General features: G+C 68.0%; 49 protein-coding genes, 2 tRNA genes, 1 other RNA gene and 13 pseudogenes (1 of these 65 only partly in view). 29 read left to right on the top strand and 36 right to left on the bottom strand.

Annotated features, from left to right (window positions below; genetic code table 11):
* Window positions 1-751: the 3' portion of an acetyl-CoA C-acyltransferase gene (locus ASD25_RS12890; protein ID WP_056617412.1), read on the top strand. 455 nt of this gene lie to the left of the window's left edge; only the last 751 of its 1,206 coding nucleotides appear in the window; its start codon lies off the left edge, out of view; it ends in the stop codon at window positions 749-751.
* Here the strand turns inward: ASD25_RS12890 and ASD25_RS12885 are convergent.
* On the bottom strand, window positions 748-1,488 hold the full coding sequence (locus tag ASD25_RS12885; protein ID WP_056617409.1) for a YafY family protein: 741 nt from the start codon (window positions 1,486-1,488) through the stop codon (window positions 748-750). The genes ASD25_RS12890 and ASD25_RS12885 overlap by 4 nt on opposite strands.
* 141 nt (window positions 1,489-1,629) lie before the next feature.
* Between ASD25_RS12885 and ASD25_RS12880 the strand changes: the two genes are divergently transcribed.
* Complete coding sequence (locus ASD25_RS12880; protein ID WP_056617406.1) at window positions 1,630-2,244, top strand: glutathione S-transferase family protein; 615 nt, start codon at window positions 1,630-1,632, stop codon at window positions 2,242-2,244.
* On the opposite strand, the gene ASD25_RS12875 is transcribed toward ASD25_RS12880, so the two are convergent.
* Genes ASD25_RS12875 through otsB form a run of 3 tightly spaced genes read right to left on the bottom strand, consistent with a single transcriptional unit; the run spans window position 2,232 to window position 6,245 of the window.
* Window positions 2,232-3,671, bottom strand: a complete 1,440-nt coding sequence (locus tag ASD25_RS12875; protein ID WP_056617403.1) for a trehalose-6-phosphate synthase — start codon at window positions 3,669-3,671, stop codon at window positions 2,232-2,234. The two genes, ASD25_RS12880 and ASD25_RS12875, sit on opposite strands and share 13 nt — an antisense overlap.
* A 55-nt stretch (window positions 3,672-3,726) precedes the next feature.
* On the bottom strand, window positions 3,727-5,511 hold the full coding sequence (locus ASD25_RS12870; RefSeq protein ID WP_056617400.1) for a glycoside hydrolase family 15 protein: 1,785 nt from the start codon (window positions 5,509-5,511) through the stop codon (window positions 3,727-3,729).
* Complete coding sequence (gene otsB / locus ASD25_RS12865; protein WP_056617441.1) at window positions 5,508-6,245, bottom strand: trehalose-phosphatase; 738 nt, start codon at window positions 6,243-6,245, stop codon at window positions 5,508-5,510. Before otsB ends, ASD25_RS12870 begins: the two co-directional genes overlap by 4 nt.
* A 170-nt stretch (window positions 6,246-6,415) precedes the next feature.
* Between otsB and ASD25_RS12860 the strand changes: the two genes are divergently transcribed.
* A complete protein-coding gene (locus ASD25_RS12860; protein WP_056617438.1) occupies window positions 6,416-7,408 on the top strand; it encodes an SIS domain-containing protein in 993 nt (330 codons plus the stop codon).
* On the opposite strand, the gene ASD25_RS12855 is transcribed toward ASD25_RS12860, so the two are convergent.
* Together ASD25_RS12855 and ASD25_RS12850 are read right to left on the bottom strand one after the other, a co-directional pair.
* Window positions 7,405-8,001: a CAP domain-containing protein gene (locus ASD25_RS12855; RefSeq protein ID WP_056617397.1), complete on the bottom strand. Its 597-nt coding sequence runs from the start codon at window positions 7,999-8,001 to the stop codon at window positions 7,405-7,407. The genes ASD25_RS12860 and ASD25_RS12855 overlap by 4 nt on opposite strands.
* Window positions 8,002-8,061: 60 nt before the next feature.
* The gene (locus ASD25_RS12850; RefSeq protein ID WP_056617395.1) at window positions 8,062-8,613 is read right to left on the bottom strand and encodes a hemerythrin domain-containing protein; all 552 of its coding nucleotides are present in this window, start codon (window positions 8,611-8,613) and stop codon (window positions 8,062-8,064) included.
* 188 nt (window positions 8,614-8,801) lie between these two features.
* Here ASD25_RS12850 and ASD25_RS12845 point away from each other — a divergent pair, with 188 nt between their 5' ends.
* The 3 genes and pseudogenes from ASD25_RS12845 (at window position 8,802) to ASD25_RS12835 (ending at window position 12,609) form a co-directional block, all read left to right on the top strand.
* Window positions 8,802-9,176, top strand: a complete 375-nt coding sequence (locus tag ASD25_RS12845; RefSeq protein ID WP_056617393.1) for a VOC family protein — start codon at window positions 8,802-8,804, stop codon at window positions 9,174-9,176.
* A gap of 88 nt (window positions 9,177-9,264) precedes the next feature.
* Window positions 9,265-10,430 (top strand): annotated as a pseudogene (locus tag ASD25_RS12840) (acetyl-CoA C-acetyltransferase).
* Between the two features lie 11 nt (window positions 10,431-10,441).
* Window positions 10,442-12,609, top strand: a pseudogene (locus tag ASD25_RS12835) (3-hydroxyacyl-CoA dehydrogenase NAD-binding domain-containing protein).
* 121 nt (window positions 12,610-12,730) lie between these two features.
* On the opposite strand, the gene ASD25_RS12830 reads toward ASD25_RS12835, so the two are convergent.
* Window positions 12,731-13,162, bottom strand: a complete 432-nt coding sequence (locus ASD25_RS12830) for a DUF488 family protein (RefSeq protein ID WP_056617390.1) — start codon at window positions 13,160-13,162, stop codon at window positions 12,731-12,733.
* A gap of 81 nt (window positions 13,163-13,243) precedes the next feature.
* Between ASD25_RS12830 and ASD25_RS12825 the strand changes: the two genes are divergently transcribed.
* Complete coding sequence (locus ASD25_RS12825; protein WP_056617387.1) at window positions 13,244-14,902, top strand: amidohydrolase; 1,659 nt, start codon at window positions 13,244-13,246, stop codon at window positions 14,900-14,902.
* Window positions 14,903-14,905: 3 nt separating this feature from the next.
* Here the strand turns inward: ASD25_RS12825 and ASD25_RS12820 are convergent, their stop codons facing one another.
* The gene (locus tag ASD25_RS12820) at window positions 14,906-15,568 is read right to left on the bottom strand and encodes a hypothetical protein (RefSeq protein WP_056617384.1); all 663 of its coding nucleotides are present in this window, start codon (window positions 15,566-15,568) and stop codon (window positions 14,906-14,908) included.
* Window positions 15,569-15,697: 129 nt separating this feature from the next.
* Here ASD25_RS12820 and ASD25_RS12815 point away from each other — a divergent pair.
* Window positions 15,698-15,771: transfer RNA gene (locus tag ASD25_RS12815), tRNA-Gly, on the top strand.
* Window positions 15,772-15,780: 9 nt separating this feature from the next.
* Here the strand turns inward: ASD25_RS12815 and ASD25_RS12810 are convergent.
* The 6 genes from ASD25_RS12810 to ASD25_RS12785 form a co-directional block, all read right to left on the bottom strand.
* A complete protein-coding gene (locus tag ASD25_RS12810) occupies window positions 15,781-16,764 on the bottom strand; it encodes a TraB/GumN family protein (RefSeq protein WP_056617382.1) in 984 nt (327 codons plus the stop codon).
* Between the two features lie 3 nt (window positions 16,765-16,767).
* Window positions 16,768-16,959: a helix-turn-helix transcriptional regulator gene (locus ASD25_RS12805; protein WP_056617379.1), complete on the bottom strand. Its 192-nt coding sequence runs from the start codon at window positions 16,957-16,959 to the stop codon at window positions 16,768-16,770.
* 2 nt (window positions 16,960-16,961) lie between these two features.
* Window positions 16,962-17,423, bottom strand: a complete 462-nt coding sequence (locus ASD25_RS33175) for a hypothetical protein (RefSeq protein ID WP_056617377.1) — start codon at window positions 17,421-17,423, stop codon at window positions 16,962-16,964.
* A 65-nt stretch (window positions 17,424-17,488) separates the two neighbouring features.
* Window positions 17,489-18,757: a DNA recombination protein RmuC gene (gene rmuC / locus ASD25_RS12795; RefSeq protein WP_056617374.1), complete on the bottom strand. Its 1,269-nt coding sequence runs from the start codon at window positions 18,755-18,757 to the stop codon at window positions 17,489-17,491.
* Between the two features lie 163 nt (window positions 18,758-18,920).
* Window positions 18,921-19,523, bottom strand: a complete 603-nt coding sequence (recR, locus tag ASD25_RS12790) for a recombination mediator RecR (protein WP_056617371.1) — start codon at window positions 19,521-19,523, stop codon at window positions 18,921-18,923.
* Between the two features lies 1 nt (window position 19,524).
* Window positions 19,525-19,854 carry a YbaB/EbfC family nucleoid-associated protein gene (locus tag ASD25_RS12785; protein ID WP_056617435.1) on the bottom strand — a complete coding sequence of 110 codons (330 nt, stop codon included), beginning with the start codon at window positions 19,852-19,854 and terminating at the stop codon, window positions 19,525-19,527.
* 133 nt (window positions 19,855-19,987) lie between these two features.
* Here ASD25_RS12785 and ASD25_RS12780 point away from each other — a divergent pair, with 133 nt between their 5' ends.
* Window positions 19,988-20,602: a malonic semialdehyde reductase gene (locus ASD25_RS12780; protein WP_056617368.1), complete on the top strand. Its 615-nt coding sequence runs from the start codon at window positions 19,988-19,990 to the stop codon at window positions 20,600-20,602.
* Window positions 20,603-20,733: 131 nt separating this feature from the next.
* Window positions 20,734-21,243 (top strand): hypothetical protein, encoded by a 510-nt coding sequence (locus ASD25_RS30450; protein ID WP_156389301.1) that lies wholly within the window; start codon window positions 20,734-20,736, stop codon window positions 21,241-21,243.
* Between the two features lie 64 nt (window positions 21,244-21,307).
* Here the strand turns inward: ASD25_RS30450 and ASD25_RS12775 are convergent, their stop codons facing one another.
* Window positions 21,308-21,679, bottom strand: coding sequence for a hypothetical protein (locus ASD25_RS12775; protein WP_056617365.1), 372 nt, complete (start codon window positions 21,677-21,679; stop codon window positions 21,308-21,310).
* A 14-nt stretch (window positions 21,680-21,693) separates the two neighbouring features.
* Window positions 21,694-22,092, bottom strand: a complete 399-nt coding sequence (locus tag ASD25_RS12770) for a hypothetical protein (protein ID WP_056617362.1) — start codon at window positions 22,090-22,092, stop codon at window positions 21,694-21,696.
* Window positions 22,093-22,792: 700 nt separating this feature from the next.
* Here ASD25_RS12770 and ASD25_RS12765 point away from each other — a divergent pair.
* Entirely contained in the window at window positions 22,793-23,269 is a 477-nt protein-coding gene (locus ASD25_RS12765) for a hypothetical protein (protein ID WP_056617359.1), read from the top strand.
* Between the two features lie 55 nt (window positions 23,270-23,324).
* Here ASD25_RS12765 and ASD25_RS12760 read toward each other — a convergent pair whose 3' ends face one another.
* The 6 genes and pseudogenes from ASD25_RS12760 to ffs form a co-directional block, all read right to left on the bottom strand.
* The gene (locus ASD25_RS12760; RefSeq protein ID WP_200943622.1) at window positions 23,325-23,666 is read right to left on the bottom strand and encodes a cupin domain-containing protein; all 342 of its coding nucleotides are present in this window, start codon (window positions 23,664-23,666) and stop codon (window positions 23,325-23,327) included.
* A gap of 77 nt (window positions 23,667-23,743) precedes the next feature.
* Window positions 23,744-24,682 (bottom strand): annotated as a pseudogene (locus ASD25_RS12755) (DNA polymerase III subunit gamma/tau); the annotation flags it as partial.
* Between the two features lies 1 nt (window position 24,683).
* Window positions 24,684-25,157 (bottom strand): annotated as a pseudogene (locus ASD25_RS30445) (DNA polymerase III subunit gamma/tau); the annotation flags it as partial.
* 293 nt (window positions 25,158-25,450) lie between these two features.
* Window positions 25,451-26,242 (bottom strand): annotated as a pseudogene (gene dnaX / locus ASD25_RS12750) (DNA polymerase III subunit gamma/tau); the annotation flags it as partial.
* Window positions 26,243-26,324: 82 nt separating this feature from the next.
* Entirely contained in the window at window positions 26,325-26,708 is a 384-nt protein-coding gene (locus tag ASD25_RS12745; RefSeq protein WP_056617350.1) for a DUF3597 domain-containing protein, read from the bottom strand.
* A gap of 107 nt (window positions 26,709-26,815) precedes the next feature.
* Window positions 26,816-26,911, bottom strand: an RNA gene (gene ffs / locus ASD25_RS29410) — signal recognition particle sRNA small type.
* Window positions 26,912-27,029: 118 nt separating this feature from the next.
* Here ffs and nudC point away from each other — a divergent pair.
* The gene (gene nudC / locus ASD25_RS12740; RefSeq protein ID WP_235562717.1) at window positions 27,030-27,842 is read left to right on the top strand and encodes an NAD(+) diphosphatase; all 813 of its coding nucleotides are present in this window, start codon (window positions 27,030-27,032) and stop codon (window positions 27,840-27,842) included.
* Here the strand turns inward: nudC and ASD25_RS12735 are convergent.
* A complete protein-coding gene (locus ASD25_RS12735; protein ID WP_082572389.1) occupies window positions 27,839-28,567 on the bottom strand; it encodes a 3-deoxy-manno-octulosonate cytidylyltransferase in 729 nt (242 codons plus the stop codon). The genes nudC and ASD25_RS12735 overlap by 4 nt on opposite strands.
* 161 nt (window positions 28,568-28,728) lie before the next feature.
* Here ASD25_RS12735 and ASD25_RS12730 point away from each other — a divergent pair, with 161 nt between their 5' ends.
* Together ASD25_RS12730 and ASD25_RS12725 are read left to right on the top strand one after the other, a co-directional pair.
* Window positions 28,729-29,475 (top strand): cytochrome c family protein, encoded by a 747-nt coding sequence (locus ASD25_RS12730; protein ID WP_056617347.1) that lies wholly within the window; start codon window positions 28,729-28,731, stop codon window positions 29,473-29,475.
* Window positions 29,476-29,714: 239 nt separating this feature from the next.
* Complete coding sequence (locus tag ASD25_RS12725; protein WP_056617344.1) at window positions 29,715-30,401, top strand: polysaccharide biosynthesis/export family protein; 687 nt, start codon at window positions 29,715-29,717, stop codon at window positions 30,399-30,401.
* Window positions 30,402-30,482: 81 nt separating this feature from the next.
* Here the strand turns inward: ASD25_RS12725 and ASD25_RS12720 are convergent, their stop codons facing one another.
* The gene (locus tag ASD25_RS12720; RefSeq protein WP_056617341.1) at window positions 30,483-31,262 is read right to left on the bottom strand and encodes an NlpC/P60 family protein; all 780 of its coding nucleotides are present in this window, start codon (window positions 31,260-31,262) and stop codon (window positions 30,483-30,485) included.
* A 54-nt stretch (window positions 31,263-31,316) separates the two neighbouring features.
* Window positions 31,317-32,717 (bottom strand): M17 family metallopeptidase, encoded by a 1,401-nt coding sequence (locus ASD25_RS12715; protein WP_056617338.1) that lies wholly within the window; start codon window positions 32,715-32,717, stop codon window positions 31,317-31,319.
* 92 nt (window positions 32,718-32,809) lie between these two features.
* On the opposite strand from ASD25_RS12715, the gene ASD25_RS12710 reads away from it, so the two are divergent.
* From ASD25_RS12710 to ASD25_RS30435, 8 genes and pseudogenes are all read left to right on the top strand, one after another.
* Entirely contained in the window at window positions 32,810-33,628 is an 819-nt protein-coding gene (locus ASD25_RS12710; protein ID WP_056617335.1) for a tetratricopeptide repeat protein, read from the top strand.
* Between the two features lie 18 nt (window positions 33,629-33,646).
* Window positions 33,647-34,117, top strand: a complete 471-nt coding sequence (locus ASD25_RS12705; protein WP_056617332.1) for an iron-sulfur cluster assembly scaffold protein — start codon at window positions 33,647-33,649, stop codon at window positions 34,115-34,117.
* Between the two features lie 44 nt (window positions 34,118-34,161).
* Entirely contained in the window at window positions 34,162-34,413 is a 252-nt protein-coding gene (yidD, locus tag ASD25_RS12700; RefSeq protein WP_056617330.1) for a membrane protein insertion efficiency factor YidD, read from the top strand.
* Window positions 34,410-35,534, top strand: a pseudogene (locus tag ASD25_RS31975) (threonine--tRNA ligase); the annotation flags it as partial. The gene yidD and the pseudogene ASD25_RS31975, both read left to right, overlap by 4 nt.
* A gap of 1 nt (window position 35,535) precedes the next feature.
* Window positions 35,536-35,879: pseudogene (locus ASD25_RS31970) on the top strand (aminoacyl--tRNA ligase-related protein); the annotation flags it as partial.
* Window positions 35,880-35,883: 4 nt separating this feature from the next.
* A pseudogene (locus tag ASD25_RS31965) lies at window positions 35,884-36,083 on the top strand (aminoacyl--tRNA ligase-related protein); the annotation flags it as partial.
* Window position 36,084: 1 nt separating this feature from the next.
* Window positions 36,085-36,515 (top strand): annotated as a pseudogene (locus ASD25_RS30440) (His/Gly/Thr/Pro-type tRNA ligase C-terminal domain-containing protein); the annotation flags it as partial.
* A gap of 122 nt (window positions 36,516-36,637) precedes the next feature.
* Window positions 36,638-36,862, top strand: coding sequence for a His/Gly/Thr/Pro-type tRNA ligase C-terminal domain-containing protein (locus tag ASD25_RS30435; protein WP_369816587.1), 225 nt, complete (start codon window positions 36,638-36,640; stop codon window positions 36,860-36,862).
* Between the two features lie 72 nt (window positions 36,863-36,934).
* Here ASD25_RS30435 and phnE read toward each other — a convergent pair whose 3' ends face one another.
* The 3 genes from phnE to phnC are packed head-to-tail and all read right to left on the bottom strand — an operon-like array spanning window position 36,935 to window position 39,551.
* Complete coding sequence (gene phnE, locus ASD25_RS12680; RefSeq protein ID WP_056617427.1) at window positions 36,935-37,693, bottom strand: phosphonate ABC transporter, permease protein PhnE; 759 nt, start codon at window positions 37,691-37,693, stop codon at window positions 36,935-36,937.
* A gap of 56 nt (window positions 37,694-37,749) precedes the next feature.
* Window positions 37,750-38,751: a phosphate/phosphite/phosphonate ABC transporter substrate-binding protein gene (gene phnD, locus ASD25_RS12675; RefSeq protein WP_056617319.1), complete on the bottom strand. Its 1,002-nt coding sequence runs from the start codon at window positions 38,749-38,751 to the stop codon at window positions 37,750-37,752.
* The gene (gene phnC, locus ASD25_RS12670) at window positions 38,748-39,551 is read right to left on the bottom strand and encodes a phosphonate ABC transporter ATP-binding protein (RefSeq protein WP_156389300.1); all 804 of its coding nucleotides are present in this window, start codon (window positions 39,549-39,551) and stop codon (window positions 38,748-38,750) included. The genes phnD and phnC overlap by 4 nt, the downstream gene beginning before the upstream one ends.
* Window positions 39,552-39,868: 317 nt before the next feature.
* On the opposite strand from phnC, the pseudogene ASD25_RS12665 reads away from it, so the two are divergent.
* From ASD25_RS12665 to ASD25_RS12645, 5 genes and pseudogenes are all read left to right on the top strand, one after another.
* Window positions 39,869-41,046 (top strand): annotated as a pseudogene (locus ASD25_RS12665) (type III PLP-dependent enzyme).
* A gap of 99 nt (window positions 41,047-41,145) precedes the next feature.
* Window positions 41,146-42,125, top strand: a pseudogene (locus ASD25_RS12660) (deoxyhypusine synthase).
* Between the two features lie 132 nt (window positions 42,126-42,257).
* Window positions 42,258-42,608, top strand: a complete 351-nt coding sequence (locus tag ASD25_RS29395) for a hypothetical protein (protein ID WP_082572383.1) — start codon at window positions 42,258-42,260, stop codon at window positions 42,606-42,608.
* Window positions 42,609-42,716: 108 nt separating this feature from the next.
* Window positions 42,717-43,214, top strand: a complete 498-nt coding sequence (locus ASD25_RS12650; RefSeq protein WP_056617317.1) for a hypothetical protein — start codon at window positions 42,717-42,719, stop codon at window positions 43,212-43,214.
* Window positions 43,211-43,996 (top strand): hypothetical protein, encoded by a 786-nt coding sequence (locus tag ASD25_RS12645; protein ID WP_056617314.1) that lies wholly within the window; start codon window positions 43,211-43,213, stop codon window positions 43,994-43,996. Before ASD25_RS12650 ends, ASD25_RS12645 begins: the two co-directional genes overlap by 4 nt.
* On the opposite strand, the gene aguB is transcribed toward ASD25_RS12645, so the two are convergent.
* The 4 genes from aguB to ASD25_RS12625 all read right to left on the bottom strand — a co-directional run bounded on the left by aguB (window position 43,963) and on the right by ASD25_RS12625 (window position 48,963).
* A complete protein-coding gene (aguB, locus tag ASD25_RS12640) occupies window positions 43,963-44,832 on the bottom strand; it encodes an N-carbamoylputrescine amidase (RefSeq protein WP_056617311.1) in 870 nt (289 codons plus the stop codon). The two genes, ASD25_RS12645 and aguB, sit on opposite strands and share 34 nt — an antisense overlap.
* Window positions 44,832-45,836, bottom strand: a complete 1,005-nt coding sequence (locus ASD25_RS12635) for an agmatine deiminase family protein (protein WP_082572379.1) — start codon at window positions 45,834-45,836, stop codon at window positions 44,832-44,834. Before ASD25_RS12635 ends, aguB begins: the two co-directional genes overlap by 1 nt.
* Before the next feature lie 144 nt (window positions 45,837-45,980).
* Window positions 45,981-48,659 carry a TonB-dependent receptor gene (locus ASD25_RS12630; protein ID WP_082572377.1) on the bottom strand — a complete coding sequence of 893 codons (2,679 nt, stop codon included), beginning with the start codon at window positions 48,657-48,659 and terminating at the stop codon, window positions 45,981-45,983.
* 227 nt (window positions 48,660-48,886) lie between these two features.
* Window positions 48,887-48,963: transfer RNA gene (locus ASD25_RS12625), tRNA-Met, on the bottom strand.
* 153 nt (window positions 48,964-49,116) lie between these two features.
* Here ASD25_RS12625 and ASD25_RS12620 point away from each other — a divergent pair.
* Window positions 49,117-50,338, top strand: a pseudogene (locus ASD25_RS12620) (PQQ-dependent sugar dehydrogenase).
* On the opposite strand, the gene ASD25_RS12615 reads toward ASD25_RS12620, so the two are convergent.
* The 4 genes and pseudogenes from ASD25_RS12615 to argB all read right to left on the bottom strand — a co-directional run bounded on the left by ASD25_RS12615 (window position 50,335) and on the right by argB (window position 53,957).
* Complete coding sequence (locus ASD25_RS12615; protein ID WP_369816586.1) at window positions 50,335-51,351, bottom strand: ATP-binding protein; 1,017 nt, start codon at window positions 51,349-51,351, stop codon at window positions 50,335-50,337. The pseudogene ASD25_RS12620 and the gene ASD25_RS12615 overlap by 4 nt on opposite strands.
* Window positions 51,352-51,578: 227 nt before the next feature.
* Window positions 51,579-52,342 (bottom strand): annotated as a pseudogene (locus tag ASD25_RS12610) (2,3,4,5-tetrahydropyridine-2,6-dicarboxylate N-succinyltransferase).
* The gene (locus ASD25_RS12605; RefSeq protein WP_156389299.1) at window positions 52,342-53,034 is read right to left on the bottom strand and encodes a pyrimidine 5'-nucleotidase; all 693 of its coding nucleotides are present in this window, start codon (window positions 53,032-53,034) and stop codon (window positions 52,342-52,344) included. Before ASD25_RS12605 ends, ASD25_RS12610 begins: the two are co-directional and overlap by 1 nt.
* Window positions 53,031-53,957, bottom strand: coding sequence for an acetylglutamate kinase (argB, locus tag ASD25_RS12600; protein WP_056617308.1), 927 nt, complete (start codon window positions 53,955-53,957; stop codon window positions 53,031-53,033). The genes ASD25_RS12605 and argB overlap by 4 nt, the downstream gene beginning before the upstream one ends.
* Window positions 53,958-54,032: 75 nt before the next feature.
* Between argB and ASD25_RS30430 the strand changes: the two genes are divergently transcribed.
* Window positions 54,033-54,218, top strand: coding sequence for a hypothetical protein (locus tag ASD25_RS30430; protein WP_156389298.1), 186 nt, complete (start codon window positions 54,033-54,035; stop codon window positions 54,216-54,218).
* Window positions 54,219-54,555: the final 337 nt, after the last annotated feature.

Genomic DNA, 54,555 nt, shown 5'->3' with positions numbered 1-54,555 from the left:
GACGGCCGAGGTCGTGTCGCGCCGCTACAACATCAGCCGCGACGCCCAGGACGAATACGCCCTGCAGTCCCAGCAGCGCACCGCCCAGGCGCAGGCCGAGGGCCGGTTGGACGCCGAGATCGTGCCGATGACCTCGACCATGCTGGTCGTGGACAAGGCGACTGGCGAGACCTCGAGGAAGGAGGTCACGCTTTCGAAGGACGAGGGCAACCGCGCCGACACGACGCTGGAGGGGCTCAAGTCGCTGAAGCCGGTCTTCGGCTCGGGCGAGGAAATCCAGCAGGGCGAGTTCATCACCGCTGGCAACGCCAGTCAGCTGTCGGACGGCGCCTCGGCCTGCGTCATCATGGAGGCGGGCGAGGCGGTGCGGCACGGCCTGCAGCCGCTGGGCGCCTATCGCGGCATGGCGGTGGTCGGCTGCGAGCCGGATGAAATGGGCATCGGCCCCGTCTTCGCCGTGCCCAAGCTGCTGAAGCGCCATGGCCTGACGGTGGACGACATCGGCATCTGGGAGCTGAACGAGGCCTTCGCCGTGCAAGTCCTGTACTGCCGCGACCGGCTGGGCATCCCGAACGACCGGCTCAACGTCTCGGGCGGCGCCATTTCGATCGGCCACCCCTACGGCATGTCGGGCGCGCGGATGACGGGCCACGTTCTGATCGAGGGCAAGCGGCGCGGCGCGAAATACGGCGTCGTCACCATGTGCGTCGGCGGCGGCATGGGCGCGGCCGGCCTGTTCGAGATCTACTAGGAAGCGCCGCCGGGCAGCGCCGGCCGGCCCGCCGCCTCCCAGGCGGCGTGCTCGGCCGCGATCTTCGCATACCATTTGCCGCGCAGAACGGCGGGACGGCCGGGATAGCGGTCGTCAAGGAAGTCCGCCTCGACCACCCGGTCGGTGCGGAATGTGCGGAAGTCGTCCCGGGTTTCGCACCAGCCGACCAGCAGGCGTTTGGTTTCGCGGTAGCCGACCAGACACGGCCAGATCACACGCAGGGTCTCGTTCCCCTGCTCGTCCGCATAGTGGAGCCGCAACTTGCGGCCCGCGTGGATCCAGGCCCGGACCCGGGACATGTCGAGGGTTTCGACCTCTGCTTCGTGCTTCCAGACCGGTGCGCTGGCGACCGCCGGTTCCAGCAGAACGGGCCGCAGTTTTTCCGGCACGGTCGCGGCGATCTTGGCGATCAGATCGCGGGCGGCGCGGGCGAGAGCGGGATCGCCGCGGCCGGCCACCCACTGTGCGCCCAGCACCGCGGCCTCGACCTCGTCAGAGGTCAGCATCAGCGGCGGCATGTCGAAACCGCCGTCCAGCACATAGCCGATCCCCGCCTCGCCCCGTATCGGCACGCGCTGCGCCATCAGGGTGGCGATGTCCCGATAGATGGAGCGTTTCGACGTCTCGAGTTCGAGCGCGATGGCGTCCGCCGTCACCGGTTTCGACGATCGACGCAGCACCTGGATGATCTGGAACAGTCGGTCGGCGCGTCTCATTCGTCCACCATGCCGCAAGGCTGCTGACAGCATGCTGGCAGCAGGGTGGCAGTAGTCAATCTCCATCGGCGGCGAGGGGCCGTCTGCGCTCAAGCAGCGAGCGACCGCGTCGCGAGCGATAGCGCCAAAAAGGAGGTTGCCATGCTCACCCTGTTCCACGCTCCCCAGTCGCGTTCGGGCCGCATCGTCTGGCTGCTGGAGGAGATCGGCGCCGACTATGACATCCGTTACGTCGACATCTTTCGGGCCATGACCCTGACGGGCGGTCGCGATCCCGCCAACCTGCATCCGGACGGGAAGGTCCCGGCCCTGTTGCATGACGGTGCGCTGGTCACGGAATCAGCCGCCATCGCCCTCTATCTGACCGATCTGCATCCCGAGGCCGATCTCGGTGCGCCCGTGGGTTCGCCCGACCGCGCGGCCTATGTCACGTGGCTGGCGTGGACGGCGGGCGAGATGGAGCCGGCCTTCTGGAGCAAGATCAGCGGCGCGGCCGAGACCGATCCGAACGCGAAGGCGCGATACGACGCCGCCATCGCGCGGCTGATGACGGCCCTGGCGACCGGGCCTTACCTGATGGGCGACCGGTTTACAGCGGTGGATGTGATGATCGCGTCCGCCCTTGCCTGGGGTCGTGAATATGTGCCCGAGAGTGAGTTGGTCGATGCGTATCTGGAGCGGGTCCTGAACCGGCCGGCCAATGCGCGGGCCATGGCAAAGGACGGCGAGCTGCCAAAAACTGTTCAGGCCGCCTGATCGGGGGAAGCGGCGGCGGCCGATCGGCCGTCGCCGTCCGCGGGACACTCGATGGCCCGCAGGGTCGAGACGTAGTCGTCGCGCCAGATTCCGACATCGGTGTCGCGCACGACCTGCATCAGACAGTCCCATTTCCGTTTGCGCTCGGCCAGCGGCATGGTCAGGGCGCGCTGGATGGCGTCAGACATCTCCTCGCGGCTGAACGGATTGACCAGCAGGGCCTCGCCCATCTGTTCGGCGGCGCCGGCGAAGCGCGACAGGACCAGCACCCCGGGATCGTCCGGATTCTGGGCCGCCACGTATTCCTTGGCCACCAGATTCATGCCGTCGCGCAGCGGCGTCACCAGACAGACGCGGGCGGCGCGATAGATACCGGCCAGCTGGTCCCGTCGATAGGTCCGGTTGATGTACCGGATCGGCTGCCAGTCCATCTCGGCGTATTCGCCGTTGATCCGGCCGGCCAGGGCGTCCAGCCGCCCGCGGATGTCCTGATACGTATCCACCTCGTCGCGCGAGATCGGCGTGACCTGCAGCAGCAGGACCTCGGACCGCATCTGCGGATAGGTCTCCAGAAACTGCTCGTAGCCGAGCAGCCGCTGCTCCAGCCCCTTGGAATAGTCGAGCCGGTCGACGCCGACGATCAGGGACCGGAAGGCCGCGGACGCCGCCATCCGGTCATAGGTCCGGTTGCCCTGGACCGAGTTGCGCGCGGCAATGAAGCCCTCGACGTCGATGCCGATCGGGAAGACGCCGGTCTGGACGGTCTTGCCAAAGGCCTCCAGCGCATCATTGGGCAGCAGCTTGCCGTGAACGCTGGGTTCGGAGGCCACGTAGTCGCGGAACAGGTCCAGCCATTCGCGCGTCTGGAAGCCGATCAGATCATAGTCGAACATCGTCTCGACCAGCCGCCGGTGATGCGGCAGCGTCACCAGCAACTGCCGCGCGGGCCAGGGCGTGTGCAGGAAGAAGCCGATGCGGTTTTTCACACCCCTGCGCCGCAGGTCCCGGGCCAACGGGATCATGTGGTAGTCGTGGATCCAGATGATGTCGTCCGGCTGAATCAGGGGCGCCAGCACCTCGGCGAACCGGGCGTTGGTCCGCTCATAGCCCTCGCCATAGGACCGCTCATAGGCGGTCAGGTCGACGCGGTGGTGGAACAGCGGCCACAGGGTCTTGTTGGCGTAGCCATTGTAATATTCGTCGACGTCCTGCGCCTCGAGATCGACGAGGGCCACGGTGACCCCGGCCCGGTCCTCCATCTTCAGTTCGCCGGTGAACCGATCGACTGTCTCACCCGACCAGCCGAACCAGAGACCGTCGTATTTCCGCAGCGCGGCCGACAGCGCCATGGCGAGGCCGCCCGCCGAACCGGCGGCGGGGTCCTTGGGCGCGGACACGCGGTTGGAGACGACGATCAGGCGACTCATGGCCGCTCAACGATTCTGCACGCCTCTGGTTCGCAACGGAATTTCCCGAAATGCTTCATCGCGCGTCGGTCCACGAACGGCTGAGCAGCACGGCGCAGTTGATGATGCCGACCAGCGAATAGGTCTGCGGGTAGTTGCCCCAGAGTTCCTTGTCCCCCAGCGACAGATCCTCGGACAGCAGGCCGGCGTGGGTGCGGCGGCTCAGCATCTCCTCGAAGATGGCGCGGGCTTCCTCATCGCGGCCGTTCTGATGAAGGGCCTCGATGAACCAGAAGGTGCAGAAGTTGAACGCCGTCTCCGGTTCGCCGAAGTCGTCGGGTTCGACATAGCGGAACAGATACGGTCCCTTCTTGAGGTCGCGTTCGATGGCGTCGAAGGTGGCAATCTGACGGGGGTCGCGCGGGTCGAGGAAGCCGAGATCCGTCATCTGCAGCAGGGAGGCGTCGAGCTCGCGGTTGCCGAAGCTGGCGGCGAAACGGCCCTCGTCCTCGACGAAGGCTTCCTTCTCGATCCTTTCGCGGATGATCGTCGCCCGCTCGTTCCAGAAGTCGGCGCGTTCACCCAGCCCCATATGCGCCGCCGCCTTGGCCAGACGGTCGCAGGCCGCCCAGCACATGACCGATGAATAGGTGTGGACCCGGGCGATGGTGCGGAACTCCCACAGTCCGGCGTCGACCTGATCGTGCATGGCGAAGGCGCGGTCGCCGACCTTCTCCAGGGCGTGGAAGTCGTCGATCGTGCCGGGGCGCAGCAGCCGCTGATCGTAAAAGGCCTGAACCAGCGGCAGGACGATCTGTCCGTACACGTCATGCTGAAGGTGCTCGCGCGCCTGATTGCCGATGCGGACCGGCTTCATGCCGCGATAGCCCTCGACGGTTTCGGTGATGCTCTCGTCGATGTCCTCTTCCAGACCGACGCCATAGACGGGCTGGACATGCCCCCCGCCTGACGCATCAACCAGATTGCGCAGATAGCCGAGGTAGTTTTCCAGCAGGTCCACCGCGCCCAGACGGTTCAGCGCCCGCACCACATAATAGGCGTCGCGGATCCAGCAGTAGCGATAGTCCCAGTTGCGCCCGCTCTCGGGAAACTCGGGCACCGAAGTGGTCATGGCGGCGACGATCGCGCCGGTTTCCTCATAAGCGCAGAGCTTGAGGGTGATCGCCGCGCGGATCACCGCCTCCTGATAGTCGAGCGGCAGATAGAGGGTGCGCACCCAGTCCTGCCAGTAGGCGATGGTGCGATCGAGGGCCGCGGAAACACCCGGCCCGACATCTTGGTCGTAGCCTTCGTCGGGACCGAAGAAGAAGGCGTGCGGTCCCTCCAGCCGGAACGTGCGCTCATTGAGGATGTGCGACACCGGACAGTCGGTGGTCAGCCGGAAGGTCACGTCCGTGCACAGATAGCGGATGTGGTTGGAGCCGTTGGTCGTCTCCGCCCTGCGCGCGCCCCAGTCGGCGGAGGGGCGCAGGCGCACGCGGATGCGGGGCGATCCGTTCAGCGGACGAACGATGCGCCCGAACGCGAGCGGCCGATAGGTCCGGCTGTGCTTGGGATGGCGAGGTGCGAAATCGATGATCTCGACCGCAGCGCCGTCCTCCGCCGTCAGCACCGTGCGCAGAACCGGGGTGTTGCGGATATAGGCCTGCTCGACCGTCGCTTGCCCCTCCAGCTCGATTTCCCAGAAGCCGTGCTCGGGGTCGAACCCGTCCATCAGGGCCGAGAACACGGGATCGCCATCCACCCGCGGCGCACAGGCCCAGACGTAGCGGCCGTTGCGGTCGATCAGGGCGCTGATGGAGCAGTTGCCGACAGGCGCGAGGTCCAGGTTCGGGGTCATGCGGTCTCCTCGACGCTGTCCAGCCAGGCCAGAACGGCGTCCACGTCCGGCAGGGTGTAGCGGGCGGCGGTCGCGCGCGGCGGACCGACCAGAACGCCAAACCCGCCGAGCGCCTCGGCGGCGCGGAAGCCGTCCTCGTCCGTCAGGTCGTCGCCCAGCATCACCGGCGCGGCGCCGCTGAACGGCGCCTCGGCCATGAAGGCCGTCAGCGCAGTTCCCTTGTCCGTGCCCGGCGTTTTCAGCTCCACCACCAGATTGCCCGGCTGCAGCGTCAGGCCGGTCTCATCGGCCAGACGTTCCGCCAGCGCCGTGACGGCGCCCGCCTGTTCCCTCGCCTGACGAAAGTGCAGTCCGGCGGACACGGTCTTGTCCTCCACGATCACCCCGGGACGGGTGCTGGCGAAACTGTGAAAAGCGGCGACAGCCTCACGCACCGCGGGGTCGGCGGCAGCGTGGTCGACCGAGCCGTCCGCGCGGCGGCGCTCCAGTCCGTGAACGCCAGAGGCGGAGGCGGATGCGCTTTCGGCGATGCGGTCGATCTCTGCGATGGTCCTGCCGCTGATGATGGCGACCCGTCCGTGCAGCCGCTCGGCCAGCCGCCGAAGGACGGCGGTGCGTCGGGCATCCGGGACGACGGCGTCAGGCGTGGGCGCCAGCGGCGCCAGCACCCCATCCAGATCAAGGAAAAGCGCAGGGCGTTTCAGGCGCGGGGGCGGTTCGGGAAGGCGCGGCATGGCTTCGGCGGCCGTTTGCGCGGCTTTGGTCTGGTGCGACGTCCCCATGGCCGTCAAACGCGCCGGGACCGGGTTGGTTGTCTCAGGGCGAAGCTTTTCTTCGCATCGCAGCATAATGCGACCGCGCGCGGGACGTTGTGAATCCGCACCGGATGGGCCAATTCCCGCCCATGACCGACGCCGCCAAGCCGCTCGCCGCCACCGCAGAAGCCATGACCGCCCGCGCCCGCGAGGTCATCCAGCTGAACATCGCCGCGCTTCAGGCGCTGGAGAACGGCCTCGACGACAGCATCGCCCGCGCCTGCGACATCATCCTGTCGCGTCCCGGCTATCTGGTGGTCACCGGCATGGGCAAGTCAGGCCATATCGGCGGCAAGATCGCCGCGACGCTGGCCTCCACCGGCACCAACGCCTTCTTCGTCCACCCGGCCGAAATGAGCCACGGCGACCTGGGCATGCTGCGCAAGGACGTCACCCTGCTGGCCATCTCCAACTCGGGCGAAAGCCGCGAGCTGCGCGATCCGCTGATCTACTGCCAGCGCGAAGGCATTCCCGTCATCGGCCTGACCCAGCGGCCCAACAGCTTCCTGGGCCGGTCCTCCGCTGTCTGCCTGACCATGCCGCAGGTGGCCGAGGCTTGCCCGAATGGCCTGGCCCCCACGACCTCGACCCTGATGACCCTGGCGCTGGGCGACGCCCTCGCCATGGTGCTGATGGACCGGCGCGGCTTCACGGCCGAGGCCTTCGGCCTGCACCACCCGGGCGGCAAGCTGGGCATGAGCCTGCAGAGCGTCCGTGACTGGATGGGCGACCGTCCGCCGGCGCCCGCCACCGTGCCGCTCACCGCCACATTCGCCGAGGTCGTCTCCGCCATCACCGAGGGCCGCAAGGGCGCCGCGGCGGTGCTGGCCGACGACGGAACCTTGGCCGGGATCGTCACGGACGGCGATATCCGCAGGGCCTTCTCCCGCGACCTGAACGGCCTGACCGCCGCCGACGTCATGAGCACACGCCCCAAGGTCATCGGCCCGGACGCCCGGATGAGCGACGCCGTCGACCTGATGACGCAGAACAAGATCGCCACCCTGCTGGTGGTCGAGGACGACCGGCCGATGGCCATCGTTCACATCGCCGAACTGATGCAGGCCGGCTACGTCGGCTAGAAGGCGCGCTGGCCGTCGATGTTGCCGGGCGGGGCGTAGCGGCAGGCCAGCACGGACCGGTCGTCGCGGGTCGCGACCGCGCATCCGACATGGGTCGTGCCGCTCCAGACCACCTGCGTGTAGTGGCCGACATCGACCCAGTTGCCGGTCCGGCTGACATTGGGGAACAGGCCGGGACGGTACTGGGCCTTCTTGGCGATCCAGTCGCCGACCATGTCTTCCGGCGTGAAGTCGCGATTGCCCCAGCCCATCCACAGGTTCTCGCCGTGGCCGTGCATGGACGGGTCGTGGGCGAAGCGGCCGCTTGCGATCAGCTCCTGCACCCAGTCGCGCGCCTCGGCCTCCAGTTCGTCGCTCCAGGCCAGCGCGGGCGAGCCGACGCGGCGGCGTTCGCCGTTGTGGGCCTGCAGCAGGCGGGTCTCGATCTGGTCAGAGGGCCGGGACGTCCGGGGCGGGGCGATCGGCACGACCTGCCGTGCAGACTGGGACGCCGGCTCGACAACGGGCGCCCCCGCGGTCTGGGGCATGTAGCTGTCAGCGCAGGCCGCCGCCGGCAGCAGGCAGACCAGGGTCAGAAATACGGAACGGCGCATGGAGCTTCCTCAATCAGGTGGGGACATAGCGTCCAGCCCCCGGCGCCGTTCCGCTTTACGTCAGCGTGCGTCGTCGCCGATGGGCGTGTCCATCAACGCCTTTTCGGTGTCGTCGCCTTCCAGCGTCAGGGTCACGGCGGGCTTGCCGGCCTGGAACTCTTCCATCGCGGTCATCTTGCGGGCCCGCATGGCGTCGGCCAGGGCGTCCATGTCGAGACCGGCGGCGCGCGCCTGCGAGAACATGCCCTCGGAACGCATCTCCTCTTCCTCGACGTGGTGCTCGATCATTTCCGACAGCACCTTGACCTTGGCGTCATAGAAATCCTCTTCCGGACCGCCGGCCTCGATGTCGTTGATCAGCAGCTTGGCCCCGTCATGCTCGACATAGGCCTCGTTCAGCAGGTCCTCGTCGATCTTGCCGCGACAGGCCGGATAGAAGACCTCTTCCTCGATCACGGTGTGGACCTTGAGCTCGAGGCAGGCCTGTTCGGCCAGCGCCTGCTTCCTCGACTTCGAGGTCGCCTTTTCGAACGCCGCGAAGATTTCCTCCACCTTGCGGTGGTCGGCCTTCAGCATCGCGATCGCGTCCATCTCTTCGTAGGTCTGGGCCATGGTCGTGTCCTCCTGACAGCGGGTTGTGTCTGGCGGCCTAAGGCCCGGATCAGGCTCGGTGTTCCCACGGCCAAGCTAGCTGCGAGTCGTTTGCGGCAAATTGCCCCTCCGGGCGTCTGACAGCCGACATAACGGGCTCATTCCGGCGCGTTGCACGTTCAACAGACGACCCGCAAAGGAGACGCGCCGTGATCGATCACCTCGCCCTCGACGTCACCGACATCGCGCGGTCCCGCGCCTTCTACGCCGCCGCCCTCGCCCCGCTCGGTTTCCGCATCGTGGCCGAGGAGAAGGACGGGGACGCCACCGTGGTCATGTTCGGCGTCGAGGGCCCCGAATTCGTGATCGCAGACAAGGACCGGCCGGGCGAGGCGAACCACGTCGCCTTCCGCGCCGACAACCGCGCCCAGGTCGACGCCTTCCACGCCGCCGCCATGGAGGCAGGCGGTCGCGATCATGGCCCGCCGGGGCTCCGCGCGAACTACGGCCCGACCTACTACGCCGCCTTCGTCTTCGATCCGGACGGGTTCAATATCGAGGCGGTCTGCCACGCGCCTGCCTGACGCTCGTCGTCAAAATACTTGACGTTGACGTAAACGTAGCGTTTCTGACTTCAACACTCGCATCCTTCCTTTATGGAGACGCACCCCCATGGCCGACGCCTATATCTACGACGCGGTTCGAACCCCGCGCGGCAAGGGCAAGAAGGACGGGTCCCTGCACGAGATTACGGGCCTGAGCCTGGCCACCCAGGTGCTCGAGGCCCTGCGCGACCGCAACGACCTGGACACCTCCAAGGTCGACGACGTCATCCTCGGCTGCGTTACCCCCGTCGGCGAACTCGGCGCCGACATCGCCCGCACGGCCGTGCTCTCGGCCGGCTGGGCCCAGACAACCGCCGGCGTCCAGATCAACCGCTTCTGCGCCTCGGGTCTGGAAGCCGTGAACATGGCCACCGCCAAGGTGAAATCCGGCGAGGCCGACTTCGCCGTCGGCGGCGGCGTCGAGGCGATGAGCCGCGTGCCCATGGGCTCGGACGGCGGCGCCTGGCCCGTCGATCCGTCGCCGACATGATCGCCTCGAAATACGGCTTCAGCCGCGACGACGTCGACGCCTATTCGATGGAAAGCCACAAGCGCGCCGCGGCCGCCTGGGCCGACGGCCGGTTCTCGAAATCGGTGGTGCCGGTCAAGGACCAGCTGGGCCTGACCATCCTCGACCGCGACGAGACCATCCGCCCCAACACCGACATGCAGACCCTGGGCGCCCTGAACCCGTCCTTCGCCATGATGGGCGAGATGGCCTTCGACGCCGTGATCGGCCAGCGCTACCCCGAGGTCGAGCGCATCACCCACGTCCACACCCCGGGCAAYTCGTCGGGCATCGTCGAYGGTTCGGCSGGSGTSCTGATCGGCTCGCTGGAAGCCGGCAAGGCCCTGGGCCTCAAGCCGCGCGCCAAGATCCTCGGCGGCGCCTCGATCGGCTCCGAGCCCTCGATCATGCTGACCGGCCCCGAGYTCGTGACCCGCAAGCTGCTGGGCAAGCTGGGCATGACGACCGCCGACATCGACCTGTGGGAGCTGAACGAGGCCTTCGCCGCCGTGGTGCTGCGCTACATGCAGGCGCTGGACATCGACCATTCGAAGATGAACGTGAATGGCGGCGGCATCTCCATGGGCCACCCGCTGGGCGCCACGGGCGCCATGATTACCGGCATCGCCCTGGACGAGCTGGAGCGGTCCAACCGCTCGACCGCCCTCATCACCCTGTGCATCGGCGGCGGCATGGGCACCGCCACCGTCATCGAACGCGTCTGAGGATCATGAGCATGGAAAACTTCAAGATCGACGTCGACGCCGACGGCATCGCCACACCCTGACCTCGGGCGTGATGAAGGAAATCCCCGAATGGGTCGAACGGGTGAAGACCGACGACGCCATCAAGGGCGCGGTCCTGACCTCGGGCAAGCCCTCGGGCTTCTGCGCCGGCGCCGACCTCGGCGACATGGCCGGCGGCATGCTGGCGGGCGGGAGCTTGCAGGAGGCCTATGACGCCGGCTGGAAGCTGAACGGCGCCCTGCGCGCGCTGGAAACCTGCGGCAAGCCCATCGCGGCCGCGATCAACGGTCTGGCGCTCGGCGGCGGTCTCGAGCTGACGCTGGCCTGCCACTATCGGGTCGTCGGTGACGACAACAAGATCCAGCTCGGCCTGCCCGAGATCAAGGTCGGCCTCTTCCCCGGCGGCGGCGGCACCCAGCGCCTGACCCGGCTGATCGGCGTGCAGGCGGCGATGATGGCCATGACCGAGGGCAAGTCCTTCCGCCCCAACGACGCCAAGGGCGCCGGCTTCGTCCATGAGGTCGTGGCCAAGGGCTCGGAAGTCGAGGCCGCCAAGGCGTGGATCAAGGGCGGCGGCAAGGCCGTCCAGCCGTGGGACGACAAGTCCTTCAAGCTGCCCGGCGGCGGCCCGTACCACCCCGCCGGCATCCAGAATTTCCTTGTCGGCAATGCGATGATCCGCAAGCAGACCTACGGCAACTATCCGGCCGCCACCAACCTGATGAAGGCCGTCTATGAAGGCACGCAGGTGCCGATGGACGCCGCCCTGCGCATCGAGACCCGCTACTTCATCAAGACCCTGATGACGCCGCAGGCCCAGGCCATGATCCGCAGCCTGTTCCTTTCGAAGCAGGAGCTGGACAAGGGCGCCGTCCGCCCGGCGGGCGTGCCGAAGTCCGATCCCAAGAAGGTCACGGTTCTGGGCGCCGGCATGATGGGCGCGGGCATCGCCTATGTGCAGGTCATGGCCGGCATCGAGACCGTCCTGATCGACCAGACCCAGGAAGCCGCTGACAAGGGCAAGGCCCACGTTGCCGACCTGCTGAAGAAGCGTCTGTCGCGCGGCCAGATGACCCAGGAGAAGTTCGACGCCACCCTGGCCATGGTCACCGCCACCACCGACTACGCTCATGTGAAGGGCAGCGATCTGGTCGTCGAGGCCGTGTTCGAAAGCCGCGAGATCAAGGCCGACGTCACCAGGCGGGCCGAGGCCCAGCTGGCGCCCGGGGCCATCTTCGGCTCCAACACCTCGACCCTGCCGATCACCGGACTGGCCGAGGCCTCGGTGCGCCCCGAGGACTTCATCGGCATCCACTTCTTCTCGCCCGTCGACAAGATGGCGCTGGTCGAGATCATCATGGGCGAGAAGACCTCTCAGGAGGCTCTGGCGAAGTCGCTCGACTACGTGCTCAAGATCAAGAAGACCCCGATCGTCGTCAACGACAGCCGCGGCTTCTACACCTCGCGCTGCTTCTCCACCTTCCTGACCGAAGGCATGGCGATGCTGAAGGAAGGCTACGCCCCGGCCCTGATCGACAACGTCGGCCGCATGACCGGCATGCCCCGCGGCCCGCTGGAGATGCACGACGACGTCGCCCTCGACCTCTCCTACAAGATCGGCAAACAGACCCGCGCTGACCTGGGCGACAAATATGTGCCCAACCCGGGCGAGGACATCGTCGCGACCATGGTCGAGGGCGGGCGGTTCGGCCGCAAGAACGGCATGGGCTTCTACGACTACCCGGCCGAAAAGGGATCGCCCAAGACGCTGTGGAAGGGCCTGTCCGAGCTGGCGCCGACCACAAAGACTGAGGGCTTCGACGAGACGCCCGAGGCTCTGGGCCGCGTCGCCGAACTGAAGACCCGCCTGCTGTACCGTCAGGCCGTCGAGGTCGCGCGCTGCTGGGAAGAGGGGGTGATCGACGACCCGCGCGAGGCCGACCTGGGCGCCATTCTCGGCTGGGGCTTCGCGCCCTGGACCGGCGGGCCGATCACCCTGATCGACCAGACCGGGCTGAAGGCCTTCGTGGCCAAGGCCGATGAGCTGGCCGCCGAGCACGGCGACCGCTTCAAGGTCCCGCAACTGCTCCGCGACATGGCCGCCAAGGGCGAGACCTTCTACGGAAACTTCGAAGGCAAACAGAAGGCCGCGGCCTAGGCATCTCCCTCCCCTTTATGGGGAGGGATGCCGGCTCGAAGCGACGACAGGGTGGGGCAAGCCTGAAATTCCCCACCCGCTCGCTTCGCGACCACCCTCCCCATGAAGGGGAGGGAGAGCTTTAAAGGTTCACCACCTCGAACCCGTCCTCTTTCGCCAGCCGTTCGGCCAGCACCGCGCGGTGACAACCCGCATGGTCGGCCTCGAAACACAGCAGGGCCGTCGGCCGGTCTTTCGCGATCTCCCGCAGCTGCTCGAACGCCAGCTGCGACGGCGGCTCCTCCATATGGCTGGCGAAGATGTCCCTCATCTCGCCGACCCGGCCCTTGCGCGCCGCATCCCGCCCGGCCTTGGGCGTGCCGAGATCGCGGAGGTGGACATATTCAATCCCCGCCTCGGCCAGGCTTGATCCCAGCACGGTCTTCGAGAAACCGGCCCGGCGGGACGCCGCCACCGCGCGCACATCGGCCAGCACCGTCACGCCTGCGGCCTTGAGCCGGTCGATCACGGCGGCCTGCGGCTCGCCCTCATATCCGATGGTGTAGAGTTTCATCCCTCCCACATGGGTCCGGCGTCGGCTTGACGCCAGCGGCTTTCGGCTCCACGCCTCCGTCGTCCCAACCGGAGCTGTTTCATGATCCGCACCCTCGCCCTCACCCTTCTGCTCGCCGGCGCCGCCGCCTCGGCCGAGGCGCAGGACATGCTGATCAAGGGCGGGCCGATCTATACGGGCGTCGACGCTGCGCCGACGGCCGAGGCCGTGCTGGTCCGTGACGGGCGGATCGCCTGGGTCGGCAAGCTGGCCGACCAGCCCGCTGTCCCGACGGAGATCCCGACCATCGATCTGAAGGGCGCCGCCCTCTTCCCCGGCTTCACCGACGGCCACGCCCACCTCGACGGCATCGGCTGGCGCGAACTGACCCTGAATCTCGAAGGCTCGGTCTCGCTCGCCGACGCCATGGCGCGGCTGACGGCCTGGGCTGCGGCGCATCCCGAGGGGCCCATTGCCGGACGCGGCTGGATCGAGACCCGTTGGCCAGAGGCCCGCTTCCTGACCGCCGCCGACCTGGACGCCGCTGCGCCCGGCCGCGTGGTCCTGCTGGGCCGCGCCGACGGCCATGCCGTTGTCGCCTCGACCCCGGCGCTTGCCGCCGCCGGCATTGACGCCTCGACGGTCGCGCCTGCGGGCGGCGAAATCCTCAAGGGGCCGGACGGCAAGCCCACCGGTCTGCTGGTTGACGCCGCCGATCAGCTGGTCACGTCCCTGACGCCCCAGGCCGATCCCGCCGCCCTGCGCGAGGCCTATCGCGCCGGCTTCCGCGTCGAGGCCTCGTACGGCTGGACCGGCGTCCACTTCATGAGCGCGCCCTGGGAGGACATCCCCCTGCTGGAAGACATGGCGGCGGACGGCGAGGCTCCGCTGCGCATCTACAACAGCATCACGCCGGAAGGCGCGGCCGAGCTGATCGCCGGCGGCCCCCGCAGCGTCGCCGACGGCCGGATCATCACCCGGGCGATCAAATATTACGCCGACGGAGCGCTCGGCTCACGCGGCGCGGCGCTGTTCGAGCCCTATGCGGACCGGCCCGACACAACGGGCCTTATGCAGATCACGGAGCAGGAGATCGTGCCGCTGTACCAAGCGGCGCTGAAGGGCGGCATCCAGATCGCCACCCACGCCATCGGCGACCGCGGCAACGCCTCCGTGGCCGAGTGGTACCAGCAGGCCCTGGCCGGCGTGGCGCCGAGCGAGCGGCCCAACGGCGCCGATGTGCGCTGGCGGATCGAGCACGCCCAGATCCTGCGGCCGACCGACTATCACTGGTTCAGGGATCTGCCGATCATCGCCTCGATGCAGCCCAGCCACGCCATCGGCGACCTGTATTTCGCCCCGGCCCGCCTTGGCGACGCGCGTCTGGACGGGGCCTACGCCTGGCGCAGCCTGGTCGATCTGGGCGTGATCGTGGTCGGCGGCTCGGACGCGCCGGTCGAGCGGGGCGCGCCCCTGATCGAATTCTACGCCGCCGTCGCCCGCGCCGATCTGGAAGGCCATCAAGGGCCCGACTGGCGTCCGAACGAGGCGGTGGATCGCGCCACCGCCCTGAAGATGTTCACCCTGTGGCCCGCCTGGGCCAGCTTCCGCGAAGCCGAGCTGGGCACGATCGAGGTGGGCAAGCGCGCTGACCTGACGGCCTTCAACGTGGACCTGATGACCGCGCCGGTCGCCGACATCCCCAAGGGACACGCGACCCTGACGGTCGTCGACGGGGTGGTGGTCTACCGCAAGGACTGACGGTCAGAGGATTTCGAACCAACCCGTCGCCGATCCGCTCATTTCGCAGAACAGGCCAAGCCGGCTTTCGCTTTGCTGGCTGCGGGTGATGGTCCAGCGGATCTGCTTGCAGGCCCACGGGCCGATCGGCTGGTCGTTGATGACCTCCATCCGGCCTGAGCCGCCCATCTGCGGCACCTGCCAGTCGATCTTGTCGCCGACCCTCATCGTCTGCACCCGGCGCGGCAGGCCGTCGCCGAACAACGAGCTCACGTAGTGGCCGATCCAGGAACCGTAGGCCCGGCCGCCCTCGCAGGCGTCGCAGCTGAAGCGGCTGAACTCCATCAGACGCTGCTTGCCGCCGGCGTCCTCGGCCGAGAACTCCAGCTGGCGTGGCGACTGCAGGGCGGCGCTGTAGTTGATCGGCGCCGGCGCCGCAAAGCTCGTGCGACCCGCCGCGCCGGGCGCTTGGGCGGCGGACGCGCGGGCCGATGGCGGAGGGGTCCCGGCCGGCGCGGGGTGCTGCGCGGTGGCCGCCGAGACGGCGGCGCCGGCGGCGCGTTGGGCGGCTGCGGTCGCAGCGCGCTCCACGGCGGCGCGCGCCATCCGCTCCAACAGGTCCTGGGCCATCACGGGGCTGGCGACCACGGTCAGGCCGGCAGCGAGCAGAAGGGGCGTGCGGATCATCGGAGGGCTCCTTGTCGAGCCTCGCTCGATGCAGCCCGGCCCATGCCCTGTCCACGGCCTTGAGACCGGTCCCCGCGCCCTTGCGACAAGACAGAACGGCGGGACGCTTGAAGCGCCTGCGGCGGCTCCGCGGGCGTGATGTAGTGGTAGCCTGAAAGCTTCCCAAGCTTTTCGTGCGGGTTCGATTCCCGCCGCCCGCTCCAGCCGTCGCCCTACTCTTCGCGGGTGACGGCGACGCCGCGATCCGCAAGGATTTCCTGCACGCTGTCGTCGCCCGCGAGATGGGCCGCGCCTACGGCGATGAAGGCTGTGCCCGAGCCCGCCAGAAGCGTCTGGATCTGGCCCGCCCAGTCCGTGTTCCGCTGTACCAGCAGGGCCTGATAGACAGCTGGCGCTTCGTCCCGCATCTCGTCGACCGATATCTTTTCAAAGGCGTCCAGATCCCCGGCGGCCCAGGTGTTGACCATGGCGTCCAGCTCGGTCGTGGCCTCGTCGTAGGCCTCCAGTGTCGCGCGCAGGAAGTCGAGCTGATCCGCTTCCGACATGCCGGCGATGATGCCGATCTGTTTATCGAGGGTTTCGAAGCCGTGGACCGGCGTTCCCGCCGCATCGGCGCGCGCCTTGAGAATCCGTTCGACGCCCGACTGGGGGTCGTAGCCAGCCTTGACCATAGGGGCGAGCGACAGGGTCACGGCCGCCAGCCACGGACGGAAAGGGTCGATCTGGGCGGCGGTCAGGCCGGCGGCGGCGGCGGCGGCGTTCAGGTCTGTCAGCTCCTCGGCCGTCAGCAGGCTGGACAGGGGGCGGTCGGGCGACACGCCATACTGCTGGATGACGGGCACGATGGCCGCCTGATCGTCGGGGTTGGAGACTTCAAACCAGACGTCGTCGGCGCTGGCGAAGGCGGCGTCGACCCTGGCCGAGCCCCACGCGGTGGTCGGACGCAGGACGTGAACCGTGCCGAACAGATAGATGGTCGAGTCGGCGTCGCGTATGGCCCACAGGGCCGGGCCGGCGCCTTCGGCCCGGGCGACAACGCGGGCGGCGGGGACCGGAGTGGCGGCTGCGGCGGTAGCTTGGGCGAAGGCCTGGACGGGCTGGAAGATCACGGCGCCGGCGAGGCTGAGGCCCAGTACGGCTCCGAGCGCGGTGCGAGCCATATGCCCGGCCTGGGTACGGAAGGTGGAAACGGTCATGGCTCAGTCCTCGGAGAAGATGGATTCGATGGGGGAGGCGAACACCTTCGCGATGCGGAAGGCGAGCGGGAGAGAGGGGTCGTAGCGGCCGGTTTCGAGGGCGTTGACGGTCTGGCGCGAGACGCCGAGGGCGTCAGCCAGATCAGCCTGGCTCCAGTTCCGCTCGGCGCGCAGCACCTTCAGGCGGTTGTTCATGCTCAGCCCCGGGTCCGGGCCAGCCACCACCATGCCCAGACGATGATGTAGCCGAGCGTCATGAGCAACATCATGGCGAGTGCGCCGGTCGCCATGTAGGCGACGGGATCGGTCCGGCCGTCCCAGGCGACGAACTGGAGGGCCCGGGCCTGCGGCAGGCCGGCGAGGACGATCCCGGCGGAGCCCACGGCCATGCCGCTGCAACCGCCCCAGAACCACGCCGCCTTGTGGGCCTCGCGCGCGGCCTCATCGATGGCGCGCATCCAGGCGACGCTCATGACCATGGCGCCGACCATCAGCATGACGGTGAATATGATCATCACCGTCGCGAACGCCCCGTCAGCCGACACATTGTTGTGGGCGCTGAAGAAGCCGACGGCGATGCCCGCGACGAACATCAGAACCAGCAACCCGGCGAGGCCCAGAATGGTTTTCCCGATCACGGGCCAGAGACGTTTCGACATGGCTTCCCCTCGGCGCTAAGACAAGGGTGTTTTACATTGATGCAATCAGATGTCAAGCAACCTTGTCAGGCGTCGGGCAGCGCTGCGGCCCGGTTTTCGCCGGCGACCAGTTCGGGCCGGCTGAGCCCGCGCGGCGACTGGTCGACCGGCGCCAGCTCGGGCAGGTCCTTGCCTTCGTGGTCGACCTGCAGGTCCTCGAAGCGGCGGGCCGAGACCATGACCTGGCTCTCCAGAGAACCGACGAACTGGTTGTATTTGCCGACGGCCGTGTCGAGCGCCCGACCCACGGCGGCGGCGTGGCCGCCCATGACCGACAGGCGTTTGTAGAGCTCCTTGCCCAGTTTCGCGACGTCCTCGGCGTTGCGGGCCTGCTCCTCGGCGCGCCAGCCGTAGGCGACAGCCTTGCACAGGGCGAACAGGGTGGTCGGGGTGACGATGACGACGCGCGAGGCCATGGCCGTGGTCATCAGGTCCGGCTCGTGGTCGAGGGCGGCGGCGAGGAAGGCGTCGCCGGGCACGAACATGGCGACGAAGTCGGGGCTGGGCTTGAACTGGTCCTGATAGGCCTTGGACGACAGCTGGCGGACGTGGGTCTTCATGCTGGTCGCGGTGCGCAGGGATGCGGCCTTCGCCTGCGCCTCCTCGTCGCCGTCTGCCGCGTCGCCGAAGGCCAGCGACACCTTGGCGTCGATCACGAACATGCCGCCGCCGGGCAGGCGGACCACGAAGTCGGGGCGCTGCTGTCGGCCGGCGTCGTCGGCCGAGGAGGTCTGCTCCTCGAAGTCGAACCGGCCGGCCATGCCCGCGGCCTCCAGCACATTGCGGCAGGTCTGTTCGCCCCAGCGGCCGCGGCGGCCGGTGTTGCCTCGCAGGGCCTCGGTCAGGCGCCGCGCCTCGTCGCGGGTGGCGGTCGAGGCGGTCATCAGCAGGGCCAGCTGCTCCTTCAGTCCGCCGGTCTCCTCGTTGCGGGCCTTCTCCAGCGCGGCGACGTGTTCCTGGAACAGTTTCAGCGTGTCGGCGACGGGCTTGAGCTGGGCCTCCATCCGCTGTTGCGACATCAGTTCCCGATTGCGGAAGGTCTCGTCGGTGCGCTTCAGCAGCTCCTCGGCGACCGTACTGGCGGACTGGGCGGCCTGGGCGCGGAGCAGTTCTGTCGAGGTCGCGGCCTGATCCTCGAACAGGCGCATGCGGGCCTCGGTCTCGGCGTACTGCTCGCGCAACTGCCATGCCCGGGTGTCGGCGGCGGAGGCACGGCGCCGCTCCATCAGGGCCCAGAACAGGGCGATGACGGCGACGACGCCGAAGGCGACGGCGAGGGACAGGGAGGCGTTCATGCTCCGTTCCTACCGGGAGTCGCCGGACGCGGCGAACTGAAAAAACACAGTGCGCACCGTTCACATCGTGCGCTTCGTGCGCGTCGAACAGGTCTCGGAGATCGGGTGGCGGGCGTCATTTGCGCAGCCTGCATCCTCCCTGCGTCAGAAACGGTCGCATCGATCAGGCGGGGCGGCGCTGCCTCAGGGCCTGGATGATGGTGCCGTCGTCCAGCCAGTCCAGTTCGCCGCCGACCGGCACGCCGCGCGCCAGCGAAGTGATGGTCACGCCGGATTCGGCCAGCCGCTCGGCGAGATAGTGGGCCGTGGTCTGGCCATCGACGGTGGCCGGCAGGGCCAGGACCACCTCCTTCGCCTCGCCGCCACGCACGCGTCCGACCAGTTCCGCCACCCGCAACGCATCGGGGCCGACGCCATCCAGCGCCGACAGCAACCCGCCCAGCACATGGTATTTGCCGCGGAAGGCGCCGGACCGCTCCATGGCCCACAGGGCGCCCGCCTCCTCGACCACGCAGATCAGGGCGTTGTCGCGCGAACCGTCAGAACAGATCGAACAGGGATTACGGGTATCCGGCGCGCCGCAGACCGAGCAGGACGACACCTTCTCGGCCGTCTCCGCCAGCGAGGCGGCCAGCGGGACCAGCAGCTGATCGCGCTTCTTCAGCAGGGCCAGGGCCGCGCGCCGGGCCGAGCGCGGACCCATGCCCGGCAGCTTGGCCAGCAGGCTGATCAGTCGCTCGATCTCGGGTCCGGCGGAGGCTGCCAAATCAGAAGAGTTTCGGCATGCCGGGAATGTTCATCGCGGCCATCGGCCCGGCGGCCTCGCGCATCAGGGCGCTGTTGACCTCGTCCAGCCTGCGCTTGGCGTCGGCGTGGGCGGCGACGACCAGATCGGCCAGGATCTCGCCCTCGCCGGGAACCAGCAGGCTGTCGTCGATGACGATGGAGGTGATTTCGCCGGCGCCCTTGAGCGCCACGGTCACCAGTCCGCCGCCCGAGGTTCCGGACGCGGTCGTTTCAGCCATTTTAGCCTGCGCGTCCTGCAGCTTCTGCTGCATCGCCTGGGCCTGTTGCATGAGGGCGTTGAGGTCTTTCATGGCCTCAAGATAGGCGTTCGCATGGCCGAACGACAGGCCGGAAAAATAGCAACAGTATTTGTTCTCATACCCCTTGAAGCGTCCATGGATCGGCTTAATTAGCAACCGTTGTTGTTTCTGATTGGAGCCGGTTATGGCCTTCGACGCTTCCCCTGTTCGCGACACGCCCCTGAGCGAGGCCGCACTTTCGCAACTGTTCACCGGCGCCCGGACGCGGAACGCGTGGAGCGACCGGCCCGTGCCCGAGGCTCTGCTGCGGCAGCTGTACGATCTGACGAAATTCGGCCCGACGGCGGTCAACGCCACGCCGGCGCGGTTCCTGTTCGTGACCTCGCCCGAGGCCAAGGCGCGGCTGGCCCCGCTGATGGCCGAGGCCAACCGGGCCAAGACGCTGCAGGCGCCGGTCAATGTGATCATCGGCCAGGATATTGAATTCCACGAACATCTGCCGGTCCTGTTCCCGCATGCGCCGGGGGCGAAGGACTGGTTCGGCGAAGAAGCCGGCCGGCGCGAGACCGCCTTCCGCAACGCCTCCCTTCAGGGCGGCTATTTCCTGCTTGCGGCGCGGGCCCTCGGGCTGGATGTCGGCCCGATGTCGGGCTTTGACGCCGAGGGGGTGAAGGCGGAGTTCTTCGGCGGCACGACGGTCGAGCCAAACTTCGTCGTCAACCTCGGCTACGGCACGGACGAGAACCTGTTCCCGCGGTCGCCGCGGCTGACGTTCGAGGAAGCGGCGCAGATTCTGTAGGGCGCCGGACAAAGACAGGCGCGTCCGGGAACGGACGCGCCGACGGTCCGCAATGGGTGGGAAGCGGACATTGCGAACTTGCCGCCTGTTTCCCAACTTTGCTGAAAGAAGAGCAGGTTTGGGAGACCAGGATGGTTTCTGACGAAGAAGAAGCGACCGCTCTTTTCAAAGAGGCTCGGAATCATCAGCTAAACGGCTGTTACGACCTCGCGCGCATCGGTTATCTTCGCGCGGCTCGCTTGGCCGATGCTGCCCGGGCGCTAGGAGTGCATGCCAACGCGCGGGCGGGTCTGGTCGAGGTCGACCGAGCGACGCAGCGTTACGATGAGGTGTTGCGCTACGCCGATGATGCGCTCGCACTCTGTAATGCGTTCGGTACACCAGCGAGGCTTGCCTCGCTGCTGGAGTGCAAGGCCCATGCGCTCACGGAGACTAACCAGTGGATAGACGCGCGGGTCGCTTGGCGGCAAGCGAAGAAGGCAATGTCCGACGCAGGCTGGATTGGATGGCAAGTGGGCGTCTGCGACAGCAAGATCGCTGAAGCGTCAGAACATATTTCTAAGGCTGTTCGCGCTGAGCGGCTCGCTGCAGGTCCAGATGTGTCCCGAAGGAAACTGTTCGGTCGACGCTGGGTGCGTTGAGCGAGGCCAACCTCCAGTAGGGTTCGCTGTCCGCAACGGGTCGGGAGCGGACTCGCACAATCTGTTAGTTCCCCTCGCGGCACCAGCCGGTGCATCGGTCCAACCAATCTTCGACCTGCAACAGGAGTTCGCTGTAGGACTCGGTCTTCGACGTCTCCACTGTTTCCTCGTTCATGTCGAAGGCGAACGGGATGTGCTTGCGGCGTCGGCCGCGCTCGTCCCGTGGCCAAGGTTGGTAGAACACCGTCAGGACGAAGCGTTCGGCGGGGAGCATGTCTGGTCGCCATTCAACGTCGATCCTGAACCGTCGGCCTTCATTCCACGCGGCGAACAACACCGAAGACACGGGCAGGTCTGGCGTGTCCATGCCCTCGTAGAGACTGTTAATGCCGATCATCCAGCCTGACGGTATGCGTAAACGGACGCGTTGAAGCATGCGCTGCGACTATCTCAGCGCCGCTCGACTACCAACTCGTAACGTCCGCCTTGACCGGCGCGGTAGGCGTTCGCGCGGAACGAATGAGGGCCTTGGCCCAAAGTCATCCGGATTTGAGCATCGTTGCCGCCCGCGCTGTCGTCGTCCGTCCCAAGAGCAACCGGATTAGTGCAGTCGGTACCAACCGTGATGCTCAAATACGCGTCGAACTCAGTTGATCTAAGGGTGATGACGACGCTCTCGCCCGCAGCGGCTAGCAGTGTGAAGCAATCGTAGCGGCTGCCGTCGGCGAGCGTTCGATCGGTCGCGTTGAGGACGCCTTGAACACGCTCGCCCGGCCCGATTGAGGTCTGGGCCGTGGCGGACGAAGCAATCAGACTGAACGCGAAGAGCGCGCCGACGACCCGTTTCATATGACCTTCCTGTGAGATGAAGACGCAGTGTTATCCCAGACAGTAGCCGACTTGAAAATGCCCGCTACGGGTCGGAAGCCGAAGGTAGCCTGAGGGTGGGCTAGCGGACGTTGACGCTCGTGCCATAAATGGCGAAGTTGCCGGAGGGGATTGCTTGTGCCGAAATCGGAAATGACTCCACGTCGTGCAGCGTGGATCGGTTGGGTGTGGGTCACCGGCTCGGTCCTTGCTGCCTATGTTGTAGCCTTGGGTCTCCTAATCTGGTTCCTCAACACCCAAACGGCGTTGGTCGACCAACTGGGACCGGGGACACTTCTACTGGTCGCCTGCGCGCTTGTTGGCCCGTGGCTCATCTGGTCGATCCAAGTGACACGTTGGCGTCTTTGGGCTTATCGACAGTCCGGGATTTGAACGCACTGAAGGCCGAAGCTGTAGCTTTGTCGGTAATCTGACCGAGGGCCACTTTTTCGAAAAGACGGAGATTCGGTCGCGCCGCCAAAAGCTTGAACTCGAACGATATGAGCAGGCCGCGTCGTCCCTCTAGGGTGCCCTGGGAACAAGGTCCGCAATGGGTCGGGAGCAGTCCGTTTCACTGCGGTGCAAACCGGACATTCCCAAGGTTAAGCTGGGTCCGACGTTAGCCGGTGCGGGTCGGGACGCTCGCGCCATCTCAAGCTTGTGCAGATGCAGGGGCGAAGTGATGTTCAGTCTGGATGCGCTCATGGCGGATCGTGTGCCGTCGCGATACGGGCGGCTTTACTTCAAAGCCAAGGGGGCGCTGACACGGGCCGCTCGCCGCTTGCGCTACCGGCCTGTGCCCCCGGGTGCATGGGGTGAGGGCTGGCGAATTCTCGTTTTCAGATACGAACGCCGAGGCGAGGCGCCTCAGCAATTGCACGTCCTCGCACCGGTGCGCGGAGATGGTTTCGACTGGGAGCGTCTGAAGCAGCTGGTGGGAGGGGAGGTTCGCCCCGTCGTCCAGCATGACGCGGAGGTTCTGACGGGGGAGATGCGGTGGGCGGGCCACCATATCGGCGTGACGACCGAGGCGTTCGGAACGCAGCGACTGCCTATGGACAAACTTGTCCCGGGGTCGTTCCGCGGCGGCGTTGACGTAGGCTTGGTTCTGCTGGATGTGCGTGAGGCGCATGTCCGGCTCGAGGTGTCGGGTCAATGACCGCTATGGGTCGAAAGCGGATATCAGCCTTCCGGCCGTTCAGCCGTCGGCGGGTCTACACCTGCGAAGCCTCGTCCAGATCCGTCTGGATCCACGTCGGCGAATGGTGGATGTCGATCGTCTGAAGGCGGCCCGGTCCGAGGTTTTCGAACCTGTGAGGGACGCCCGCGGGCCCGAAGACGACTTCTCCCTCGCCGGCGTCCAGCGTCGTGTCGCCGACAAAGAAGCGGGCGCGGCCCGCGATGACGATGAAGGTCTCGTCGTAGGGGTGGACGTGCAGCCGCGGGCCCGCGCCGATGGCATCCGTGCCGTAGGCCAGGACGGTGTTTTGCCCGCCCAGCGTCAGACCATCGATGGATCCGCGCCATGGACCGCTGCTCGCGGGGTCAAAGAGCATGGCCTTGCTCGCGGGACGTCCATCGGCCTTTACGGTCGTCGGGTCGAAGTCCCTGCGCGCCATCCCTTGTCTCTGCCTCAGTCTTCTTCCACCGGCTCGTCCGGGATCGCCGGCAGTTCAACCGCCGGGGCCAGCGTCTTGATCTCGCCGATCGAAAGCCTCCATCACGGATACGATGAAGGGATCGGCCTCGATCTCCGCCCGCTCCTCGCCCCGCTTGCGGCGGTCGATCTCGATCATGGTCTCGCCGCCGCCCTGGCCGTTGGCGGCGATCAGCCAGGTGCGGCCGGTCCAGTCCTTCAGGCGGGAGGCCAGTTTGCGGGCGAGGTCGAACGGCGCGCCCTCGAGGCTTTCATAGGTGATGGCGCCGGGCTTGAAGGCCACGGGGCGGACGTAGCGCTGAACGTCCATCTGCAGGCCGACCTCGCGCTTCTCGCCGATCAGGGCGACGACCTGTTCGAACGACTGCGGGTCCGGCAGGGACGGCGCGGCGACCGGGCGCGCGGCCAGCTGGGCCGAAGCGCCGCCGCCTCCGCCGCCACCGCCGGAGGGACCGCGCGGGGCGGCGCCGCCCGGCATGGGCTCGCCGTCGCGCAGGGCCTTGAGCGCCTCTTCCGGTCCGGGCAGGTCGGCGGCGTAGGCGAGGCGGACGATGGCCATCTCGACGGCGTCGGCGGGATTGGGCGCGCGGCGGACCTCGTCGAGGGCCCGCAGCAGCATCTGCCAGACACGCGCGAGGGTCCCGGCCGAAATGACCGCGCCGAGCGCCGTCAGCTTCTGCGCCTGATCATTGGGCAGGCGCGTCGCCTGCGGCCCCAGCATCTTGGCCACCGAGGCGGCGTGGCAATGCTCCAGCAGATCGTTGGTCACCTGCACCGGATCGGCGCCGTAGCCGTAGAGGGTGCGGAACAGCTCCAGCGCCTCGGGCGTGCGGCCGGCCATGATGGATTCGAACAGGGCGATGGTCTGGCTGCGGTCGGCCAGACCCAGCATCCGGCGCGGCGCCTGACGGCGAGNGACGTGCAGCTTGTCATAGCTGGAGACGATCTCGCCCCGGTCGTCGCAATGCTCCAGCAGATCGTTGGTCACCTGCACCGGATCGGCGCCGTAGCCGTAGAGGGTGCGGAACAGCTCCAGCGCCTCGGGCGTGCGGCCGGCCATGATGGATTCGAACAGGGCGATGGTCTGGCTGCGGTCGGCCAGACCCAGCATATCACGCACGACCTCGGTCTTGACCATCTCGCCGCGCTCGCCCTGGACGAGGGCCTGATCCAGCAATGACAGGCCGTCGCGGACCGAGCCCTCGGCCGCGCGGGCGATCAGGGCCAGGGCGTCCTGCTCGATCTTCATCCCCTCGCGGTCGGCGATGCGGGCGAGGTGTTCGACGAGGATCTCCGGCTCGACGCGGCGCAGGTCGAAGCGCTGGCAGCGGCTGAGGATGGTCACCGGCACCTTGCGGATCTCGGTGGTGGCGAAGATGAATTTGGCGTGNAGGTCGGCCTTGTCCGCGCCAGACCACCAGGCCAGAGACAGGTCGATCCGTTGGGGGTGCCGCGCCCTCAGGCGTTCGGAGATCGGGTCCACGGCGCTCAGGCCGCCCGACGCCGCCCGCCCATCAGCATCGACAGGATCTGGCCCAGCACCACCGGCAGGGCCTCACGGGCGACGACGCGGTCGACCATGCCCTTTTCCTGCAGATATTCGGCGCCCCTTCTCGAAGCCGATGGTGATGACGGTGGCGACGTCGGGCGCGTCCTCAGGGGACAGGGTGCGCTGGTGTACACGATGCGGGCGAGGTGTTCGACGAGGATCTCCGGCTCGACGCGGCGCAGGTCGAAGCGCTGGCAGCGGCTGAGGATGGTCACCGGCACCTTGCGGATCTCGGTGGTGGCGAAGATGAATTTGGCGTGGGGCGGCGGTTCTTCCAGCGTCTTCAGCAGGGCGTTGAAGGCCTGGTTCGACAGCATATGGACTTCGTCGAGGACGTAGACCTTGTAGCGCGCCTCGACCGGGGCGTAGCGGACGCTTTCGATGATGTCGCGAATGCCGTCGATGCCCGTGTGGGAGGCGGCGTCCATCTCCACCACGTCCATGTGCTGGCCGGCCATGATGGCGCCGTCGTGGCGGCCCTGATCGGTCAGGGCCAGCGAGGGGCGGTCGATAGTGTCGGTTTCGTTGTTGAGCGCCCGCGCCAGCAGGCGGGCGGTGGTCGTCTTGCCGACCCCGCGGACGCCGGTGAGCATGAAGGCGTGGGCGATGCGGCCGGTCGCGAAGGCGTTGGTCAGGGTTCGGACCATGGCCTCCTGGCCGATCAGGTCCTCAAAGGTGTGCGGCCGGTATTTGCGGGCGAGGACGGTGTAGGCCTCGCCGTCGTCGACATGGGCGGCCGGGCCGTCATCGGCCGGCGCAGCGGCCTTCGGCTCCGGCTCGACGGGAGCCGCGGCGGCTTCGGCCTCGCGCATGCCGGCGGGCTCCGGCGCGCCGAACATGTCCTCGGTATTGGGGTCGCGCTCCTCGCCTTCGGGCGCGTCCTCCTCCCAGGGAGGGCCATCGGGACTCAGGTCGGCGTCGCTCATCCTTCCGTCTTACAGCGAGAGGGCCGCGTCGCGCACCCCCTCGCCGCAAGGCTCCCCGCTTTCGCGAGGAAGACGATGTGGATCAGTCGGTCATGTCGCGGATCTGGCCGCCGTTGTCCTTGATGCGCTGGATGACCTGCCTGTGCAGCCAGATGTTCATCGAGGCGGTGTCGGAGGTGTCGCCGGTGTAGCCCAGCTCGCCGGCCAGTTCACGGCGCTCGGCCAGGGTCGAGTCCATGCCGGTCAGCTTCATCAGGTCGACGATGGAGGTGCGCCAGTTCAGCTTCTGGTCCCGCTGCTCGTTCATGAAGTCGAGGATGCCGTCGACATCGACCGGCGCGGCCGCGGCCGGGGCGAAGGTCGTCGTCGTGGTCGTCGGGGCGGCGGTCGGAGCCGGCGCGGCCGTCGGGGTCGCGGTTTCGCGCCGCTTGAAGATCTTGCCGAGGATGTTGCCGAGAATGCTCATGGTCCGCTCCTGAAGGGGGTGAGCCTCAACAGCGGATGGACAGGGCGGGAGTTCCGCCCGCGCTCAAGCAGCGAGCGACCGCGTCGCGAGCGTTAGCGCATCAAAAAAGGAAGTGGAGACCGCGACCCGAAGGGGAATTCGTTGTGGCTGCTGCCTTCCGGCCCTGACCAGGTTGGCGAAGCCTTCGCCCGCGATCTCCAAGGCCGATATGCCCTCCCCGTTCTCAACACCTTCTCCGGCAATCCGCTCGACCGGGCCGGCGACCTTCGCAGCGATCCGGAGTGGCTGGCCGAACAGGCCGCCAGCCCGGAAGCCGTCGCCATGGTCCTTTGGGAGGGCAAGCCGCTGGTCGAGGCGGGCGAACCCCGACTGGCATGGTTGGCCCTGACCCACGCCCGCGCCGTGGCGCCGGACCGGGAGCTGTTCCTCGGCCTGTGGAAGGGCGCGCCGTGTTTCGCGGTGGAGATCGAGGGCTCGATCGATCCGGCGGCGGGACCACTGGCGGGCCTCGGCGCCTTCCATGAGATGCGCGAAGCGGCCGCCATGCTGCCGGGGCCGGATGCGGCCATGGCCGGGACGGCCAAGTCGCTGTTCGACTGGCGGCGGCGGCATGGCTTCTGCGCGGCCTGCGGGGTCGAGAGCGAGAACGCGTGCGGCGGGTGGAAGCGCATCTGCCCCGCCTGCAAGACCGAGCATTTCCCGCGCGTCGATCCGGTGACCATCATGCTGCCGGTCTACAGGGGCGGCGCCGAGCCGATCTGCCTGCTGGGACGGCAGGCCGTCTGGCCCGAGGGGCGGATGTCGGCGCTGGCCGGGTTCCTTGAGCCGGGCGAGACGATCGAGGCCGCCTGCGCGCGGGAGATCGAGGAGGAGGCCGGGCTTACGGTGACAGCCGTACGCTATCACTCCAGCCAGCCCTGGCCCTTTCCGTCGCAGCTGATGATCGGCCTGATCGCCGAGGTCGACAGCATGGACGCCCGGCCCGACCAGACCGAGCTGGAGGCGGTGGCCTGGCTGACGCGCGCGGAGGCGGCGGCCGTGTTGGCGGGAACCCATCCCTCGATCAAGGCGCCGGCCCGGATCGCCATCGCCCGGACGCTGATCCAGGCGTGGGTCGACGGGTTCGAGGCCTAGCGGGCGGCGATGGCCCGGGCGGCCGCGAGGTCGTCGGGGTTGTCGACCGACAGCGGCGCGTCATCGATGACGGCGGCCCAGATCTGCAGACCCATCTCGAGGGCGCGGAGCTGTTCCAGCTTCTCGCGGCGCTCCAGCGGCGACGGCGGCGCGGCGCAGAATCGCTCCAGCGCCGCACGGCGGTAGCCGTACAGGCCGATGTGCCGCCAGACAGGCGCGTCCCCGAACAGGGTCGAGCGGGTGAAATAGAGGGCGCGGCCCTGACGCTCGCCTTCGGACAGGGCCACCACCGCCTTGACCACGTCGGGATTGGTCCGGTCCGAGGCGTCGGCCTCGGGCGCGATCAGGGTGGCGATGTCGCAGGCCGGCTCGCCGTGAAGAAGGGCGGCGCAGGCCGTGGCCAGTCCGGGGTCTGCGAAGGGCATGTCGCCCTGCAGGTTGATGACGGCGTCATGCAATCCGCCCGGATCGATGGCGTCCAGCGCGGCCCGGATGCGGTCCGAACCCGAGGGCAGGTCGGGATCGGTCAGGACGGCGACGCCGCCGTCGGCCTCGATCGCTGAGACGATCTCCGCATCGCCCGCGGCGACGGCGACGGGCAGGCCCGACAGGGCGGCCTGACGGTAGGCCCGCACGATCATCGGCACGCCGCCGATGTCGGCCAGCGGCTTGTTCGGCAGCCGGGTCGCGGCCATGCGGGCGGGGATCAGGATCAGCGGGTTCACGTCAAGTCCTTGGGCAAGTCCTGGAGGCGGATGGGGACTGCGACAGCCAGACGACCTTCCGCCGGTTGCGAAGGCCGCGCTAGCGTGTAAGAGACGCCCACGCAAGAATTCGCCCCGCCGGTCATACGGTCGGGCCTCAGATACGGGATGAGACGACGCGCATGAGCGGCGATCTGAAGTGGAACAAGATTATGGGCGCCGCTCTGGCGACCGCCTTTGTGATCCTGGTGGTGAAGGAGGGCACGGCCCTCGTTTATCACGCCGAGACTCCTGAAAAGATGGGCTATTTTGTCGACGCGCCGGAAGAGGCCGCCGGCGGACCCGCCGAAGCCGTCCTGCCGCCCGACTGGGGCACGGTCCTGCCCGCCGCCGATCTCGCCGCCGGCGAGGCCGCCTTCGCGCGCTGCCAGGCCTGCCACACCGCCGTTTCGGGTGGCCCTGACGGCATCGGGCCGAACCTGTTCGGCGTGGTCGGCGGACCGGTCATGCACCGCGCCGGCTTCGCCTATTCCGACGCCATGGCCGCCCACAAGGCCGAGGCGCCGACCTGGACCCTGGACGAGCTGGACCAGTTCATCACCGCGCCGGGCCGCCACGTGCCCGGCACCAAGATGTCCTTCGCCGGCATTCGCGACACCAACACCCGCGTCAATCTGATCGCCTGGCTGCGCAGCCAGGGCTCGGGCGGCATGGCCATCCCCGCGCCCGATCCGGCGCGTCAGCCCGGCGCCGCTCCCGCTGCTCCGGTTGAAGGCGCGGCTCCCGTCGCCGGCGCCGAAGCGGCCGGCGCCGCCAACGGCGGCCAAACCGGCGGGGCTCCGACCACCGGCGCTGCGGGCCAGCCGACCACGGCGGCGACGCCCGCCGCACCGCCGGCCTCGACCAGCCCGGCCCCGCCGAACGCCTAAGGGCGTACGCAATCTCGTGATGAAAGGGCGGCCTGCGGGCCGCCTTTTCTTTGCGTTCACGATGGCGGCGCGACCGGGGCTCCGATCCCTTGCGAGCGGGGAGCGGCCTGATCCTCCGCCACGTCCGGCGAGCCCCCGGCTCTGGACAACGGCGGGCGCTCCGGCCTAGTTAGGCGCGGGCTCACTAACCTCTCCAGGGATGGGTAATGCCCCGTCATCCCAAGGATAAAGCTTTCCAAATGCGATATTTCCTCCTGTTGCTTGCAGCCGCAACTCTTGCCGGATGTGGGACGCGCGGCCCGGCGGCGTTTAACGCGGAGGGCACCATCGATCCCGAGCAGTTCGTGACCAGCTCGTCCGGCCCCGAGGCGACGGGCTATCGCATCGGCCCTTCCGACAAGCTCGCCGTGACCGTGTTCCAGGTTGAAGACCTGTCCTTCGAGGAGATTTTCGTTGACGCTTCCGGGAAGTTGCAGCTGCCTTTGCTAGGCTCTGTGCAAGCCGCTGGCCTGACGCCTGCCGAATTGTCGACCGATCTCGAGAGAAGGCTGGGCGAACGATACCTGCGCAATCCGCAGGTGTCGGTCTCGGTTTCTGAAGCCGCGAGCCAAAAAGTCACCGTCGACGGAGCGGTTACTAAACCGGGGGTATACGTCATGCGCGGGCGCACGACCTTATTGCAAGCCGTCGCCATGGCGGAAGGCGGGACGCAAATCGCCGACCTGAAAAAGGTTGCGGTGTTCCGGACGGTTGAGGGCCGGCGCATGATCGCTGTTTTCGATCTCGCAGCGATCCGTCGCGGTCAATCTCCCGATCCTGAGGTCCTCGGCGACGATGTTGTCGTTGTCGACACCTCCCGCCTGAACGCCCGATACCGCGACCTTATTGCAGTGCTGCCCGCGTTGGCGGCCTTCGCCTATCTGTAATGCGCGGGGTTCGCTGTAGAAGTTGGCCGGGTTCAACGTGAACGGAAAGGGCGGTCTTCGAGCCGCCCTTTTCTTTTGCGGTCAGAGGCGGCGGATGAGGGGTTCAGCGCCGTTGGGGCCCCTATGCCGGGCGTCGGCCTCGGCGAAGGCCTCGATCACCACGGCGCCGTGATGGCCGGTGGCGTGCAGGACGCGGTCCGGACCGAGGATGAAGCCGGCATGGCCGTTCCACGGACCTTCGCCCGGCGACAACCAGACAACAAGGTCGCCGTGTCGCGCCTCCGAGACCGGAACGCCGGCGCCCAGTTCAGCCTGCTGGTCAGCGTAGCGCGGTGCGGCGCGGCCGCAGGCGTACAGCGCCTGCTGCACCAAACCGCAGCAGTCCGTGCCACGCGAGGTGCGTTCGCCCGGACGGTGCGGCACGCCCAGAAAACGCTGCGCAACCTCGACGACGTCATCGGCGAAGGACCCGATCGCGCCAGCGCCCTTTTCAGGCCCGGAGACCAGCGCGTTCAGCGGCAGGTCCCCGTCGACGGCTTCGATGCGGTGGGTCGCAAGAGGGGCGCCCCCGGTGAGGCAGGCCGCATCGACCCAGCCGACCACGCCGTCGCGGCGGGCGCGACCCCACAGGCGGTCATCAAGGCTGTCGAGGACGTCGAAGGCCTCGCCGAAGATGAGTTGGTCGATCGGATGGTCGCCGGGCGCGGCGTCGGCATGGATGTCCGCGACAGGGACCGCGCAATGCATGGGCCAGACCGCCCGGAAGGCCGCGGCGCGAACAACGCCTTCCAGCGCCTGCTCGGCCAGATCGGGCCGGGCGAGCGTGGTGCGGGGGTCCAGAATGGCGGCGGCTTCAGTCAAGCGTGGGCTCGTCCGGTTGAGCCATTGTCGTAGCGCAAGAAGCCGAAAGGGCCGTTAACGAACGGAGGCTTTCTTGTGTCCAAACCGGCGGGACAACATCTCGAAACAGGCGCGTAAAGCCTGGGCTTCGCCGCCCTCGGGCCAGCCGGGACGGGCGCGGGGATTCCACGCGAAGATGTCCATATGCGCCCAGGCGCCGGTGGTCGGCGCGAACTTCTGAAGGAACAGGGCGGCGGTCACCGAACCGGCCTGGGCCCAGGCGGCGGAGTCGTTGCGCAGGTCGGCGATCTCGGTTTCCAGCGCCGCGCGATAGCCGGGCCACAGCGGCATCCGCCACAGGGGATCGCCGACCGCGCGGGCGGCTTCCAGCAGGTCGGCGGCGAGGTCTTCGTCGTCGGTATAGAGCGGCGGCAACTCGGGCCCGAGGGCGATGCGGGCCGCGCCGGTCAGGGTGGCGAAGTCCAGCGTCAGGTCGGGAGAATGCTCGCCCGCCCGGGTCAGGATGTCGGCCAGGATCAGCCGACCCTCGGCGTCGGTGTTGCCGATCTCGATGGTCAGGCCCTTGCGGCTGGACAGGATGTCGCCGGGGCGGAAGGCGTCGGCGGAAATGGCGTTCTCGACGGCGGCGACCAGCACGACCAGCCGCACGGGCAGGTCCGCCTGCATGACCAGCCGGCCGAGCGCGAGGGCGTGGGCCGAGCCGCCCATGTCCTTCTTCATATTGCGCATGCCGGCGGCGGCCTTGATGTCCAGCCCGCCGGAATCGAACACCACGCCCTTCCCGACCAGGGCGACCAGCGGCAGGTTGGCGCGGTCCAGGTTCCAGGCGATTTCTATGACGCGGGGCGCACGATGCGGAGCGGCGGCGCGGCCGACGGCGTGAACGGCCGGATAGTTCTCGTCCAGCAGGGCGTCGCCAGCAATGACGGTAATCGTGGCGCCGGCCTCCTGCGCGATCTCCCGGGCGATGGTCTCGATCTGCAGCGGCCCCATGTCGGCGGCGGGCGTGTCGACCATCTCGCGGGCGAGGGCGCAGGCCGAGGCGATGCGCGTCGTAGCCGCCAGATCAAGACCTTCGGGCGCGACCAGCCGCACACGGTCGCGCTCGGGGCGGGCCTTGTAGCGGTCGAAGACATAGGCCCCCAGCAGGAAGGCGAGAGCCGCCTCGTGCGCGTCCCCGGGTTCCGCCTCGAGGCGATAGAGCCCCGGCGGCAGCTTCGCCGGCAGGGCGCGGGCGGACATGGGATCGAAGGTCTCCCCCGCCCCGACCAGAACCGCGGCGATCCCGCCCTCGCCGTCGGGCGCGACCAGCATCTGGCCGGGCTTGCCCTTGAAGCCGTTGGTTTCCGCCCAGCCTTGCAGGTCTTCGTCCATCCGCCCCCCGGGACCCACGAACCGCACCGGAATCGCGCCCTCGGCGTCGGCGGTCAGCAGGTCGGGATGCAGGGCGGACATGGACGGCGGCCTTTCCGGCCGGCAGGGGCCGATCTTAACCAAGGATTGACGCGAAGCGCCGAGTCTGGCCCCGAAACTTCCGGAGCGCCTCCATGTCGCGCACGACAGCCTCTCTCGCAATCCTCGTCCTGTTTTCGGGCGCCGCCGGTGCGGCGCACGCCCAGGCCGGAACCCAGCCTCCTGCCCGCCCGCAGGCCGCCGCTCCCGTTGCGCCGCGACAGCCGGCCAGCGCGGAGGTGCGCGCCGCCTATGAACGTTCCGACGCGCTGAGCCGGTCGGTGTTCTGGACCGATCAGGCTGACATCGACCCGCGTGATCCGGTCGCCGGTGTGAAGGCCGCCGCCGCGCTGCGCGATCTGGGCCGCTACGATCAGGCCGCCGAGATCGCCCAGGGCGTGCTGGTCATCCAGCCGAACAACGCCGACGCCATGCTGGAAGTCGGCCGCGCCCATATCGCGCGAGGTCAGGCCTTCTATGGCGTCGCCGCCCTTGAACAGGCCCGCAACGCCCGCCCGAACGACTGGCAGGCCTGGTCGCTGCTGGGGACGGCCTATGAGCAGGTTCGCCGGCCCGCTGACGCCCGCGCCGCCTGGGCGCAGGCCCTGGCCCTGTCGCCTGACAATCCTTCCGTCCTGACCAATATGGCGATCTCGGCCATGACCCAGGGCGACTCCGTCACGGCCGAGCCGCTGCTGCGCCGCGCCGCCGCCCAGCCGGGCGCAACGCTGAAGGTAAGGCTGAACCTGGCCATGGTGCTGGGCCTGAGCGGCAAGATCGACGAGGCCGAACAGATCCTGCGCCGGGACCTGCCGCCCGAGGCCGCCGACGCCAACCTGCAGTGGCTGCGGGACCGGGCCAAGGACGGGTCCGTCGATCAGGCGCGCACCTGGCGCTCGCTCCAAGGCAACTGATCCCCTATATTCCGGCTCATGATCGACGAGCTCTACAGCGCGCGCATCCTCAGGCTGGCGGCCAATCTGCCGCACAGCGGACGCCTGCCTGCGCCGGAAGGCACGGGCGAGCGGGTGGCGAAGCTGTGCGGCTCGAAGGCGGTCGTGGACGTGACGCTGGACGACGCCGGGCGGGTTCTGGCGTTCGCACAGGATGTGAAGGCCTGCGCGCTGGGACAGGCCGCCGCCGGGGTGCTGGGCGAAAGCGTGATCGGCGCCTCGCTGGATGAACTGATCGACGCTCGCGACGCCATGTCAGTCATGCTGAAGTCCGGGGGCGAGGGCCCGACCGGCCGTTTCGAAGGCCTGCGGGCCCTGAAACAGGTGGCCGACTATCCCGCCCGCCACGCCTCCACCATGGTCGCGATCGAGGCGACGCTGGATGCGATGCGGCAGGCGATCGCCCGAAAGGGCCCGGACACGCGAACTAGCCTCGCCGGCGCGGCCTAGAGCCCGTTGCCCCCGCAGCCTTTGCGAGGGATAAGCGCGGCGACATGGCTTCCGGCGGAACTCTCTATGAACGCGGCGTGCGGCTGGCCCATCGCGGCTACAAGCTGACGCTGTCGCCCCTGATCGGGCAGTCGTGCCGGTTCCGGCCGACCTGCTCGGACTATGGGCGGGACGCGCTGATCCAGCACGGACCGCTCAAGGGGGGATGGCTCACGGTCAGACGCCTCTGCAAATGCCACCCTCTCAGCGAAGGCTGGAAATACGATCCGGTCCCGCCCGCAAAGACGAAACGATGATCGATCTCAAATTCCCCGATGGCGCCTCGCGCCAGTATCCCGACGACGCCACGGGCCGTGACGTCGCCGCCTCCATCTCGCCGTCGCTGGCCAAGCGCGCGGCGCTTGTCGCCCTGAACGGCGAACAGCGCGATCTGGACCGCCCGCTGGGCGGCTCCGGCGACTTCAAGCTGATCATGCGCGACGATCCCGAGGCCCTCGAGACCATCCGCCACGACGCCGCCCACGTGCTGGCCCAGGCCGTGCAGGAGCTGTTCCCGGGAACGCAGGTGACCATCGGCCCCGCGATCGAGGACGGATTCTACTACGACTTCTTCCGCGAGGAGCCGTTCTCGACGGACGACTTCGCCGCCATCGAGAAGAAGATGGCCGAGATCGTCGACCGTGACGAGAAGCTGGTCCGGCAGGTCTGGGACCGCGACGAGGCGATCAAGCTGTTCGAGAGCAAGGGCGAGAGCTTCAAGGCCGAGCTGATCCGCGATCTTCCGGGCACGGAGACGATCACGACCTATGCCACCGGCGGCTGGGTCGACCTGTGCCGCGGGCCGCATTTCCCGTCGACCAAGTTTGTCGGCAAGGCCTTCAAGCTGACCAAGCTGGCGGGCGCCTACTGGCGCGGCGATCACCGCAATCCGCAACTGCAGCGCATCTACGCCACGGCCTGGGCCTCGAAGGAGGATCTGGACGCCTATCTGCTGCGCGTCGAGGAGGCCGAGAAGCGGGACCACCGCCGCATCGGCAAGGCCATGGGCCTGTTCCACATGCAGGAGGAAGGCCGGGGCATGGTCTTCTGGCATCCCAAGGGCTGGGAGCTGTGGCGCGTGCTGGAGGCATACATGCGTCGCCGGCTGGACGCCGCGGGCTATGTCGAGGTCAAGACGCCGCAGCGAGACCCTCAGCCTCAAGCCGATGAACTGCCCGGGCCACGTCCAGATCTTCGATCAGGGCCAGCGGTCGTACCGCGAGCTGCCGCTGCGCATGGCCGAGTTCGGGGCCTGCCACCGCTATGAGCCGTCGGGCGCCCTGCACGGCCTGATGCGGGTGCGCGGCTTCACCCAGGACGACGCCCACATCTTCTGCCGCGAGGACCAGATCGTCGACGAGACGGAGCGGTTCATCCGNCTGCACGGCCTGATGCGGGTGCGCGGCTTCACCCAGGACGACGCCCACATCTTCTGCCGCGAGGACCAGATCGTCGACGAGACGGAGCGGTTCATCCGTCTGACGCGGATGATCCACGCCGACCTCGGCATGGAGACGCACGAGATCGCCCTGGCGACGCGGCCCGAGGTTCGGGCGGGCACGGACGAGTTCTGGGACAAGGCCGAGGCAATGCTGCTGGACGCGTCCAAGAAGGCAGGCATCGAGCCGGTCATCGCCGAGGGCGACGGCGCCTTCTACGCGCCCAAGCTGGACTTCATCGTCAAGGACGCCATCGGCCGGACCTGGACCTGCGGCACGCTGCANGGCATCGAGCCGGTCATCGCCGAGGGCGACGGCGCCTTCTACGCGCCCAAGCTGGACTTCATCGTCAAGGACGCCATCGGCCGGACCTGGACCTGCGGCACGCTGCAACTGGACTATGTCCTGCCGGAACGTCTGAACGCGGAATATATCGGCGAGGACGGCCAGAAGCACCGGCCGGTCATGCTGCACCGGGCCATCCTCGGNGCCAGGACGACGGTGCTCTCCTGCGGACCTGGACCTGCGGCACGCTGCAACTGGACTATGTCCTGCCGGAACGTCTGAACGCGGAATATATCGGCGAGGACGGCCAGAAGCACCGGCCGGTCATGCTGCACCGGGCCATCCTCGGATCGTTTGAACGGTTCATCGGCATCATGATCGAGAACTACGCCGGGGCCTTCCCCCTGTGGCTGGCGCCGACGCAGGCGGTGGTCGCGACCATCGTCTCCGAAGCGGACGACTACGCCCGCGAGGTCCAGGCCCGGTTCAAGGCCGCCGGCCTGCGGACCGAGCTCGACCTGCGCAACGAGAAGGTCGGCTACAAGGTGCGCGAACACTCGGTCGGCAAGGTTCCGGTCATCGCCGTGGTCGGCAAGAACGAGGCCGAACAGGGCACGGTCGCTATCCGCCGGCTCGCCGTTGGGACCGCGGAAGACGATGCCGGCGCGGATCTGGCCGCCCGACATGTACAGGGTCCCGTCGCGCACCACGAAACCGTAGCCCTTGGTGCGATTGANGTCAATCATTTCAAGGGGGCCTGCGGACCGAGCTCGACCTGCGCAACGAGAAGGTCGGCTACAAGGTGCGCGAACACTCGGTCGGCAAGGTTCCGGTCATCGCCGTGGTCGGCAAGAACGAGGCCGAACAGGGCACGGTCGCTATCCGCCGGCTTGGCTCACAGGCGCAGGAGGTCGTGTCGCTGGACGAGGCGATCCGCATCCTGACGGAAGAGGCCACGCCGCCGGATCTGCGGCCCGCCTGATCCGGACGGGGAAACAAAAAGCCCGCCATCGCGATCGCGGTGGCGGGCTTTTCACTGGGCGGTGTCGAGCCGTTAGAGCAGGCGCTTGCGCATGGCCTGCGACAGCATGTCGATCAGGGTCACGGCGACCACGACCACGACCACGATGGCCGAGACGTCGCGGAAGTCGAAGGCGTTCATGCTGTCGAACAGCACCTGACCGATGCCGCCGGCGCCGATCAGACCCAGCACCGTGGCCGAGCGGCTGTTCGACTCGAAGCGGTACAGGGCGAAGGACGTCCACAGCGGCGCCACCTGCGGGATCACGCCCCAGACGATCTCGTGCAGCTTGGAGGCGCCGGTGGCGCGCACGCCCTCGACGGGGCCCTTGTCGATGGACTCGACGGCTTCCGAGAACAGCTTGGCCAGCACGCCGGCGGTGTTCAGGGCGATGGCGAGCACGCCCGCCAGAGGGCCCAGGCCGACGGCGACGACGAACAGCAGGCCGATGACCAGATCGGGGATCGAACGCAGCAGGTTCATCAGCCAGCGGACGGGCGTCACGATCCAGACCGGGGCGATGTTGCGCGCGGCGGCCAGACCCATGGGAACGGCGGCGAAGACGGCGATGAAGGTGCCCCACAGGGCGATCTGCACCGTCTCCCACATCTTGGCGACGAACAGCTTCCAGTTGGCGAAGTCGGGCCGCAGCAGTTCGCGGGCGAAATTCTGGGTGTTCTCGTTGTTGCTGAACAGATTGGTGATGTTCGCCAGTTCGACCGGGCCGAAGCTGTAGATCAGCAGGGCGGCCACGCCGCCCCAGATCAGGATGTCGAGCGCCCACGCGCCCATCGATTTCGAGGGCGGGTTGGGAATGGCCGTCGCGGGCGTCTGGGCGGCGGCGTCGGTCAAGGCTGGACCTCACGCAGGCTGCGCAGGCGCTGAAGTTCACGCTCGGCCGCGGCGACGCCGGCGGCGTCGCCCTTGTCCCGGGCCTCGCCCAGCTTCTGGTCGGCGACCATTTCGCGGATCGGGTTCAGATAGCCGTCGTCGGCCGCGTTGAAGCGCGAATATTCCAGACCGGCCAGCACCTGACGCTGACGCTCGGCCTCGACGCCTTCGCCCTGGCCGTAGGTCAGGAAGAAGCTGCGGATCTTTTCCTTCAGCGCGGGATCGAGGTCCTCACGCACGAGGATGCCGCTTTCCGGAATCGGGGGCGATTGCCAGATTTCCTGAATCTGGGCGGCGACCTGGGGGTTCTGCTTGCGCAGGAAGACGGTGTTGACGGTGTTCGACGTCGCCACGTCCAGCACGCCGGAGGCGACCGAGAAGGCGTTCGACTGGTGGTTGGCCGAGCGGACGGTCTTGAAGCACTGGGCCGGGACGACGTTGCGCGGATTGAACAGGAAGGCCATCGGGGCCAGCGTGCCCGACGTCGACTGGGCGTCGCCGATGCCGAAGTCGTACCGCTTGCCGCAGGCCATGACCTGCTCCAGCGTGATGCCCGAACCGGCGCGCACGATCAGGGTGGAGCGATAGCTGTCCAGCCCTTCCTTGTTGACGGTGCGGGCGATGACTTCGGCGTCGGCGCGGTCAATGGCCTCGACGGCGGGCTTGGCCGAGAACCAGGCGACCTGGGTCTGGTTGCCGCGCATGGCCTCGACCAGGACGGTGTAGTTCGAGCCGAAATAGGGCTTTACCTCGACGCCGATGGCCTTGGACATGTCTTCCAGCAGCGGCTGCCACAGCGGGCCGGCCGAGGCCTGGCCCTCGGCGGACAGGATGGAGAAGGTGATCTCGGTCGGGGCGGCCGCGGACTTGGTCTCGCCGCCTCCACAGGAAGCGAGGCCGAGCATGGCGGCGGCGGCGGCGATGAGGCCCAGCCGGCGGGTGACGGGTGCGAAGGTCATGCCTTGGTTTCCCAGAACGCGTCCTCGAACTCGGGACCGTAGATGTCGATAAGCTGTTTGGTGTCGAGGCCGGTCGCCGGGCCGTCATAGACGATCTGGCCGGCCTTCAGGGCGATGACCCGGTCGCAGTAGCGGATGGCGTAGTCGACCTGGTGCAGGGTGACGATGACGCCGAGGCCGTCGCGCTTGTTCAGCTCGACCAGCAACTCCATCACCTTGCGGGCGGACACGGGATCCAGCGAGGCGACGGGTTCGTCGGCGAGGATGGCCTTGGCGCCCTGGACGAGCGCGCGGGCGATGGCGCCGCGCTGCTGCTGCCCGCCGGACAGGGTGTTGGCGCGTTGGGCCGCATAGTCGGACACGCCGACGCGGTGCAGGGCCGCCATGGCGCGCTGCTTGTCCGCACTCGGCCAGGCGCCGAGGAAGCCCTGCCAGCCGGGCAGGCGACCGAGCGCGCCCAGCATGACGTTGGAAAACAGCGACAGACGTCCGACCAGATTGAACTGCTGGAAGATCATGCCCAGCTTCTGGCGCGCGGCGCGGGTCGCGCCCGTTGTGCGGCCGTTCTTCTGGACGGTCTCGCCGAAGACCGTGATCGTCCCCTTGCCGGAGTCGATGGTCTGCAGCCCGGTGATCGAGCGCAAAAGGGTCGACTTGCCGGACCCGGACGGGCCGATCAGGGCGACCATTTCTCCGGCCCCGACCTCGACGGACACGCCGTTCAGGGCCTTTCGGGCGCCGAAAGTCTTGGACACGTCCTTCACGGATAATGGCACGTCCGCGAGGATTTCGTCCAGCATAACGGCAGTCGGATCATACGAACGCCTGCGCGGCCTGAAGCTCTGCCGGGAGAGCCCGGTCGCGGCTTCCCTGCGCAAGGCAGCCGACGCCGTCGTTGATATGCTGGCGGCGTGCAGCCTGACACTGCGAAGCTTGCAGAGCGTCGCGCGTGCTCCGTGCGCTGATGATTCCCCGGCAAACCCATGGCCCGCCTAGAAAAAACCGCTTTACATGACAGGTCCATGACCCTACATCCCCGGCTTCCGGCGGACCCCGTGGTCTAACGTTGCGCTGCTAACGCCGGTCTGGGTTTAACAATTACAGGGGTTTACGTGAATTGCGCACGTATCCATTTCCCCTGGACCTGGTCCGCGAGCGGTCCCCTGAACGTCCCGTCGCACTCCGCGCTGGGTCATCGAGACCCTGGTCGAGGCCGGCGTCACCGCCTTTGACGTCGCATCGCTCGCCGAGATCGAACTGGTGCGTTCGGTCAGCGCCAATGCGCGTCTGGCCTTCATGCATCCGGTCAAGAGCCGCGGCGCGATCACCCGCGCCTATTTCGACCATGGCGTCCGCACCTTCTCGCTGGACAGCCATGACGAGCTGGCCAAGATCCTCGACGCCACCGGCAATGCGACCGACCTGAACCTGCTGGTCCGCATGACGGTCTCGGCCGACGGAGCCGCCTATTCCCTGTCGGGCAAGTTCGGCGTCTCGCCGGATCAGGCCCCGTCGCTGCTGATGGCCACGCGCCAGGCGGTGGTCGACGGCCTGATGGGCGTCTGCTTCCACGTCGGTTCGCAGTGCATGCGCCCGTCCGCCTATGAGGCCGCCATGGCCCAGGTCGGCCGCGCCATCAGCCGCGCCGGCGTGATCGTCGACATCGTCGATGTCGGCGGCGGCTTCCCCTCGGTCTATCCGGGCATGGTCCCGCCGGACATGAGCGAATACGCCGACGCCATTCATCGCGGTTTCGCCGAGATGCCGGTCACCCACACCACCGAACTGTGGTGCGAGCCCGGCCGCGCGCTGGTCGCCGAGTCCTCGTCGGTCCTGTGCCGCGTCGATCTGCGCAAGGGCGACGCCCTGTATCTGAACGACGGGTCCTACGGCTCGCTGTTCGACGCCACCCACTCGCGCTGGCCCTTCCCGACCAAACTGGTCCGGGACGGCGATGCGTCGAGCGATCTGAAGCCGTTCCGCTTCTACGGCCCGACCTGCGATTCCATCGACCACATGCCGGGACCGTTCTGGCTGCCGGCCGATGTGCAGGAAGGCGACTTCATCGAGATCGGCATGCTGGGCGCCTATGGCGTGGCCATGTCGACCGGCTTCAACGGCTATGGCGAACACGACATCGCCGCGGTCGGCGACGCCCCGATGGCGTCCCTGTACGGCCTGGCTCCGCGCTCCATCCCGACCGTGCGCACCACGGCGGAAGAGACCGCTCGCAAGGTCGTTCGCCTTTCGCGCCCCAAGGGCAAGGCCGGCCAGCGGAAGAAGCAACGGCGCTAAACCGTCGCTGATGCGTTGTATTCAGCAGCGGCCCGTCGCTCCGTCCGGGCCGCTGTTTCCTTTGACGACGGGCGCTCAAATCAAAGGGAAACCCTTGCAATGAACGCTCCTGTTCAGTCGAACCAGAAAGCCCTGCTGCTCCAGAACACCGTCGAGCACGTCGACATCACGTCCTTCGACGCCCGTCCGATCATCGACAGCATGCGCAAGATGTCGTTCTCGAGCCGCGACACGGCCCGGGCCGCCGACATCTTCAACATGGCGCTGGAAGACAAGGCCTGCTCGCCCTGGCTGATCCTGGCCGGCTCGACCTCGGCCGGCGGCTGCATGCACGTGTACCGGGACATGGTGAAGTTCGGCATGATCGACGCCGTGGTCGCCACCGGCGCCTCGATCGTCGACATAAACACTACCAGGCCGCCGGCGAGGTGGACGACAACGTCCTGCGCGACAACTACATCGACCGGATCTACGACACCTACATCGACGAGGAAGAGCTCCAGGCGTGTGACCACACCATTCTGGAGATCTGCAACCGGCTTGAGCCGCGCGGCTATTCCTCGCGCGAGTTCATCTGGGAGATGGGCAAGTGGCTGTCCGAGGGCAACGCGAAGAAGCCCGGCTCGCTGATCCAGACCGCCTATGAAGAGGGCGTGCCGATCTTCTGCCCGGCCTTCGTCGACAGCTCGGCCGGCTTCGGGATGATCGACGCGGTGGCGGACTTCCGCGAACTGACCGACGTCAAGATCGCGGCGGGCGTCACCGGCCTGTTCATGGTCGGCGGCGGCGTGCCCAAGAACTTTGCCCAGGATACCGTCGTCTGCGCCGAGATCCTCGGCGTTGAGGCCGAGATGCACAAATACGCCGTGCAGATCACGGTCGCCGACGTGCGCGACGGCGCCTGCTCGTCCTCGACGCTCAAGGAAGCCGCATCCTGGGGCAAGGTCCAGACCACCCATGAGCAGATGGTCTTCGCCGAAGCCACCACGGTCGTGCCGCTGATCGGCTCGGACGCCTATCACCGCGGGACCTGGAAGAACCGCGACAAGCGCCGCTGGAACAAGCTGTTCGGCAAATAAGCTGAAGCAGCGAGGCTCCGCGAGCCGTGCGGTAGCGCAAAAAAGAGAGGAGCCGGGATTTCGATCCCGGCTCTTTTCGTCTGCGGAACCGCCGCGCGCGCGGTTCGCTTTGTCTGGCGAAGGAGCTTCGCCATGACCGACCAGAACCAGACCGAGGACGCCCGCGAGGCCGAGGACATGGGCGAGAAGCCCGATCTGGGCCGCAAGCCCGACGCCATGACCGATGCCCTGTCAGGGTCTGGCATGGGGTCGGACACCCGGGCGGGCTCCTTGCAGGGCGGCGCGGCCACCGGCTCGGACGTCGATCCGGATCAGGACGCCATCAACGAAAGTCTGGCCACCGAAGGCATGGCCTCGGCTGACCCGCAGTCGCCCTCGAACGCCGACCCGAACCCGATCAACAACACCGGCGCGGACAAGACTGGGCCGGCCGCGGACCCCGCGGAAGGCAAGCCGGATCAGGCCGACGCGGCCACGGGCTGACGCCCGCGTCATTCCGCGCCTTTCCGAAGGCGTGAACCCGCCTTGCCGCCGCCGCAGCCTTGCGCCACGGTGGATGTAATCAATCAGTCTTATCAGGGACGATACGGGATGAAGCGCATGTTCGCGGCCGCCGGTCTGACGGCGGCTCTGGCTATGGCCGGTTGCGGCCAGGGCCCTGCGCCCGAGTCCGCCGCCGCCGATGACGCCGCGGTCGATACGGCGGCACGCGCTGCGCCCGCCGCCGGGCCCGCCTTCCCCGAACCGCCGGCCGTCGCGCCGAAGCCCGCTGCGGCGGGCGCGCCATCGTTCGCCGTCATCTATCCGGGCGGAACCCCGACCGGCCCGGCGACGACCGCCCAGGGGCCCAGCGGTCCCGGCGGTATCGTCAGCTTCACGACGCCGTCCTCGCCCGACGCGATCATCGCCTACTATCGCAAGGCCGCGGAAGCCGCGGGTCTGGCCTCGGTCATGGCGATGAACCAGGGCGACGCCCGCGCCTACGGCGCCGCCGCCGAGGACGGCAGCGGCAAGCTGCTGCGCGTCGTCGCCACCCCGACAGACAGTGGCGAGACCAACGTCCAGCTCGACTGGACCGCCGGCGGGTGAGCCGCGGCGCGGCGGTCGCGGCCTGCGTCCTTCTGGGCGCCTGCGCCTCGGGCGGCCGTCCCGCGCCTGCGGAGACATTGCAGGGCTATCTCGACGCGAGCGCGATCCGGTCCCTCGCCGATGCGGCTCCGGCGCCCGCGCCGTGGTCGCATTCCGATGTCCCGCCCACTGAACCCGGCACAGACCGCTGGTGGATGGCCACGGCCCACGCCCAGCTGGCGGCGCCGGACGGAGCCCAGCATTTCGACTGCGCGCTGGGGGCCCGGTTTGCGCAGCAGCCTCGTCCGGCCCTGTCGCGTCTGATGAACCGCCTGCTGAGCGACGCCGACAGCCTGACGCGCCTGCTGGCCGAGCGTTCGCCCCGCCCGCGCCCGATCAAGGCCATCGCAGGACTGGAGCCCTGTCAGAGGGTCAATGACGCCATGCGCGAAGGTCCGTCATGGCCGGCGGGCGGCGCCGTCGCGGGCGCGGCCTGGGGGGAGATGTTCGCGGCCCTCGCGCCCGACCGCGCCGCCGAAGCCCGCCGGATGGGCCGCGAGATCGGGCTGAGCCGCGCGATCTGCCGCATGAACTGGCCGGCGGACGTCGCGGACGGCGCCGTGCTGGGTCAGCGCCTGATCGCCGCCGAGACCTCGCCTGCCTTCGCCGCCGATCTGGAAGCCGCGCGAGCCGAGGTCGCAGCCGCGCGCGCGGAGGGGCTGACCAACCCCGGCTGCGCCGCCGAACGCCGCGCCCTAGCCCAGGTGGCTCAGGCCGGGCGGGGCGCCGTCAGCGAGCCGTAGAGGTCCGTCCGCCGGTCGCGGAAGAAGCCCCAGGCCGCGCGGTGCCGGTCGACGTAATCGAGGTCGAAGGTGTGGACCAGCGCCCCCTCGTCGTCGCGGCCGAAGCTTTCGACCAGATCGCCGCGATGGTCCGCGATGAAGGACGAGCCGTAGAAGACCTGACCGGCCTCGGTGACGGTCTCATGTCCCGTGCGGTTGGCGCCGACGACCGGCACGACGTTGGAGACAGCGTGCCCCTGCATGGCGCGCCGCCAAGGGTCCGCGGTGTCCAGCTCCTTGTCATGCGGCTCCGAGCCGATGGCGGTCGGATAGAACAGCACCTCGGCGCCCTGCAGCATCATGGCGCGGGCGGTTTCGGGGTACCACTGGTCCCAGCAGATGCCGACGCCGATCCGGCCGTGGCGCGTGTCCCAGACCTTGAAGCCCGTGTCGCCGGGGCGGAAATAGTATTTCTCCTGATAGCCGGGGCCGTCCGGGACGTGGCTCTTGCGATAGACGCCCAGGGCGCGGCCGTCGGCGTCCAGCATGACCATGCTGTTGAAATAGTGCGGCCCCTCGCGCTCGAAGATCGAGACGGGGATGGCGACGCCCAGTTCGGCGGCGACGGGCTGCAGCGCCGTCACGCAGGGATGCTCGCGCCACGGATGGGCGGTGGCGAACCACTTCTCTTCCTGGCTGACGCAGAAATAGGGCCCCTGGAACAGTTCGGACGGCAGGATCACCTGCGCGCCCTTGCTCGCGGCATCGCGCACCAGCTCGATGGTCTTCGCAATATTGGCCTGCATGTCCTCGCCATAGGAGGTCTGCAGGGCGGCAACCGAGATCGTGCGGGCCATCAGGCGGGCTCCTGCTGGGAGATGCAGTGGAAGGATCCGCCGCCCGACAGGATGGCGATGGACGGCAGGGCGATGATCTCTCGGTCCGGGAAGACCGTCGCCAGACCCTGACAGGCCAGATCAGCGGCGCGGTCGTCGCCATAGGTCGGCACGATGACGGCGCCGTTGGCGATGAGGAAATTCATGTGGCTGGCCGGCACGGGCTTTTCGTCCTCATCTCCGACGAAGCCGGGCGAGGGCAGGCGCAACACCTTGAGCGGCGCGCCGGTGGCGTCGGTCATCTGCGACAGCGCGCGGGCCACGGCGTCATAGACGTGGTCGTTGGGATCGCCCTTGCCCCAGGCCACCGGGCAGGCGACGACGCCCGGCGCGACGAAACGGGCCAGATTGTCCACGTGGCCGTCGGTGTGGTCGTTCAGCAGGCCGTCGCCGAGCCAGAGAACCTTCTTCGCGCCCAGCGACCCGGCCAGCGCAGCCTCGGCCTTTTCCTCGGTCCAGCCGGGGTTGCGGTTAGCGTTCAGGACGCACTGGCGCGTGGTCAGGATCGTGCCCTGACCGTCGTGCTCGACCGCGCCACCCTCAAGAATGAAGTCGTTGCGGGTCAGGGGCGTACCCGAAGCCTGTCCAATCTGGTCAGCGACGGTGTCGTCATACTCAAGCTCGTACTTTCCGCCCCAGCCGTTGAAGCGGAAGGCGGCCGCGCTGGCCGAGCCGGCGCCGAAGATCGGACCGGTGTCGCGCAGCCAGATGTCGCCGAACCGGCCGTCGACCACCTCGACCCCGGCGACGCCGTCGAACCGCGCGCGGGCGTCATCCAGCGCCTCCGGCTTGCCGACCAGCAGTTTCACATGTTCACGGCCGGGACCGGCGAGCGCGCGCACGAGCGCCTCGACCTCGGCTTGGGCCGGTTCGAGGTTGTCTTCCCACAGCTCGGCGTGGCTGGGCCAGCCGACCCACATCGCGCGGTGCGGCGTCCATTCGGCGGGGATGGGCAACTGGTTCATGGGGCCTCGTATCGGCGAATGACCGATCGCGCCAGATAGCGAGCGCGGGGTCCGGTTTCAACGCACGGGCGTGGAAGGCGGGCCATGGAAAAAGGGCGGCCTGTGAACAGGCCGCCCTCGTTCGTCTCTGGTGTCAGACCTGGACTAGAACTTCATGCCCAGGGTGATCTGCGCGGTGCGCGGCGAACCGATGGAGTAGGTCCGGGCCTGGCCAGCGCGCAGCGGCACGCGCGGGTCGGTGCTCTGGGGCGCAGCCAGACCGGAGTTGCCGGTCGAGATGTTGCCCAGATACTCCTCGTCGAACAGGTTGGTGACGTTGAGCTGCACATAGGCGCCGCGGATGCCCATGCTGTCCGTCAGGTCATAGCGGACGTCCATATCGGCGACCGTATAGGCCGGCGAGACTTCGTCGTTGTTGTCCGTGGCGAAACGCTCGCCGACGTACTTGGCCTGCAGGCCGACCGACAGGTTTTCGGTCACGTCCCAGTCGCCGCGGAGCGAGAAGGTCCAGTCCGGCGTCTCGACCAGGGTCTTGCCCTTGGTGAAGACGTAGGTCGGGATCGCCAGACCACCGGCCGGGCAGACAGGGGTGGAACCCGGAACCTGCGACGCGGGGGTGCAGTTGAAGTTGCCGAGGAACAGGTCGTCCTGGAGCTCGCTCTGGTTATACGACGCCGACGCGTTGAGGGCGAAGTTGTCCGAGAAGATGTAGCCCAGTTGACCGTCGAAGCCCGACTGTTTCACGGCGCCGACGTTGCGGTCGACGATCAGGTCGAAGGTCGGCGAGGACGGATCGTTGTCCCGCGCGCTGACGATGCGGTTGTCGTATTCGATGTACCACAGGGCCGCCTGGGCGATCAGGCGGGCGTTGCGGAAGCGGTAGCCCAGGTCGTAGGCCTTGGTGCGCTCCGGCTGCACAGTGGAGAAGTCGATCGCGCCGCTGGCGCTGCGCACCGGCTGGTACAGGTTGTCCGTCCGCGGCACCGAGAGGCCTTCGGCGTAGCTGGCGTAGACGCTGTGGCCGCCGCCGAAGCGGTAGACGGCGCCGAGGTTCGGCAGGACATCGTCGAAGCTCAGGGTGGCCTGGTACGGCGGGATGTACTGGGTGGTGCCCGTCGAGGCGAAGGTGACATTGCCGTTGGCCAGCGTCGAGGCCGGCGTCTCGGTGGTGCAACGCACCGTCGAGGTGCCGTTCTGCGAGAAGCAGTACTGGTTCAGCTCGCGGGTGAACTTCGGCGCGCGGACGCCCAGGTTGATCGTCAGCGAGTCGTCGAAGAAGTCGCCGATGTACTCGACGGCGAACTGCTGCAGTTCGGCGATCGAGAAGCGGTCGCGGAAGCGGTAGATCGAACCGTCACGGCCCGTGACGGCTGCTTCCGGGCGGTTGAAGGTGCTGAACGGGTCAACCGGCTCGGCAAGGCGGGTCATGAACGAGCCTTCGCCCGTCTGACGGTGACGGCCGTAGTCCAGCGTATAGGCGGCGCGGACGCGGTGATCGTCGTTCAGGTCCCAGATCAGCGAGCTGGAGAGGCCGTAGCGGTTGGTGTTGGTCACCGAGGGCGCATAGACGTGGACGTTGTCGCAGGTGTCGCCGTCGCCGTTCAGGTCGACGCCGGTGGTGCGGAAGGCCGCAGTCAGGCACTGGGCGTTGGTGATCGCGCTGAGGCCCGTCGCGCTGTTGTTGTTGAGACGGTTCTGGTCCAGCCGGTCGTCACGCTCGTTCAGCAGGCTGGTGGTCGTGCCGCCCGTGGCGAGGGTGTACTGGTAGGACGGGTCGAAGGTGAAGCGCAGGTTGTCGGTCAGCCCATAGCTGAACTGGGCGCGAACGTTGCCGGTGTCGGACGGGTTGATACGGTTGGCGATGGCGCTGGTGCAGTTGCCCGTCGCGTTCGAACCGTCGGACTGGATGCGGCTCGACGAGTTGTTCTCGTCCTGGACGGAGCCGTTGGCCCCAAACGGACGGAAACAGGCGATGTCGTTTTCCAGCGGCTCGGTGCCGGCGTTGAACAGGGCCAGGGTGTAGTTGTTGAAGAAGGCCGCGTTGCGGTTGCGGTTATAGTGGGCGGCGAGGCTGGCGAAGTTCCCGTTGCCGCCCAGGTCTTGGTAGATCTTGCCGTTGAACTGGGTTTTCTCCAGCTCGCCCGGCCCGCGGAACTTGTCGTAGTTCGTGTAGGACGCGGCCAGCCAGGCCGTCGTGCCCCACGGGCCGAAGGCGCCCGTGTCGACGCGCACGAAGGCGCGCTCGTAGTTGTTCTCGCCGATCGAGACATTGAGCTGACCGCCGGCCTCTTCAAGTGGGCGGGCCGACATGAAGGCGATGGTGCCGCCGGTGGCCGAGGCGGTCGGGCTGTCGACGTCGGTCGTGCCCTGGTTGACCGAGGCGCGCTCGATCAGTTCGCTGTCGAGAAGCTGGTTCGTGTACGAGGCGTAGTTGCCGGTGTCGTTCAGCGGCATGCCGTCGAAGGTCAGCGAGACGCGGTTGCCGTCGAAGCCGCGCAGGCGGATGTTGCCGCCCGAGTTGCCATAGGGGTCGCTGTTCACGAAGTTCAGGCCGGGGACCAGGTTCAGGCTCTGAAGGATCGTCTGGCCTGCGGTCTGGGTCGCGATGAACTCCTGGCCGATGCTGGAGCGGGTCTTGGGAACCGTCTGGGCGATGACGCCGGTGATGACGGGCGTACGCGAGCCCGTGACGACCACGGTGTCCAGCTCAGTGGCGCCTTCGGTCGCGACCGTGCCCGAGGTCTGGGCGGAAGCGGCTCCGGCGACCAGGAGGCCGCTGAAGAGGGCCGTGGTGGCCCAGAACACGCGTTTGCGGTTCGTCATTGTCATCTATCCCCGATGAAGATGGGCACGTGCGCCCTGCGACCGGCCGTGGCAGCCGGTTGAAATCCCGCCCCCTCTAGGCGTGCCATGGGAAAGTGGGACGACATTCGTGTGACAGTGATATGACAGCCCCGGCGGGTGACCCGGGAGACACACTGGTGTGGACCGATTAGCTGTGGATGACCGGTATCTGCGTTCGGCCAGGCTTTGCTTCGGGAGAGGAGAGGTGGTGGCTGGAGGCGGGCTCGAACCGCCGACCTGTGGGTTATGAATCCACCGCTCTAACCAGCTGAGCTACCCAGCCCCGATTGCTCGAGTCCCGTGCCTATATAGGCGGGCGATGGCGGATTCAAGTCGAGTAAACGCCGTCGTCGACAAGCGAGGCGCGTGACGCCGCAGGCGCGGAACGGCTAGGCTGACGGGCCGTTCGTACGCTGTTCTGTTCAAGGGGATTCCCATGCGCCTGTTCGCCTTCGCCGCCACGGTGGCCGCCGCCGCCCTTTCCGCCGCCTGTGGCGCAAATGGACAGAGCGCGGCTCCCGTCGCCGGGACACCCCTTGAAACCCGTCCCGCCAATGGGGCGAACCAGCAGCCCGCCTTCCCGGGTCAGACCCGGGCGCCGGGCGTCCGCACCGAAGCGGCGCTGGCGCACAGCATCGTGGCGTCCGGGCTGGAGCATCCCTGGGGCTTGGCCCTGCTGCCCGACGGCCGCTGGCTGGTGACCGAGCGGCCCGGCCGCCTGCATCATCACCGCCCAGGGCGCGGTCGGAGAACCGGTCGCCGGCCTGCCCGCCGTCGACGCGCGCGGCCAGGGCGGCCTGCTGGATGTCGCCGTCGGCCCGACTTTCGGCGCTGATCGTCTGATCTACTGGAGCTACGCCGAGCCGCGAGAAGGCGGCAACGCCACCTCGGTCGCGCGTGGACGGCTGTCCGATGACGGAGTCCGGGTCGAGAACGTTCAGGTCATCTTCCGCGCCCTGCCCGTCTATAATGGCGACAAGCATTTCGGCTCGGCGCTGTCCTTCGACAGCGCGGGCCATCTGTTCGTCACCCTGGGCGAGCGGTCTGACAAGCCGATGCGGCCGCAGGCCCAGGATCTGGGCTCGCACATGGGCAAGCTGATCCGCATCAACGCCGACGGTTCGGTCCCACGCGACAATCCCTTCGTCGGCCGCGAGGGCGCCCTGCCGGAGATCTGGTCGCTGGGCCACCGCAACGTCCAGGGCGTGGCCGTCGCCTCCGACGGCGCCGTCTGGACCATGGAGCACGGCACGCGCGGCGGCGACGAGTTGAACCGCCCGGAAGCCGGCAAGAACTATGGCTGGCCGGTCATCGCCTATGGCGTCGAATACGCCGGCGGCCCGATCAACGAGGGAATCACCGCGCGTGAGGGGATGGAGCAGCCCGTCTACTACTGGGACCCCGTCATCGCACCGGGCGGCATGACCTTCTACGACGGGGCGATGTTCCCGGGCTGGCGCGGCAATCTGCTGGTCGCGGGGCTGAAGGAAAAGCACATCGCCCGGCTGGTGCTCGAAGGCGATCGGGTGGTCGGCGAGGAGCGGCTGATGACGGACCTGGGCGAACGTGTCCGCGACGTCGCGGTCGGACCGGACGGCGCGGTCTGGGCCGTCACCGACGAGCAGAACGGCAAGCTGGTCCGACTGGCGGCCCGCTAGGCCGGCATACGGAAGGTGAACCGGGTCTCCCGGTCGTCGGAGGCCACGTCCATGTCGCCGCCGTGGGCCGAGGCGATCTGGGCGGCGATATAAAGACCCAGACCCAGTCCCTCCCGCACCTCGCCGGGCCGCAGCCGCGTGAACGGCTTGAACAGGCCGGCGCGCGCCGCCGATGGAATGGCCGCGCCGCCGTTGGACACCGAAAGTTCCAGACCGCGCTCGTCGCTGACCGCGCGCACGGCAATCTCTGTGTCCGGGGCGCCGTGCGTGATGGCGTTGGCCAGAAGGTTCGAGAGCAACTGGCCGATGCGGTCCGGGTCGCAGGCCACGGGCCGGGCCAGCGCCAGCTCGGTGCGGATGGCGCGATGGCCGTGGGTCGCCCGGATCTCCTCGATGACCTGTTCGACCGTCCCGCGCAGTTGCACCCCCGGTTTCCGGTCCATCGGAAGGCCGCCGCCCAGCCGGCCGCGGGCGAAGTCCAGGACGTCGTTGATCAGCCGTCCCATGCGATGGCCGCTGACCTGCATCTGTTCGACGACCTGCCGGGCCTTGTCGCTCAGTTCGGTCCGCTTGAGCATTTCCGCCCCCGCCTGGACGGCGGCCAGCGGATTGCGCAGGTCGTGGCCCAGGACGGCGATGAACTGGTCGCGCAGCTCGGCCGTCTCGCGCGCATCCAGAAGGGCGGCTTCGGACTGCTCAAGCCGGTCCTGGGCGTCCATCTGGGCCGCGATCAGCTGGGCGAACAGGCGGAAGGTCTCGACCGTCTCGGGCTTCGACGCCGGATGAGGATCGGGGTCGATCGCGCACAGGGTCCCGAACATGCTGCCGTCGGCGCGGACGATCGGCATGGAGATATAGCTCTGCAGGCCATAGGTCCGCGGCGTGTGATGGTCGGCGTACAGCGGATTTTCAGCGGCGTGGTCGAAGACGATGACCTCGCGCGACGCCCGCACCTCATCGCACAGGGTCGTTTTGATCGGCAGTTCGCCGCCGACACCGAGGCCGAAAGCAATCTCGTCGCGGACGGCGCAGGCGACCCAGCGGTCCTCGGTGACGGGGCGACGGCGGCGAACCGCATACCCGTTATGCGGCAGCAGACCTCGAGGATCGACGGCACGGCGTCGAGCCGGGCGACGGCCGCGACAGCCTCGGGCGCAAGATCGCCCTGTCCGGTCTCTGACACAGGTTCCGCTGACATTTCCGGACTATAGCGAAGGTTTCGAGGGCGCGTGAATCGGCGTCAGTCGCGCAGCAGCTCGTTGACTCCAGTCTTGGCGCGCGTCTGTGCATCCACCCGTTTGACGATGACGGCGCAGTACAGCGACGGCCCGCCGTTCGGGTCGGGCAGGCTGCCCGGCACCACCACGGAATACGCCGGCACCTCGCCGCGGAAGACCTCGCCGGTGGCCCGGTCGATGATCTTCGTCGAGGCCGACAGATAGACGCCCATGGCCAGGACGGCGCCCTCGCGCACGATCACGCCCTCGGCCACCTCGGCGCGGGCGCCGATGAAACAGCCGTCCCGACCGTGGCCCAGGCGTCGACCATCGAGCCTTCATCCACATAGGCGCCGATGTTGACGAAGCTGGGCATCAGCACGACGTTGCGGCCGATGAAGGCGCCCTGACGCGCCACGGCCCCGGGCACGGCCCGGAAGCCACTGCGCTCGAAATCGGCCTCGGTCCAGTGGGCCCATTTGACCGGGACCTTGTCCCAATACGGCCCCGGCGTCGGATCGGTGACGCCCATGGTCGCCCCGACGGGCGCCCCCATACGGGTGTTGGGGTTCAGGCGGAACGACAGCAGCACGGCCTTTTTGAGCCACTGATGGGTGGTCCAGACGCCGTCGGCGCCGCGCGACGCCACCCGGGCCTCGCCCGAATCCAGCAGCGCCAGAGCCTGTTCGACGGCCTTGCGAACCTCGCCGTGGGTCGAAACTGAAATATCGGCGCGTTCCTCCCAAGCGGTTTCGATGACGGATTCAAGGTGCGCACGATCCAGCATCAGGCGTCTCCGGGCAGGCGGGCGGTGGCGAGGAAGGGGCCGAGCGAAGCGGCCCGGTGGTCGACGAAGGGGATGTTCGGGTCGTGCGCCCGGGTTCCGACCAGCACGGTCGTCATGCCGATGGCGTGGGCCGGTTCGAGGTTGCGCACCGTATCCTCGAAGAAGGCGGCCGAGTCCGGAGCGACGCCGAACTGTTCAGTCATCCGGGCGAATGTGCGTGGATCGGGCTTGGGGATCAGATCGGCGTCCTCCAGCGAGAACAGGCCGTGGAACAGGTCCGCCAGTTGCAGCCGCTCGATCACGCGCCGGGCGTGGGCCTTCGATCCGTTGGTGAAGACGATGCGCGGCCCGTCCAGCCGCTCCAGCGCCGCGCGCAGGCCGGGATCAGGCGTCAGCACGTCCAGCGGCACGTCGTGCACCTCGGCAAGGAAGTCGTGCGGATCGATCCGGTAGTGGGCCATCAGCCCGGCCAGCGAGGTGCCGTAGTCGTGCAGATAGCCCTTCTGGACCACCAGGGCCTCGTCCGCCGGCAGGCCCGAGGTGCGCACCACATAGTCGTTTATGCGCTGCTGGATCAGCCCCATGAACTGCGACTCGGGCGGATACAGGGTGTCGTCCAGATCGAAGATCCAGCTGCGGATGTGACGCAGGTCGGCGCCCAGCTCCGTCGCCTCGACGGCCTCAGCGCTCATTCCGCCTTCACCAGGGTGCCGGCGCCGTGTTCGGTGAACAGCTCCACCAGCATGGCGTGGGGACGGCGGCCGTCCAGGATGACCACGGCCTCGACCCCGTCGCGCACGGCCGCCATGGCGGTCTGCAGCTTGGGAATCATGCCGCCGGTGGCCACGCCGTCGTCGATCAGCTTCGAAGCCTCGCCCACGGTCATCTGGCGAATGATCTGGCCGTCCGCGCCCTTGACCCCGGCCACGTCCGTCAGCAGCAGCATGCGTTTGGCGCCCAGCGCCCCGGCCATGGCGCCCGCCACGGTGTCGGCGTTGACGTTGAAGGTCTGGCCGTCCTCGGCCACGCCGATCGGCGCGATCACAGGCACCCAGTCGGCGTCGGATTCCAGCAGGCGGGTGATCAGTTTGGCGTCGACCTTCGTGGGTTCGCCGACATAGCCCAGATCGACCTCGTGCTCGATCATGCTGTCGGGGTCGCGTTTGGTCCGGCGGGTCTTCTCTACCGTCAGCAGGCCGGCGTCCTTGCCCGACAGGCCGATGCCGCGGACATCCGCCTCGCGCCCGGCCATGGTGATCCAGTGGGCGATCTCCTTGTTGACCGCCCCCGACAGGACCATCTCGGCCACCTGCATGGTGTCCGCGTCCGTGACACGAAGACCGTCGACGAAGCTGGAGCGCACGCCGGCCTTGTCCAGCATGGCGCTGATCTGCGGGCCGCCGCCGTGCACAACGACGGGGTTCACGCCCATCAGCTTCAGCAGGACGACGTCAGCGGCGAACTGCTTCGCCACGGCGCTCTCGCCCATGGCGTGGCCGCCGTATTTGATCACCACCGTCTTGCGATCGTAGATCTGGATGTACGGCAGGGCCTCGGCCAGCGTCTTCGCCGTGTCCCAGCCGCGTTCCTCGGATTGCCGTTCGGTCTCGTCCATGATGGCGGCTCAGTAAAGCCAGGGCCGGCCGCTGTCATCATGAAACCGGACGGCGCCGGGGCCGTTCCACCCGGCATGAACCCTCACGACATCGACGACCGCGACCTGACGCCATCGAATCCGGTCGATCCCGCCTCGCTCCAGCACGCCGACCCGACGCTGTGCCCGGAGTGCCAGGGCGCGAGCGTCACTGCCGCCGGAGAAACCTGCCCCGTGTGCGAGGGGACCGGCAAGGCCACGGGTCGTACAGGCGGGGGCTGACCAGGCACACGCGCCCCTTGAATCCGCAGGCCGGCCGGATTTCAAGGTTGTAGCTATATAGCCACGCTGGCCCGCTTATCGGCTTACACCGCTCGACCTCGGCTAGCGGGGCTGTTATGACAACCCGGCGGCTGCGCTTGACGCCGTCACAGATTCACTTGGGCTGCGGAGGGCATCCACCGATGCGCGTAAAGACTTTTATTATGGCCACCAGCGCCGCCGGGGCTCTCGCCCTGTCGGCCGGCGCTGCGGCGGCTGAGCCGAACGGCTGGTATGGCGCGATTGACGCGGGCTACCACACGCTGGGCGACGTGGAGACGATCTCGCAGACCACGAA

This window comes from Brevundimonas sp. Root1423, from assembly GCF_001426805.1.
The sequence above is the reverse complement of the archived record's forward strand: the minus strand, read 5'-3'. Positions and strand labels throughout refer to the sequence as shown.

Excerpts from the sequence above, each read along its gene's own strand:
- ASD25_RS33175 (WP_056617377.1), bottom strand. The coding sequence starts at position 17,423 with ATGTCGAAACGTCTCTGGCCCGTGATCGGGAAAACCATTCTGGGCCTC.
- otsB (WP_056617441.1), bottom strand. The coding sequence starts at position 6,245 with ATGCCGCGCCTTCCCGAACCGCCCCCGCGCCTGAAACGCCCTGCGCTT.
- ASD25_RS12745 (WP_056617350.1), bottom strand. The coding sequence starts at position 26,708 with ATGAGCATTCTCGGCAACATCCTCGGCAAGATCTTCAAGCGGCGCGAA.
- ASD25_RS12710 (WP_056617335.1), top strand. The coding sequence starts at position 32,810 with ATGTCGCGCACGACAGCCTCTCTCGCAATCCTCGTCCTGTTTTCGGGC.
- ASD25_RS12775 (WP_056617365.1), bottom strand. The coding sequence starts at position 21,679 with ATGCTTCAACGCGTCCGTTTACGCATACCGTCAGGCTGGATGATCGGC.
- ASD25_RS12635 (WP_082572379.1), bottom strand. The coding sequence starts at position 45,836 with ATGAACCAGTTGCCCATCCCCGCCGAATGGACGCCGCACCGCGCGATG.
- rmuC (WP_056617374.1), bottom strand. The coding sequence starts at position 18,757 with ATGAACGCCTCCCTGTCCCTCGCCGTCGCCTTCGGCGTCGTCGCCGTC.
- ASD25_RS12730 (WP_056617347.1), top strand. The coding sequence starts at position 28,729 with ATGAGCGGCGATCTGAAGTGGAACAAGATTATGGGCGCCGCTCTGGCG.
- phnC (WP_156389300.1), bottom strand. The coding sequence starts at position 39,551 with ATGCTGGACGAAATCCTCGCGGACGTGCCATTATCCGTGAAGGACGTG.
- ASD25_RS12765 (WP_056617359.1), top strand. The coding sequence starts at position 22,793 with ATGTTCAGTCTGGATGCGCTCATGGCGGATCGTGTGCCGTCGCGATAC.
- ASD25_RS12785 (WP_056617435.1), bottom strand. The coding sequence starts at position 19,854 with ATGAAAGACCTCAACGCCCTCATGCAACAGGCCCAGGCGATGCAGCAG.
- ASD25_RS12825 (WP_056617387.1), top strand. The coding sequence starts at position 13,244 with ATGATCCGCACCCTCGCCCTCACCCTTCTGCTCGCCGGCGCCGCCGCC.
- aguB (WP_056617311.1), bottom strand. The coding sequence starts at position 44,832 with ATGGCCCGCACGATCTCGGTTGCCGCCCTGCAGACCTCCTATGGCGAG.
- ASD25_RS12880 (WP_056617406.1), top strand. The coding sequence starts at position 1,630 with ATGCTCACCCTGTTCCACGCTCCCCAGTCGCGTTCGGGCCGCATCGTC.
- ASD25_RS12715 (WP_056617338.1), bottom strand. The coding sequence starts at position 32,717 with ATGTCCGCCCTGCATCCCGACCTGCTGACCGCCGACGCCGAGGGCGCG.
- ASD25_RS30450 (WP_156389301.1), top strand. The coding sequence starts at position 20,734 with ATGGTTTCTGACGAAGAAGAAGCGACCGCTCTTTTCAAAGAGGCTCGG.
- ASD25_RS12705 (WP_056617332.1), top strand. The coding sequence starts at position 33,647 with ATGATCGACGAGCTCTACAGCGCGCGCATCCTCAGGCTGGCGGCCAAT.
- ASD25_RS12860 (WP_056617438.1), top strand. The coding sequence starts at position 6,416 with ATGACCGACGCCGCCAAGCCGCTCGCCGCCACCGCAGAAGCCATGACC.
- ASD25_RS12850 (WP_056617395.1), bottom strand. The coding sequence starts at position 8,613 with ATGGCCCAGACCTACGAAGAGATGGACGCGATCGCGATGCTGAAGGCC.
- ASD25_RS12885 (WP_056617409.1), bottom strand. The coding sequence starts at position 1,488 with ATGAGACGCGCCGACCGACTGTTCCAGATCATCCAGGTGCTGCGTCGA.
- ASD25_RS12855 (WP_056617397.1), bottom strand. The coding sequence starts at position 8,001 with ATGCGCCGTTCCGTATTTCTGACCCTGGTCTGCCTGCTGCCGGCGGCG.
- phnE (WP_056617427.1), bottom strand. The coding sequence starts at position 37,693 with ATGGGCGCGTGGGCGCTCGACATCCTGATCTGGGGCGGCGTGGCCGCC.
- ASD25_RS12810 (WP_056617382.1), bottom strand. The coding sequence starts at position 16,764 with ATGACCGTTTCCACCTTCCGTACCCAGGCCGGGCATATGGCTCGCACC.
- ASD25_RS12780 (WP_056617368.1), top strand. The coding sequence starts at position 19,988 with ATGGCCTTCGACGCTTCCCCTGTTCGCGACACGCCCCTGAGCGAGGCC.
- ASD25_RS12605 (WP_156389299.1), bottom strand. The coding sequence starts at position 53,034 with ATGAGCGCTGAGGCCGTCGAGGCGACGGAGCTGGGCGCCGACCTGCGT.
- ASD25_RS12875 (WP_056617403.1), bottom strand. The coding sequence starts at position 3,671 with ATGAGTCGCCTGATCGTCGTCTCCAACCGCGTGTCCGCGCCCAAGGAC.
- ASD25_RS29395 (WP_082572383.1), top strand. The coding sequence starts at position 42,258 with ATGACCGACCAGAACCAGACCGAGGACGCCCGCGAGGCCGAGGACATG.
- ASD25_RS12830 (WP_056617390.1), bottom strand. The coding sequence starts at position 13,162 with ATGAAACTCTACACCATCGGATATGAGGGCGAGCCGCAGGCCGCCGTG.
- ASD25_RS12820 (WP_056617384.1), bottom strand. The coding sequence starts at position 15,568 with ATGATCCGCACGCCCCTTCTGCTCGCTGCCGGCCTGACCGTGGTCGCC.
- ASD25_RS12630 (WP_082572377.1), bottom strand. The coding sequence starts at position 48,659 with ATGACGAACCGCAAACGCGTGTTCTGGGCCACCACGGCCCTCTTCAGC.
- ASD25_RS12725 (WP_056617344.1), top strand. The coding sequence starts at position 29,715 with ATGCGATATTTCCTCCTGTTGCTTGCAGCCGCAACTCTTGCCGGATGT.
- phnD (WP_056617319.1), bottom strand. The coding sequence starts at position 38,751 with ATGACCTTCGCACCCGTCACCCGCCGGCTGGGCCTCATCGCCGCCGCC.
- ASD25_RS12870 (WP_056617400.1), bottom strand. The coding sequence starts at position 5,511 with ATGACCCCGAACCTGGACCTCGCGCCTGTCGGCAACTGCTCCATCAGC.
- ASD25_RS30430 (WP_156389298.1), top strand. The coding sequence starts at position 54,033 with ATGAACCCTCACGACATCGACGACCGCGACCTGACGCCATCGAATCCG.
- nudC (WP_235562717.1), top strand. The coding sequence starts at position 27,030 with ATGGTCCTTTGGGAGGGCAAGCCGCTGGTCGAGGCGGGCGAACCCCGA.
- yidD (WP_056617330.1), top strand. The coding sequence starts at position 34,162 with ATGGCTTCCGGCGGAACTCTCTATGAACGCGGCGTGCGGCTGGCCCAT.
- ASD25_RS12650 (WP_056617317.1), top strand. The coding sequence starts at position 42,717 with ATGAAGCGCATGTTCGCGGCCGCCGGTCTGACGGCGGCTCTGGCTATG.
- ASD25_RS12805 (WP_056617379.1), bottom strand. The coding sequence starts at position 16,959 with ATGAACAACCGCCTGAAGGTGCTGCGCGCCGAGCGGAACTGGAGCCAG.
- argB (WP_056617308.1), bottom strand. The coding sequence starts at position 53,957 with ATGGACGAGACCGAACGGCAATCCGAGGAACGCGGCTGGGACACGGCG.
- ASD25_RS12760 (WP_200943622.1), bottom strand. The coding sequence starts at position 23,666 with ATGCTCTTTGACCCCGCGAGCAGCGGTCCATGGCGCGGATCCATCGAT.
- ASD25_RS12770 (WP_056617362.1), bottom strand. The coding sequence starts at position 22,092 with ATGAAACGGGTCGTCGGCGCGCTCTTCGCGTTCAGTCTGATTGCTTCG.